Origin of the sequence: Treponema zioleckii (genome assembly GCF_014737315.1) — a bacterium.
In the GTDB taxonomy this organism is placed as follows: Bacteria; Spirochaetota; Spirochaetia; order Treponematales; family Treponemataceae; genus Treponema_D; species Treponema_D zioleckii.
In genome coordinates this window covers 1-57,671 of sequence record NZ_JPUF01000005.1, presented here as the reverse complement: position 1 = coordinate 57,671, position 57,671 = coordinate 1, and the positions used below count along the sequence as shown (strand labels likewise).

Below are 57,671 nucleotides of genomic sequence, written 5' to 3'. Positions count from 1 at the left end.
ATGTTAAACAAACAGCATTTGAAAAAAATAAAGTTCGTTTAATCATATTGCCTCCCACTTGAAGTTATAAAAAAATGTTACAAATCATATTTTAACTAGGATTTGTAACATTTCTAGAATTCTTTATTATTTTTTAGGAATAATTTCACCTGTCGGGGAGATTATGAAATCTGTACCTTCGACGAGACCGATGAACTGATTATCTTGGTAGCGACGACAATCTACAAAGTTATCAAGTTCAAATTTTCCTGGAATATATTCCCATGCTTTTTGGCGAATTATATGAGCAAGGCAAATAAATACTCTATTTCCAGATTTTCCCAATCCTGCAACTCGGTACATTCGATTCCAAATCTGTTCAGCCGATAAATCAAAAATATTTTCATCATAAGAATTTTGCAAAATGACAATTTTTCCGATTTTCAAGACTTTATATAAAACAAGTCCATCTTTTTTCAATTCGCACGAAAACTTTTCATTTTTTTTCGTTTATCTATTGATAACTTTATTGCTCCATACAGACTTATAATTTGACTTATTGATTTTTCTTTTCCATTCTCATCTATACCACGGTATAATGCTATAAGATAGTTCTCATCGTTTGCGACATAATAATATTGCTTATAATCATTTGGATTCTTCTCAGAAATATCTTTCTGTTTTTTCAACTTAAACGCTGAAGGATCTCTAGGAATAATTCTTACTCGTTTTACATAAACAGCCTTTCCCTTCATCTTATATGGCAAAAGAATTCCTTTTTCATGAATATCGACGAGAGTCTGCTTTCCGCTTTCAAGGTTATTGCAAAATGTGTTACGGATTCCTTTGTCCACAATTTTATCAGCATTTTTTTCTATAACCTTATCAATATCTTTCATTAATTTATTGTTTTCTTCAACAAGTGTTCTTACTTCAACTCTCTGAACAAAAATCGGCTTTTTATTCTCCAAATTTTCGCCTTTTTCTGGCGGAGTCATAATGCAGCCGTAGAATGTATCTTTGTGCAAAGAACCGCGTGCAGTGTTTCCCTTAATATAGATTTTGTTTCCATTTTTGTCTAACTTTGGCTTTCCTGTACGCGGATCACGAAGAACTTTCTTTGTCTGGCGTAGAGAATTGTCATCCACAAAATGCTTTGGCACAATGTATTGTACGGCAGCGAGAACATCTTTGTCGAATGAATCCCACGGTTTTGCGAATTTTAAATGCGTTCCGTCGGCACTGTTTCTGATTGCCTCAGAAAGCAGATTGAATTTTCTTCGGTCAACGCAGGCAATAGTAAGTGCATCTATAACATGATGGCGATAATTAGAACGGTCTTTGCTTTCTGCTCTGTCGAGCAAGCCCCACTGACGCTTAAAAGTGTCGGTCATTGAACCTTTTACTGGGAATGTATGAGGAAATACAGATCTTAGATACTGCAAAGCAAACTTTGTAATGATTCTGGTGTCGTTGAGCTGACTGTGTTTAAAACCACCAGTTACTTCTTTTGTCGTAAAACGGCGTAGCTTTCCCTTGTAGTAGTCAAGTTCAAGTTGAGCTTTGTGTCGCTCTACGATTTTCTTATTTTTGATTTCTGGGTCAATATAACCACCACGAATTTTGCTTCGCTCAATAATAGCAAGACATTCGTTAATTTTGTCTTCGTACATTCGCTCAAATCGCCTGCTGATTTCCGCAAACTCCTCCGTAAGCTCCGACGGAATATGCTGTTTCTTTACATTCCTGTTAAAGTCAGAATAACACAAAGTAAGGTTCTCCAAAGAATCATCATAAGAAAGGCTTCTCGGAATCGTATGCTCAAAATCAAATTTCGGGTGCGGACCAAACAAATCGCAGATACTGATTTTCTTTCCTGTGTATGGGCACATTTCGTTCTGTTCTTTCCACAAACGGAACTTTTTAATGTCAGATTCTGTCGGCTCAATTTCAAAACCGCATTCTTTGCAAAGTTTAATTATCTGAGCTTTGTATTCGGCGTTTTTCTTTTCATTGTCTCTCTGGAAATCTTCAATAGCCTTTCGCCAGTTCTTATCATTCACTTCGTTGGCAAGCTCTACATGAATTCTGGTCTCTCTGTCGATTTCACCTGTTTTGATAAGATAGTTCACGAGTTTTCTAAGCTGGAACAAAGCCCGCATTGCAACAGGATTTTTTACGCTCGGTGTTCTTGGGGAGCCAAGATAAGTTTTGCCATCATCTGATTCTTTCGGTCGTTCCAGATTGTATTCAGTTTCCGACGGATGATATAGTTTTGCATTCTTTTTGATTTCAAATCCCTGCTGATTCAAGTATTCCAGAATTAATTCGTCACTTCGCAAAGGCTTGTACTTATAATCATTCGGATTTTTTGTGACTGCGATTTTGAGTGTATCTTCTATTTTTTCAATTACTTCATCACGAATCTCTTTTTGCTCTGTCAGCGGCTTTTCCGCAAATTTCCTCTTTCCGAACAAATCTGCAATTTGATCATCAACAATTGATTTATCCCATTCTTCGCTGTGGAAGTCGTGCTTTTCGTCTTTAAAAATTGCCTCAATGCAGCGATTAGCAAGCGTGATTCTATTGTTTTTGTCTTTCAATGTCGAAGTAATAGTTTCAACAGTCTTTTTCAATTTCTTCGGCATGTTTATTATAGACTTCCTTGCCAATCATCGTCGGGATATTTGCCAGGAAGACTGCATGAGAGTAAACATTAACCTTTTTTACAAAAACGGAAGAATTTTTCGGATTGCTTTTAAGCTGAGGTTCGCGTAGCCCTGCTGAAAATGAATCGCACAGAATTTTTCTGCCGTTTCAGAATCAAGATGAAGTTTGTTCAGAGCAAATTCATGAAGTTTTTCATCATCATCAAAATCATACAGAACATGCCAGATGTCGTTGATGTCGTAATATTTTTTATCTGAGGCAGAATCTTCATTCGGAATTTTTATATTTTTCCAGTTATCACTAAAAATATTTTTTAACTCTCGTGAAACTGGGCAACCCGCAACATTCGTGTCATCTCGGTAATTAAACTCCCATTCATCATTCTTGCCACGGATTTTTTTGGCAATGTCCTTGAAATCAAAATTGCCTTTTGAGCGGAAGAAAAGTGGCTTTATAGATTCTTTTTCTTCTTCAGTAAGTTTATTGTCTTTAGGGTAATGCTCTTCCAAATCATCAAAAAGGCTTGGCCCATCAAAATTATCAGAATTTCTGTAGACGCGAATGCTATTGATAAAAGACAGCATTCGGAATTCTTCAAATTCAAAATGTGAAATGGGGCACCGTGGCTTATCAGTTTCAAAAGTACATTTTCCGACCAAGAATTTCTGCGACTTTAATTTGCGCTGAAAGAAAATCGCTTTGTGCAAGTCTCCTTTTAATTTCTCAGAGATTTCTTGAATTTCGCAAATTCTATTGAATTCTTCTTCATAATGCTCTTTTCGGGAAGTGTATTTTCCACGAACTTTCTCACCTGCTTGTTTAAGTTCATAAAAATACTGACCGAGCGTTTTGTTGCCTTTTGCCTGTGAAAGCTCAGAAATTCCTTCGCTTACTTTTCCATCTGTTTCTTTTGTCGTTTCTTTTCTGTTGCTTAAAAATCCTCGACGTTGCGCAATATGATACAATGCACGCCCAATTTCATAAGGCTCACACTTCTGCTCAACGCATTTTTTACGCAAAAAGTACGGTTCCCAATTTTTTTCTTCGTCGGTTCTGTACCAGTTTATAAAATTCTTTGATGTAGGATATATTTTTTCCTTGTGCCATTTTTCAAGCTCTTCCAGAGTGAGCGGACACATTCCGTTATTAATCAAAACTCTGAGCGTTTCATGTTTTCGAAGTTTTCGTCTGAACTTTAATCTTCGGGCAGAACGGAAGCCTGTTCTTTCAGAGGCTTTTGAACTTTCCACACCTTTTTCAATTTTTACGCCTTCTGGAAAAATATATACACCGCATTTTTCGATTTTTTCAGCGTTTTCGTCAACAATTCCCCAGCCGATTGAATTAGTACCAATATCAAGTCCCAAAGTTTTCATAATCTCTCCCGTGTTTTTAATTTAGTTCCATAAAAAAATTATTGCACTTTTGATTATAACATGATATTTTAGATTCAGAAATCAAATCACAATAAGGCTTTATGCCGAAGTCGTATTTGACTACAGCCCCGCTTTTGGTGGGGCTATTTTTTTGATAAATTTTCTGTTTTATAAAAAGTTTTGCTTGCGTTTATAAAAAGCTATGATAAGATAAAAACGTGGTCAGGAAAGAGATGAAGACTTAGCACCGACTGCAATGAAGGAGGCATTTATGCAATTTCCGACAAAAATATCAGACTCGATTATTTCGTCAACTTTATCTTTATCAGATTTGTTTCTCGAACGCATCGAGGTAACAAAGTAATCATAAAGCTACTGGCAGCTAAGCCAGACGATATTACAATGCCGTTCCTCAGTTTTTACTGAGCATGAATTGGGTATAGTGCAAACCACCTTTTTTAGGTGGTTTTTTGTTTTGTAAAATTTTTAAATTTTTTTGTAAACTTCATCAACTTTTAATTTTTTGCCAGAATATCTTAAAACTCTAAAACTAGAAAGTTGGTTCTTTTTAAGGCATTATACCATAGGAGATTTTTATGACCGTACAGCAAAAATTTCGAATGATTCTTGATTTGTCTATGACTGTCCTTACTTTAATTCTTATGGGCGGACTTTATTTTTTTCCGTGGGAAGGTGTTCACGAAATCTTGGGAGTCGTGCTGTTTGTTCTGTGGACTGTCCATGTAATCTTGAATCGATATTGGTACAAATCACTTTTTGTTGGAAAATACAACGCTTTCCGGGTTATGCAGGTGTTTGTAAACTGCATGATTTTGTTGTGTGCGATTCTTTTGATGATTAGCGGAATTATTCTTTCGAATCATGTTTTTAAATTTTTGAATCTGGAAACTGGTTTTTCGTTTGCAAGAGTTACTCATCTGCTTGCTTCGCATTGGTATTTTCTTTTTATGTCACTTCATATTGGTTTTCACGTTCGGATGATTGCAAGTCGAATTTGGGCGAAACGGCAGGGGAGTGAGTCTGAAAGCAAAAAGCCAAAAATCATTTCAAAAATTATACTTCTTGCGTGTTGTTTGTACGGTCTTTATGCGTTCATTTCTCGCGGCGTCTGGCGATATTTGATTCTTCAGCAGCAATTTTTCTTTTTTGACATGGAAAAAGGATACTTGCTCTTTTTTGTGGATTACATTTCAATCATCATTCTTTTTGCGACGATAATGCATTATATTTTGAGCGCGAGTCGGGTAAAAAACTAATCGAACAAAAATCAAACTCCTTCCAAAACTTTTTATTCTCAATGCAGGCTCTGCAATTTTTTCATCAATAGGGTAGAGAGATTTTTAACTTTGTCCTATTGATGGCTTGACGGTCAAAGCTATCAAACTATTTTTAACATTAACATGTTCACAAAATCATACGCTAAAAATAACGGATACTGCCATGCCGGATTTTGGTTTGGGATAGTCCTTTTATTTTATTTAATAATAATCTACAAAATATTAGTGCTTGATTGTGTATAGCACTATAAGAAAAATTAGATATTTGAATAAAAATAGGTGTGTTGCAAAAAACAGTGATTAAAAGGTGAATCTTGGACTTTTTTACAGAATTTTCGGCAAATCTTGGAGTTTGAGTAACAGTTTTTCAACGCAGAATAAAAAATCAATTTTTTTAAATTTTTGCTTGCATTCTGCCAAAGCTATGATAAGATTAAATCGTGGTCAGGAAAGAGATGAGGACTTACACCGGCTGCACGAAAAGGAGGCGTTATGCAATTTCCGACAAAGATAGCCGACCTTTTTAAGGTCTTGATTCAGATTTGATTTTAATGCTGACGGCAGCTAAGCCGATACCTTTTGAATGTCATTCGGGCGACTTAAAGCCGAATTTAGACAACATACAAACCACCTGTTTTAGGTGGTTTTAATTTTTTAAACTGGGTTTCTAACGTTCAGCCTGTATCAGATTCACAATTCAGGCTTAAATCATTATAATTTTTTTATGGAAAATCAATTTTCTCGCACGAGCCTTATTTTTGGGCAGGCGAATATGGAAAAACTTGCTTCGGCACGAGTTATTGTTTTTGGAGTCGGCGGGGTCGGCGGTTTTGTTGTTGAAGCATTGGTCCGTTCTGGAATTGGTGCAATTGACATTGTTGACGACGATGTGGTTTGTGAATCGAATTTGAATCGTCAAATTTACGCACTTCATTCAACTCTCGGCGAATATAAAGTTGACGTTGCTGAAAAACGGATTTTGGATATAAATCCACAATGCAAAGTTACAAAACATAAAGTCTTTTTTATGCCAGAAACGGCTTCTCAGTTTGATTTTAAGAATTACGATTACATTGTTGACTGTATCGACACTGTTACCGGAAAAATTCAGCTCGTAATGAGCGCAAAAGAAGCGAATGTTCCGATTATAAGTTCCATGGGCGCCGGAAACAAAGTTGACCCGACCCGCTTTGAAGTTGCTGATATTTATAAAACGGCGGTTTGTCCGCTCGCACGCGTTATGCGCGGTGAACTTAAAAAACGCGGAGTTCGCAAACTCAAATGTGTTTATTCAACCGAAAAAGCAATAAAAGTGCATAAAGACGAAACCAAAACGGAATCGCAGGCCGAACAGAATCAAGGTGCGCAAAGAAAAGGAAATCCTAAAAAGCAGGTTCCTGGGAGCAATGCGTTCGTTCCGTCTGTTGCAGGGCTGATTCTCGCTGGCGAAGTCATTAAGGATTTGATTCAATTTGATTCATCGAATCTGTAAGGCCGCTAAAAAAATTTGGTCTTGCTATAGGGCATCTCGAAAAACTGAAGTTTTTCGAGGTAACTTTGAAAATCCTCTTGAAATTTCCTTGTCACTCGTTATCATTATTTTTGGTAGTTTAGTTTTTAGAGATTTTATCAATAAAAAACAAAAAAACGAAACAAACAGGGGAAATTATGTTTGATTACGAAGAGGATGAGTATGAGGTTGGTTCAGATGACCTCGACGATTTTGAATACTATGTGGACTTTATAAAGGCACTCGAAGACGAATATGTTTCTAAAAGCGATATTGTCCATGAGCTTATGAACGAATTTGACTTGGAGCAGTCTCAGGCCGTACTTGTTGTAAAGCGTTATTTGCGCGAAAAAAGCGACTGGGAAGATGATTATAAAGAAGACATCGTTCCAGATGATGATTACGGTGACGGAAATAAGGAATATTAGTAAGTTTAATGCCGATTTTCTAAGTCTGTCATTATCGGGTTTGGATCTGTAATCTTTATTCATATTTAATGAAAGGTTCTGGCTTGGGATTTGTTTTGCAAAATTTGTGGGTTGCACTTTTGCACGCTCAGCGATTTAATCCCGTAAATGGCAGAAAATTCGGCATTGAACTTGGAATCAAAATTATCTAAAGGTAAATGCGATATGATGTTACGAAATATCTGTCATTTTTCTGCAAAAACGGTTATATCTCTTCTTTCGTTTGTTTTTCTGTTTGAAAGTTGTGCCACCGTTTCTTCTGCATGGCTTACGGACAGGGAAACTTCTTACCCGCCTTCAAAATACATTTCTGCTCTCGGTAGCGGTGGCACTGTTCAGGAAGCGCAGCAAAACGCGCTCGGTGAAATCGCATATTTTTTTAGCACTTCCGTAAAGACCAGCCACGAACTTGTGAACACTTACAAAGAGACAAAAATCAATGATTTTTACGAGTCTGTGGAGCACAGGCAGATTCAGGAAAAAAGCCAGATTGATTCCGAGGCGCAGCTTTTTTGCGTCCAGTTTTCTACTCCCGCGAAAAAAGGCGGTTTGTTCCACACTGTTGCTTACATTGATCGCGAGTCGGCGTACAAAACCTACATTGACAATATAAAAGTGAACACAATTATTTTACGGAGCTTAATTGTTCTTGCCGAAAAACATGATTTTCCGTTTGAATGTGTTGCAGCAAGCAAAAAGGGTGTTGCGGTGGCGAACATGACGGCGCAGATGCTAAAAAATGTTCACGCGTTAAAAATGGGAAACGAGGATTTTTCGGAGACCGAAAATCTTATAGACCGAATGTTTCAAGCGCATAAAAAAAATCTTTCGAGCGTAACGCTTTCTTTGAGCGTGGAGAATGACTGGAACGGTACCGTTTTTAGGACGCTTTCGGAGTTGCTCGAAAACGAAGGATTCGCCATTACAAAAAACGGCGAAAATGTGGCTCTCGTTGCACAAATTGAGCCGAACCGAAGCGAGAATGCTGCTGGCGTGTTTCTTACGTGTGGATTAAAAATTCGTGCAGTTGATTCTGCCGAGAGGGTAGTATTCTCGTACACGCGCAGTTTTGAGCGAATTGGGGCACCTGCACAATACGAAGAAGTTGCCTGGCGAAAGTCATTTTCTTCCATAGCTACTGAGTTACGCACTTCGTTCCTAAAAGAATTTAACAACCGTCTGAACGGTGACTAAACTTGCATAAAAAAAATTGGAGTGATTTATGAAAAAACGACTGATTCTTGCCTTATTGGTTTCATTCTTATCTTCTGTTTTTGTCTTTGCAGAATCGCAAAAACTCGATTTGGACAAGGCGATAACTTCTGCCTCAAAAGAAATTACTTCTTATTTTGGCAAAAAAGAATTCAAGAAAAAAAACGTTAATCTTGCGGTGGTTGTGAGCATGACCGACAGCGAGGATATGGCGAATTATTTGAGCAATAGTTTTGAAAGCGAAATAAAAAAGCGCAAGAATATTCACTTGGTTGCCCGCGACAAAGTTTCTTTGGGGCTAAGGCAGGCAGAAATCAACTATCAGTATTCGGGTTACGTGAGCGACGCGAACATGGTTGTTATTGGAAATGAAGTTGGCGCGCAGTACATTGTAAATGTGAATTTTGAGCAGATTGAAAAAGAAAAGAGGCTCAGCGTAAAAACAGTTGACGTAAAGACCTCTGAGATTGTTGTGGGAACGAACGTTTACAATATTCTTGATTCAAAAAAATTGGACGCACTTTTAAAAGATACAAAGAAATTTGTTGTTCTTAACGATTATCTTTCTGAAATAAAAAATTGGCAGAATCAGAAACGCAATACGGAAAATAGTCGCGACCAAGAAATCGTTGACACTCAGGGTGCAATAAACAAAGAATACGAAGAAAAAATTGCGGAAGCAAATCAGAAAATATATCCTGAAAATTACAGTGACAGCAGAATCCAGCGTGAAAAGGCCGAAAAGATTCGATATTTGGAAGCCGAGCGGGACACAAAACTCGCTGATGCAAAAAAGACTATTTCGGCAAAATATGCAGCGGGAATCAAAACTTGCGAGGATAAAAAAGAGAACGTAATTGACATGATGCTTCGCAAAGAATTTTTCTTGCGTGGGCAGGAGCAGATTTTCTTTTCAATCGACAATTTTGAGCGCAATGCAGTTCCTCAGTATTTTCCTGTAGCGTTCAAGTCGCAGGATTCTAACGTAAACTACGACCAGAATTTTAAAATCGAGATAAAGCAAGATGATACCGAGGATTACAATCGCATAAATATTCCTAAAAAAGAGAAGAAAATCATTGCGCAACTTATGTTCAAACTTGAGCGCATAAAAGGCACCGACGAATTCAACGTTAGGGTTCGAAAGGTTGCGTTGATTCATACTGAAACGAATGCGGAGCTTTTTTCTGCGGAGCCAAATAAAATCGTAAACCAAGTGCCTGTTTCAAAGGGAGTTGATGCTGTTTTGGTCGGTTCTTCTTCAGAGGAAACTGCTTCGGACGGTTCTGACGCGATTCAGGTTGTTTCTGCAAAAAATGAATTTTCGGAAGACCCGCGTGCGGAATATGCCCGCCAGCGTGTAAAAGAGATGATTGACGGCGATGAAGTTGAACCAAAAAAAGCTGGCAAGACTTTTGTTAGCGCAAAGGCGGAGAGCAATCTTGTTATTAATGGCGAGATTTTTGACTGCACTGGCGAGGTTCTTATAAATAACAGCCAGCTTTCTCAGAAAGTGATTTTTGGAAAGTACGAAGTGACTCAGGAACTTTACGAGACTGTAATGGGAAATAATCCGAGTCAGTTCAGTGACTTGGATATGACAAAAACACCTGTAAACAATATGACTTTTTTTGAGGCCGTTGCATTCTGCAATGAACTTACAAAAATGACGATGGTTGCAACGAACTGCGTTTATTACAGCAACGAAGCTTGCACCGTCCGATACACGGCTGACCACGCCAAAGAAAGACGCCAGGTTTACGCAAAACTCGACAACACAGGATTCAGACTTCCGACAGCCGATGAGTGGGAAGTCGCCGCCGGCAGAAAGTACATTGTAAAGACGACTTGGAATAATGAAAAAGAAACTGACTATTATTTTGACACAAAATATTCTGGTTCTGATAGTTTGTCTGATGTTGCATGGTGGAACAAAAACAGTGCTGATTATGATGAGCCAGCTTTGCATCCTCACAAGGTAGGAACAAAATTCGCAAATCAAAACGGAATTTACGATATGACCGGAAATGTTTGGGAGTGGATTTGGAGTGAATTTAACGGCGTTGGAAGTGGCAACGGTATGTTTTTTTATGACACTTCTGTTCCAATAAAAGGCGGTTGCTTCTACAATCCTGAAAAAAACTGCTCTTTGCAGTGGTGGGCTTACCAGCGTCCTGAAGACAATGACCGCGGAATAGGCTTCCGCATTTGTAGAACAACTTACTAAAAAGCTTAAGGGAATTTCAAAAAACTCTGTTAGAGTTCCGAAGTTCCCTTAATTCCGAGTTTTCTATAGTAACCGTGTTGCGTAGTATGGATGTGACAGGTTTTGCAAAACTTGTCACTCGGCCTGAAACTTAACGAATGCAAAAAAAAGGGCTGTCCCACCCGGGGCAGCCCAAAAGTTCTATTGAGAATAGAGCTGAACTTAGCCAGCCATTGCTCCCAGCTTCTTTTTTCTGTGTGCGAGGATTACGCTCTGCAAGAGAATGAAGAAACACAGAATAAGACCCGTTGTAATACTTTGCCAGTAAGGTTCGTGCAAACCAGAAGCTACAACGATGTTGTTGATTGTTTTTAGTGACATTACGCCGAACAAAGTTCCGATTACGCTACCAACTCCACCGCTAAGGAGGGTTCCGCCAATAATCGAAGAGGCGATTGCCTGCATTTCGGCACCAGTTGCGTTGGAGGCATTTCCGGCACCTGTGTGCAAAAGATAGATAAATCCGCCGATTCCGGCCAAAACACCGCACAGAACATAAGCGAAGAACTGAGTTCTCTTTACATTGATACCGAGCATGAGCGCGCTTTCGCTGTTGCCACCGACTGCATAAAGGTTTCGTCCAAAGCGAGTCCATTTGAGCATTGCCCAAAGAATCAACACTACAACAAGAGCGATTACGACGCCAACCTCAATTGAAGATGGAATCCAGTTTCCGTTTCTTGCGGAATGCCCGATGAACGGAAGTTCAATCTCATAATCCTGCAACTCACAGAAAAGTTCATTTTCCGCCGTGCGCGGAACGCTACTTACGATAGTCGTCATTCCGCGGGTAAAAAACATACCGGCAAGGGTTACGATGAACGGCTGAATCTTTAGGTAAGCCACAAAATATCCCTGAACGATTCCCATCAAAAGACCTATTCCGAGTGCGATTACAATCGAGCTAAGAATTCCGCCGTTATGGTCTTCCATAAAAACGACCGAAGCCATTGTGATGAGCGCTACCGAACCTCCGACCGAAATGTCGATTCCGCCCGTAATCATTACGATTGTAAGACCGCAAGCGATTACAAGAAGATAAGCGTTGTTGTTGAACAAATCCAAAAATTGCTGAGGATTCAAAAATCCGCCGCCCCAAATAATCATTGCGAGGAGGTACATTCCTACGAACGTGCAGATTGTAATCGTAAGAAGAAGCGCAGTATTTGAAAGCGGTTGTTTGTTTTTGCGTTTAAAAAGTAGATTTGCCATAATTATTTACTCTCCACTTTTGCAGATTTTGCGTATTTTTCCATAATCTTTTTTTTGAGTTTTCCGACCCATGCTTTTACGACCGGAGAGCCAGCAAGTACGATTATGATGATGACGATTGCCTTGTATGCTTTGACGGCTGTAGAAGGAACATCCATTGAGTACAAGGTGATTGTGAGTGCTTGAATGATGTATGCACCGAGGATTGAGCCTGCGAGTTTGAATTTTCCGCCACCGAGTGAGTTTCCGCCGATTGCTACTGCAAGAATGGCATCCATTTCAACGTCCAGAAGAATTGTCTCATGGTTGATGAGTCCGATTCGGCAAACGTTCATAGAACCTGCGAGCGTTACGCATACACCGAGAATCACGAATACAATCATCTTCATCAAGAACGGGTTGATACCGTTGAGCTTTGCGGCACGTTCATTAATACCTACAGACTGAATAAAAAGGCTTAAAGTCGTCTTTTTGAGCAGCAGGTTTATTAGCAGAACGAACACAATTACGATAAGGATTGGTGTTGGAATCGCAATATGAGGAATGAATCCACCGATGTACGAGAGAAGTTTTCCCTCAACGTTCGGGGTTGCTCCGCCGTTAATCCAGTATGCGATAGGGCGACCTGCCGTGTACAGAATCAGCGAGGCAATCATCGGCTGAATGTTGAATTTAGAAATAAGGAGGCCGTTGAACAAACAGAAGATTATTGCCACGATACAAGCAAAAACAAAGGCCGCAAGCATCGTGCCAGCAGTGATGTTGCCGGCGCGCAAGATTTTTACGAAAACCGAACCTGCGATTGCGGCAGAAGCACCAATGGAAATATCCTGTCCCTTTGTTGCCGACGTGATGAGCGTCATTCCGATTGAAAGGATTACAAGTTCCGAAGCACCGTTCAAGATACTGATTAAGTTTCCAGAGAGAACCGTGTTTTTAAGGTTGTTGGTTTTAATTCCGATAGAAAAAAAACTTGGGTCACGAATAAGATTGAAAACAACAAGAATCAGCAAAGCGATAATTGGAATTGCGAGCTGAGACTGAAAAACTTTTTTAATTTGATTTAAGATTTTATTTGTCATTTTTTGCTTTTCCTCCCGCAATGGTCTGCATGATTACGTCCTGACTCAACTCATCGCCTTTTAGCTCGCCAACGATTTTGCGGTCTCGCATTACGATAAGTCTTTGACAAACAGAAAGCATTTCCGGGATTTCCGAAGAAATGAACGTTACGCTAACGCCTTGTTCCGCAAGTTTAAGAACCTGCTTCTGAATCTGAATCTTTGTTCCAACATCAATACCGCGTGTAGGCTCGTCAAGAATCAGATACTGCGGATGTGTCAAAAGCCAGCGCGCAAGAATGACTTTCTGCTGGTTTCCGCCCGAAAGTGATTTGATAGGGGTTTCTTTTGAAGCCGTTTTGATTTCGAGCAATTTAATGTACTCATCCGCGAGTTTTTCGGATTCCGCGCGTGAGATTGGGTGCGTAAATCCGCGAAGAACTTGCAGCGCAAGAATCATGTTTTCACGAACAGACAAATCCTGAATGATTCCGTCGCCTTTGCGGTCTTCCGGCAAATAGCCGATTCCGTTCTTCATTGCGTCTTTTGGAGTGGTGATTTTTACATCTTTTCCGTTGATTTTTACTTTTCCGCTCGTGATTCTGTCCGCGGCAAAAATAGCGCGAACGCTCTCGCTTCGTCCAGAGCCCAAAAGTCCGGTAAAGCCGTTCACTTCGCCCTTTTTGATGTTAAAGTCGAACGGACGAACGCCTTCGGTTGTGGCAAGGTCTGTAGCTTCGTAAACGTTTTCACTCGTCTGCGGGAGCGGACGCTTCATGTTCTTGAGGTTTGTCATGTCTTCCGCTTCTTTTCCGAGCATTGCCGAAATTAATTTTACGCGTGGCAATTCATTTACAGTGTATTCTCCTACAAGTTCACCGTTTCGGAGTACTGTGATTTTGTCACAGACTTCATAAACCTGCTCCAAAAAGTGCGTGATGAAGATAATTCCTACGCCGTGGCTTTTAAGAACCTGCATGAGCGTAAAGAGGTGCTCAACTTCGTTGTCGTCGAGTGAAGAAGTCGGTTCGTCAAGAATCAGAACCTTGCAGTCCATGTCAACCGCACGTGCGATTGCTACCATCTGCTGAACGGCAAGCGAGCAAGTTCCGAGCTGCTGGCTTGGCTGGGCAGGAATGCTAAGGTGCTTCAAAAGTTCGGCAGCTTTTTTTTCCTGTTCTTTTCGATTAACGAATTTATAATTTCCTCGACCTATATACATATTCTCTGCAACCGTCAGGTTAGGGCAGAGAGTTATTTCCTGATATACTGTAGAAATACCCAAGTTCTGGGCATCCTGTGGGGAACGAATGTTTACAGGGCCTTTGTTGCCTGCAATCCTAATTTCTCCCGCGTCCTTAATGTGAACGCCTGTAAGAACTTTTACCAGAGTTGACTTTCCGGCTCCGTTCTCGCCCATGAGCGCGTGGATTTCTCCTTCGCAGAGTGTAAAGTCAACATTCTGCAATGCCTTTACCCCAGGGAATTCTTTGTAAATTCCGCGCATTGCCAAAACAACATCTTTTTTTCTCATCGTCATACCTAAAGTCACCCTTAAAAAAAACGGCGTAAAATATGTTTAACACACTTTACGCCGTTCACAGCCCGCTTATAAGAAAAGCTGACTAGTCACCAAGACCGTATTTGTCAATGTCAGCCTGTGTGATTGTGTTTGCATCAAATCCCTTTTCGTTAGAAATGATTTTCTTTGAAGTAACTTTACCTGTAGAAATCATTTTTTCGATTACAGCAGCCTGGAATGGAGAGCACTGTCCGTCGTAGTTCCAGTTTTTAGCCAAAAGTTCGCGCAAAGCCCATTTGTTGCAGTCGAAGCCCATTACGATAACTTTTCCGTTTACACCGTGTGTGATACCAGCTTCATCGAGAGCAGCAACTGCACCCTTAGCCATACCGTCGTTCTCAGCGTAGATTACGTTAAAGTCTTTCTTTGAGTTGATAACAGCTTCAACGATTTTCTTTGCTTCAGCTTCGTCCCATGTAGCAGTCTGCTGAGCAACTTTTGTCATTTTGCCAGAAGCGAACTCTGCATTCAAAGCCTTTGTACGACCAATCTGAGCGTCTGAACCCATAGCGCCCTGAATGTGAACTACTTTGTATTCTGGGAGTTTCTGAGCCTTGAGCCATGCAACAGCTGTGTCGCCTTCTTTTGCCATGTCTGAAACTACAGCAGCTTCATAGTACTTAGCGTTAACGTTAATCATTCGGTCAAACAAGAAAACTTTGATTCCGTTTTTCTTAGCGTTCTTGAGAACTTTTTCCCATCCGTCTGTAGCAGCAGCAGAAAGAAGAATGTAGTCAACGCCGTCTGTGATGAACTGTGCAGCAGCATTCAACTGCTCATCGTTTTTAAGGCTGTAGAAAGTTTTTACATCATATTTTGCAGATGTGAAAACAGTCTCAAAGTCCTTTACATTGGCAGCACGATAACCTGATTCTGATGGCGGGTTGTTGATGATACCAATCTTGATTTTTCCGTCGCCTTTTTTCTTAGCAGCGAAAACAGAGGTAAGGCACATAAGAGCCATAAGACAAGCAATCAATTTTTTCATCTAATTTTTCCTCCTTTTTTAGATGCATTACTATGGTTCTAATGTTAAGTCCACAAATGCCGTTTTTGAATTGAAATATTTAGGATTTTTTTTTGATTTTTTTAGGAATTCTGAATAAAAATTGAAAGATTTCTTATAAAAGAGTTGAATTTTTTATTTAAAAAGTTGATTTTTTTACATCAAAAAAGGGCTGCCCAATAAGTTACTGGGCAGCCCGTAAAATTCAGCTTTTATTTTATTCTGTAAATATAGTTTTCTTTGCGAGGAGCAGCGTCCCTTGTTCCGCCTTCGGCCTTGTAGCCCAAAGCAACGTGACCAATGCCTTCAAAATCACCTTTGATTCCTAAATCAGAAAGGAGTTTTTTGCCAAAGTCACTTTCAAATTCTTGCTTTGCCCGATGAATCCAAATAGAACCGAGTCCAAGCGATTCAGCGGCATTCATAAGATTTCCCATAACAAGCGAACCGTCATAAATGTAGTTTGGCGAAACTGCTTTGTCGGCAAGCACGACCAAAACGACTGGTGCGCCGTAGAATGGGTCAAAACCTTCGCCCCAGCCACCGATTTTTCGGTTTTCTTCGCTAAGTTTGTCCCGAATTTCTTTGTTCGTTACGGCGAGAATAATAGAAGGCTGCAAATTCTTTCCGGAAGGTGCGAAAGTTCCTGCTTTAAGAACTGCGTTCAGTTCGTCTTCGCTAATCATTTTGTCCAAAAATTTACGACAACTGCGGCGAGTTTCCAACACTTTTAAAGTTTCGTTCATAAAAACTCCTTTTTTCAAAACTCGGAAATCATTTATTTGCCATGAACTGACTCCTTTGTTTTGAAGATGATTGATTATAGCATAGAGTAAAATTTTTTCAAACTATGCTTGACAAAATTGTATTGTATACAATATATTATAGACATAAAGATTTTTCAAGGAGATTCAATATGGCAATTTACGATTATTCTTTTAATGATGGGAAGGGAAACAAAGTTTCATTTGAAAGCTACAAGGGAAAGGTTGTTCTCATTGTGAACACTGCAACAGGATGTGGATTCACTCCGCAGTACAAAGGACTTGAAGAATTGTATGAGAAATATCACGAGAAGGGACTTGAGATTCTTGATTTTCCTTGCAACCAGTTCGGTCATCAAGCTCCTGGAACCGACGAAGAAATTACAGAATTCTGTTCATTCAAATATCACACTCAGTTTCCGCAGATGCAAAAAATCGAGGTGAATGGAGAGAACGAACTTCCGCTTTATACATTCTTGAAAGAGCAGAAAGGTTTTGAAGGCTTTACAGGTCTTAAAGGCGTGCTGATGAATCAGGTCGTTTCAAAATTCGACCCGGATTTTAAGAACAACGCCAACATCAAATGGAATTTTACAAAATTCCTTGTTGACAGGGACGGAAATGTTGTTGAACGCTATGAATCAACAGTTGAGCCAAAAAAGATTGATGACAAAATTGCGTCACTCTTGTAAAATTCTTTGATTGAATGGCTTACGTTTACAATTAAAATTGTTTTTGGAGGTGTTTTATGTTTGATGTTACGATAATTGGAGCAGGCCCTGCTGGTATTTCGGCTTCTCTTTATGCGCGAAGAGCAAATTTGAACGTGTTGGTGCTTTATCACGGGGAAGGAAGCCTTGAAAAAGCTCATAAAATCGACAATTATTATGGATTCCCGGAAGGAATTACTGGGCGCGATTTGTATGACAACGGAGTTTTGCAGGCAAAAAATCTTGGCGTGGAAGTGCGGGATGCCGAAGTTACTCATTTGACGATGAACGCGGATATGACTTTTACGCTCACTGCCGGCGGGGAAGAAATTGCTTCAAAAGCCGTTTTGATTGCAACCGGCAACAAAAAACTTCGTCCAAACATAAAAGGCCTAAAAGATTTTGAAGGAAAAGGCGTAAGCTATTGTGCAATTTGCGATGCATTTTTTTACCGCAAAAAGAATGTTGTTGTAATCGGTAGCGGAAAATTTGCCGCAAGCGAGGCGGGTGACCTTGTAAACGTTGCAGCGTCAGTAAAAATCCTTACGAATGGGGAAGACAAGTCTCAGATTGAATCGCTCACCGGCGGACAATACGAGATTAATTCTGCAAAAATTTCTGAAATAAAAGGAAATCCCGAAAACGGACGAGTTTCTTCTATATTATTTGAAGACGGAACTGAACTTTCTGCCGATGGAATTTTCATTGCATTGGGTGAGGCTGGAGCCGCAGATTTTGCAAAAAAACTTGGTATCTTCCTGAATGGCGACAGCATTACCGTAAACGAGAATATGGAGACGAACATCAAAGGAATTTATGCCTGCGGAAATTCGACCGGCGGACTCCTTCAAATTTCAAAAGCTGTTTACGAAGGCGCAAAAGCCGGACTTTCTGCAGTTGAATACGTTCGTTCACTTGCAAAAAACGCATAAAATGGGAGAACTTTGACGATATTAATAGAATGAAGGAAAATTTTAACGAAAAGGATTTCAGTTGCTTGCAGCTAAAAAATCAGCTTTGCTTTCCGCTTTATGCTGCTTCGCGTGAAATCCTTCGAAAATACACGCCTTTCTTAAAAGAAATAGGTTTAACTTATACCCAATACATCGTGATGATGGTAATGTGGGAACGAAAAAAACTGACAATTGGTGAACTTGGAAAGCAGCTTTTTTTGGATACGGGAACGCTTTCGCCGCTTTTAAAAAGTATGCAGGAAAAAGGTCTTTTGACACGTTGCCGCGAAAAAAATGACGAGCGAATTGTGAATATAGAAATTACTCAGGTTGGCGAAGAACTTAAAGAAAAGGCAGTTTCAATTCCTGAAAAAGTAGGTTCTTGCATAAAACTTGATGCAGAAGACGCGAAAGAATTGTACCGCATTCTGTACAGAATTTTAGACAAAGTTTAGGCTTAAAAACACAACTCCCCTTAGCATGTCATGCCGAATTTATTTCGGCATCTTTCACAGTCGTTGTATAGATGCTGAATCAAGGTCGGCATGACACGCACGGAAGAAGTGAAAAACTTGTGAGCTGGTCATACGGAGCGCTCCACTCTGTCATGTGAGCGAACTAGTCTGTCATGTCGAGCGAAGTCGAGACATCTACTGTTCACGGACAATAGCGGAGTGGAGAAATCTATCGGTTGTAGACCTCTCGACTACGCTCGAGGTGACAAAAAACAGCCATTCCGGCGGCGAAAGAACTCGTCATTCCGATGAAAAAAATCGTCATTCCGATGAAAAAAAACTTGTCATTCCGAATTTATTTCGGAATCTCTGCACTCGATGTGGGCACGGATGCTGAAACGACTTCAGCATGACTTTTATTCGTTATACTAAGTCCAGCCACCGAGTGTTTTAAGCTTGTGGGGGAGTTGAGTTTCGTTTGTTAAAAAAGAAATTCACCGTTGCCATTGAGATAATGACCAAGTAGCCAATAAAACTTAGAGCATCGGGAAGTTGACCAAAAATTAACAGTCCGAAGACTGCCGAAAAAATTATCTGCGAATAATCATAAATTGAAATCTTTCCAGCTGGCGCATGAAAGTATGCGGCTGTAATCGTGAATTGCCCGCCTGCCGCGCAAATACCCGCCATTACGAGGCAAAGCGTTTGGCTTAACGTCATCGGGTTAAAATTAAAAATCATGTACGGAAGCGAAGCGAGCATAGAAAATCCCGAAAAGAACAGGACTACAATTTTTCCTTTGCAGCCCAAAGTGCTTAATTTTCGGACGCAAGTGTATGCGAAGCCTGCTCCAAGCCCGCCTAAAAATCCTGAGAGCGTCGGAATCATCTTGCTAAAATCAAAACTCGGTTTTACGACAAGCATTGCTCCCAAAAACGCAAAGAAAATTGCCATCAGCGGAACGAGTTTTACTTTTTCGTTCAGCAAAATAAAACTGAACAGAATCGTAAAAAATGGTGCCATTTTATTGAGAATTGCAGCGTCAGACAAAATAAGATGGTCAACCGCATAAAAATTACCAAAAATCCCGATTGTTCCAGCCACCGACCGCAAAACAAGAAAGAATAAAGTGGTTTTTCCGAATGCCGAAAAGATGTTTTTGTTTTCTTTTGATTCAAATGATTCAAAAAGTATGCTCACGAGCGCGACTAAAAAAGCTACTGCGTTCCTAAAAAATGCTTTTTGCATAAAAAATATGTCGCCGGCAAGTCTTACAAAAACTGCCATGAGCGCAAAACAAAATGCTGATGAGATTATCAGTATAATTCCTTTTGAAGTGTCGGAAATCTGAGCCATGATTTTATACTCTACTCAAAATGCCCAACAATTTCAAACCCATGCGTTGTTCCCTTTGGTGAGTCCGTTTTTAAATTATCATTCCAAAACTGAAAACTTGTGACTGGTCATACTGAGCGTTCCACTCTGTCATGCGAGCGTCCTAGTCTGTCATGTCAAGCGAACTAGTCTGTTATGTGAGCGTCCCAGTCTGTCATGTCGAGCGAAGTCGAGACATCTGCTGTTTCCAGACAATAGCGGAGTGGAGAAATCTATCGGTTGTAGACCTCTCGACTACGCTCGAGGTGACAAAAAACAGCCATTCCAGTGACGAAAGAACTCGTCATTCCGCTGCAAAAAAATCGTCATTCTGGCGGCGAAAGAATTTGTCATTCCGATGAAAAACTTGTCATTCCGAATTTATTTCGGAATCTCTGCACTCGATGTGGGCACGGATGCTGAAACGAGTTAAGCATGATGCGCACGAAAGAACTGAAAACTTGTGACTGGTCATACTGAGCGTTCCACTCTGTCATGCGAGCGTACTAGTCTGTCATGTGAGCGTCCCGCTCTGTCATGTCGAGCGAAGTCGAGACATCTACTGTTCCTGAACAATAGCGGAATGGAGAAAACTATCTCTTGTAGACCTCTCGACTGCGCTCGAGGTGACAAAAAACTGGCCATTCCAGTGACGAAAGAACTCGTCATTCCGATGAAAAAAAACTTGTCATTCCGAACTGGTTTCGGAATCTCTGACGGGCATTGGCGAAATAAATTTCTCAAGAGAAAAATGAGAGTTTTTTCATAAAAAATTCATAAAAGATTAAGAATAATTTTTAAATTCGGAAAAATCGTGATAGAATAAACATTGAATTAGAAAATGTTTTATTTTCAGGAGCGTCTTTTATGAGCGTTCAGACCTTTACGAAAAGTGACTTTAACAAAAAATATATTCAAAACGGATTTTCTTTTATGCCCGGCGGTTTTTTGATTTATCGCGCTGACGACACAGAAGAAATTCTCTATGCAAATCCATCTCTCCTTGAAATTTTTGAATGCGAAACCGAAGAGCAGTTTCTTGAACTTACAGGCGGAACTTTTAAAGGCGTTGTTTATTCTGAAGATTTAAAATCTGTGGAATCCAGCATAAAATTGCAGCACAAGCTGGACCAAAATTTTTACGACAACGCTCATTACCGTATTATGACCCGTTCTGGAAAACTCAAATACGTTCAGGACTTCGGAAAACTTTGCTTTGACGAGGATGAAGGCCCACTTTTTTATGTTTTCATTTCGTTTTTAAAAATTAAACTTGACCTTCTGACTGGCCTTCCGTTGCGCTGGTATTTTATAGAACTCGTTAAGCAAGGCGCTTACAAAATAATTGAAGATGGCGGAACGCCCGTAATTATTGCATTTGATTTTACGGGCATGAAGACTTTTAACAATCGGTACGGAGTTGAAGAAGGCGACAATCATCTTTTAAATTTTGCTCACATCTTAAAAAAACATCTTGGAAGCGAGAGGTGTTCAAGATTCGGCGAAGACCACTTTTATGGGTTCTGCGACTCAAAAGATGTGGAAGGACTCTTAAATAACGTTATTATTGATTTGAATGTTTCTGAGTCAAATCCGCGAAACCTTCCGCTCAGAATGGGAATTGCCGAATTCCCCTCGGATATTTCCGTTGATGTGGTTTGTAACCGGGCAAAAGCCGCTGCCGATACGCTTAAAGGCACTCAGGAATCCGATTATGCCTGGTTCAACGAAAAAATGTCAAAAATCCTTTGGAAAAAGGAATATATCATCTCGCACATTCATCAGGCGATTAATGAGCGGTGGGTTGAGCCGTATTATCAGCCCGTTGTGCGCACTTTAAACGGTCGGCTCTGTAATCTTGAAGCACTTGCACGCTGGCGCGACCCTGAGCACGGACTCATTTCGCCGGCAGATTTTATTCCGATTCTCGAAGAAAATGGGCTTTCCTACAAACTCGACATGTATATCGTTGAGCGCGTTCTTACAATGCTGCAGCATCGTATAAAAGAAGGTCTTCCTGTAGTTCCGATTTCCGTGAATATTTCGCGCTCCGATTTTGACTACTGTGACCCGGTTAAAATAATTTCCTCTGCTTGTGACATTCATGGAGTAAAGAGAGGCCTAATTGCCATAGAAATTACCGAAAGTTCTCTTATGAGTAATCAGGACGTAATTCGCCATGCAATCGACCGCTTCCATGCGGCTGGTTTTGAAGTGTGGATGGACGATTTTGGAAGCGGATACTCGTCTCTGAACGTTCTCAAAGATTTTGATTTTGATGAAATTAAAATCGACATGGCTTTCCTTCGTGATTTTAACGAGCGTTCCCGAAAAATCGTTACGATGGCCGTAAAAATGGCGAAGGCTCTCGGAATCCACACGTTGGCAGAAGGCGTTGAGACCGAAGAGCATATTGATTTTTTGAAGAGCATTGGCTGCGAAAGAATTCAGGGATATTACTACGGAAAACCCGATGCAATTACCGAGCAGCTTGACCATCTCAAACGCACTGGAATCAATTTTGAAACACTGGAAACCGCATCGTTCTATCAAAAGACTGGACTTATCGATTTTGTTTCAAAACGACCTTTTGCACTCTTTTTTTACGACGGAAAGCGGTTCACGACAATTTTTAGAAACAACAAATATATAGAAGAAATTGCCCATGCGAATATTGGCGACGAATTCATTTTTGAATCGTACATGAATCAGTTGAATTCAGTTTTGGGCCGAAAATTCCGTGCGCTTGCAGAAAAAACTATAAGTTCTGGCAATCGTGAAATAATGACATTTGTGGTGAACAACCGATATTTCCGTTTTATGTTTGCTTCGGTCGCTTCTTCAAGACAAGGCAACATGCTTTCGGCCACAATCGACGGTTCCATTTATGAAGAACAGCAAAATTCTCGCCAGCTCGACATCGTAATGCGCAATATTATGGCGATTTACGAAAGCATTTATCTTATAGATTTTAAGGAAGATTCTCGCACCGTTATTGTGAGCAATCTTCCTAACGAAAACGAAGGCGATGTTATTTATGGTCTAAAAGATTTTTACGCTCACTACAATGTGCGCTATATTCACGTGGATGATTTGGAACGATTCCGAAAACTGATGAATCGCAAATATATCGCAGAAATGTTCAAACTGAACGAGCGGGGAAGTTTTAGCGATCTTTTCCCGGTAAAAAAAGACAACGGAAGCTACGAGTGGACTTCGTTTCTAATCATTTCGATTCCAGACACGGACGGCGAAAAATTGCTCGTCTGCATAAAACCAAGCTTGCTTGAAGACCAAAAAGACAAAAAAATTCTCGTTGACCGATTGGTGAGCTTGAACAATATCTTGAGCGATTCCAAATCTGCTTCGACAGTTGATTTTTGGAATTCTGCCGTTTTTGAATCGGACATAAAGTTTTTTTGGAAAGACAAAAACAGGCGATTTTTGGGAGCAAGTCGCGCTTTCCTGAATTATTACGGAATGCGTAGCTCCAAGACAATCATCGGAAAAACTGACGAAGAAATTGGCTGGCACATAGACGACAGCCCTTTCAAAAAAGATGAGATGGATGTTCTTGAAAAGGGCATTATGATTCAGAATGCAAGCGGAAAAAATATTATTAACGGACTTCCGCACGACATTCAAGCCACAAAATTCCCTATTTACCATGACGGAAAAATTGTCGGCCTCATGGGATATTTTTTTGATTCTGAAATCGACGAAAAACGAATAGTCGATGTAAGAAAAAAAAGACTACAAAGATTCATTGACTGGATTTTTGAATTTTCAGGGCATGTTTTTATGCCTTTCAGACTTTGACGATAATTTTAGAAAAAACGCCGAAGATTACGCGTTTATTCTTTTGCGCATAAACGGATTTGAAAATCTTGAGACTTCGCAAGACGACACGCTTACAAACCAGTTGATTTTAAAAATTGCGGATTTGATAAAAGAATCTTTTGGCAGCAAAGCAACGATTGCCCGAAGCTACAAAAGCCTAATTTTGCTCTTGTCCTACCGAAAAACCGAAAGACTCGCCGTAGACAAAATGGTGAAGGGGTTTGAAAGAAAAATTGAGGAATTTTCAAAAAATGACTATTCAACTTGCAATTTAAAAGTGGAATGTGGAATTGCCAGAGGTTCCGAAAGAGATACGGTTTTAAAAGTAATTGATTTAGCTTACAAACGAAAGACTCTAATAAAAAACGAAGATGAAGATAACAACTGGCTAATTGAAGAAAAAGACATTTTTCTGGACGTATACAATGACATTCCAGTTCCGTTAGTCGTAGTAAAAATCGTGATGGACGAAAATAACGAAAACCCAGTTGATATCCGCTATCTTTTTGTAAATCAAAAATATTGCGAACTTAGCGCACATTCGCGGGACAGTTTGATTGGCAAAAATTATTATTCGCTTTTTCCGCGAAACGACAAAAAATGGCTCGAATACGTTTACAGCGCAACCAAAGGCGAATATGTTTCTGGCAAGCTTTACAGCGCAGTCCTTCATCATTGGGTAAAATTTACGTCCGCTCCGGCTTCTTTTAATGGCACATGTTCCTTGATATTCGACGTTATTGATGATGAGCGCCAGAAGTATAAAGAAAACATGATTGGCCATACAACCGCAGATGCAATGCTTTTTCTTTCGCAGATTTTTATTAAAGAGAAAAATGGTAAAATTGCCATCAACAAGGCTCTCTTAGAAATTGGTACGCTCTTGAATGCAGACAGAGTTTACATTTTTGAAACAGACCGACGAATTTTTACGAGTTCGTTTGAATGGTGCAGGGAAGGGGTTTCTCCAGAAGCGGATAACCGAAAGAATTTGAGTTACAGATACATTGCTGGCTGGGAACGGCTTTTTGAAAAAGAAAATTGCGTAAGCTTTGAAGATGTCGCATTGCTAAAATTTGAATATCCGAGCGCTTATAATTATTTTAAATCACGTTGCATCGACCGATTTTTGGCAATGCCATTTTTTTGCGATGGCAAGTTGATGGGTTACGTTGGTGTGGATAATTATTCAACGACGGCACCGGTGGACGCTCAAAAAATCATGCAGGCGGCCGCTCACATGATTTCAATGAGTCTGATTCAGCAAAAAAAAGACGAAGAGAATAGAATGCTTTCGCAGTCGCGGGCAACCGCAATAAAGGCTATTAAAATTGACGGACTCTGTATGAAAGTCGCAGCCCTTCTTTCTAGCCCGGTAGATTACGCAAAAATAATGAACGAGGCTCTAAAAACAATCGGCGAAGCTGTAAATTGCGACCGCGTTTTTATTATGAGCATTTCGGGAGAAACAATCAGTAACACATTTGAGTGGTGTAACGCTGGCGTGGAGGAGGTTATTGACAAGTGGCAGAATCTTCCGATTAACGACTACTTAAAGAATTTTACAGCCTCGCCAGAAAATTGGATAAGTTCGGTTGTTGATGACATTGAACTTTATAATTCCGACACTCCTGAACGATACGATTTGCTAAAAATATCAAATGTCAACAGAGTTATTGAAACTCCAATTTTTATGAACGGAAAACTCGCTGGATTTTTGGGAGTCGATAATTACGATACGTCAAATACTGCAGACACTCGGAAACTGCTTGAAATTTCGGCCCGACACATCGGCTACCGAAATGAACTCCAGTTTTTGCGGGAAAAAGTTCACGAAAAGGATTTTATTGAGCGACTCCGAAAAACAGCAAATGAACTTAGAAATCTTTCTGTAACCGAGCCTGACTTCCTGAATCATTCAGAACTTTTGGAGCTTGAAAGTTACAGAAAACTCCCGATTCCGTATGCAGTCGTAAAATTGATTTTTGACAGCGAAACTCATAGACCTGTGGATTTTGAGTACGTTTTTGTAAACGAAGAATATTGCAACTTCCTACAAAAAAACAAAAGATGAACTTGAAGGTAAACGGTATTACGATATTTTCCTCAATCCCGACCCGCAATGGATTGTGGATTTTTATGCCGTTGTCGAAACAAAAAAAACAAATTCACGAAAATAAGTTCCATGACATGCTCGGCTGCTGGATTGAATCTTTCCTTACGCCTCTTGATGTTTATGGCTACTGTTCAATTACGCTCGTAAATATTGATTCTGTTCACAATGAACTTTCTAGGCAGAAAAACCAAAAAGCTGTTGCCGATACGATTATTAGAATTGCAAAAAAATTCTTGCTCAATCAGAACAGCGGTGAAACGATAAATTCTTCGCTCAAAGAACTTAGCTCTGTTATTCAGGCTGAGCACATTTATATTCTTTCTGTGGACGAAAAAACTTTCAGCACAAAATATGAATGGAATATGAACGGAATTCCTTCGTGCCGAAAAAAATTCCAGAATATCGCACGTTCATATTTGCGCGCTCTCAAACATGATGATTTACCTGAGGGGCAAAAAAAAGATTTTACTTTTGAAAGCCTTGAATCAATAAAAAAAGCTGATTCAGAACTTTATGAATTCATAATCAGCACAGGAATAAGAAATGTCGTGCAGGTTCCGCTTAAAAAAGACGGCGAGATAATTGGCTATATTGGGGCGTGCAACTTTGCCGAAAAACATGACAAGGAAATAAAACGAATCCTTTCGGAAGTTTCGGTATTCTTTGCGTCTCAAATGTAACGGTGGTTGAGCAGCGTCGAAACCACCAACTGAAAAACTTGCAGATTCAAAATATGGTGCTATAATTTAAAAGTAATTTTAAGATTGTGTAAAGCAAATTAAAAAAAGGAATTTAAATTATGGAAAAAGGATTCAAATTCAGTGATGAAAATCTTGATATGATTGAAGCTTCGTGCATTCCTTTTATCATCTATCAAGTCAAAAATCAAAAATTATTTACGCTCACGATTTCTGACGGACTTTGCAGGCTCATGCGAATGTCGCGCCGGGAATTAATGGCACTTTCCATTGACAATAAGTTCCTGAATTTTCATCCAGACGATGTTGTTCGGGTGGCGAGCCTTCTGTACAATTTTACCACGCAGGGCGGTGAATACGATGCCGTGTACCGCTACAAAATTCCTTGCGAAGATGGTTACAGCGTGATGCACGCCCACGGAAGATGTTTTTCTGCTGATGACGAGGTAAATCTTGCGGTAATCTGGTACGTAAAAGAAGATATTCGCGAAAACAACGGGCTCATAGAGCAAAAACTTTCGAACAAAATTTCAGGAATGCTCAACGAAGAAAGCATGATTCGCGGAAATTATTACGATTCGCTTACGAACCTTCCGAACATGTTTTATTTTCTTCGTCTTGCGGAATTTGGAAAAAAACAAATTTCCATGACCGGAAAGACCACCGCATTTCTTTATTTTGACCTTTCTGGAATGAAGTCGTTTAACGAAGCGAACGGGCTTAGGGAAGGGGACAAACTCCTTTGCGCAGTGGCAGAAGTTTTGGCAAAGCATTACAGCAAAAAAAATTGTAGCCGGTTGGGGCAAGACCATTTTGCGGCCTTTGTTGAATCCGAAAATCTCGAAGTTAAGCTCAAAGTCATTTTAGAAGAACTTAAAACTGTTAATAACGGAAAAAATCTTCCTGTGCGAGTTGGAGTTTACCTTGACCAGTTTGAAAAAATTGATGCAAGTACGGCGTGCGACCGTGCAAAAATTGCCTGCGACCAGGATAAACACGTTTTTGAATCAAAATTCTTCTATTACAGTGAGCAGCTTAGAATCGATTCTTTGAACCGGGAATATATTCTTCACAATTTTGACCGTGCGCTCGAAGAAAATTGGATTCACGCGTTTTACCAGCCGATTGTGCGCGGAGTGAACCGTCGTGTGTGCAACGAAGAGTCCCTTGCCCGCTGGATTGACCCGCACCGTGGCGTGATTATGCCAAAAGATTTTGTGCCGATTCTCGAAGAGACAAAACTCATTTACAAGCTTGATTTATACATGGTTGACAGAATTCTAGAAGACTTGAAGCGCAAAAAAGACGACGGAATTCAAGTCGCTCCAGTTTCTATAAATTTGTCGCGCTCTGATTTTGAAATGTGCGACGTTGTAAACGAAATCTGTAAAAAAGTTGATGCGTCAGGTTTTTCCAGGGACATGCTTATTGTCGAGATTACAGAGGGCGTAGTGGGAATTGACATTGAGTTCATAAAATCTCAGATTCAGTCTTTCCATTCAAAAGGATTCAAAGTCTGGATGGATGATTTTGGAAGCGGATATTCTTCTTTGAATATTTTGCAGGAATTCAATTTTGATTTGATAAAATTCGACATGAAATTTATGCGGGATTTTGAAAAGTCAAAGAAAAGTCACATTATTCTTACCGAACTTGTTCAAATGGCAAATAAGCTTGGAATCGACACGCTTGTGGAAGGCGTTGAAACGGAAGAGCAGTTTAGGTTCCTCCGCGATATTGGTTGCGACAAAATTCAGGGATATTATTTTAGCAAGCCGAATCCTCTCTCAATAATTCTTGAGCGCTACCGAATTGGCGTTGGAATTGGTTTTGAGCCTGAAGACTCCCGTGATTATTACGAGCGCATAAGCAAAGTGAATCTTAATGACCCTTCGATTTACAACGAAGTTCAGTGCAATACAAATGATTATTTTAATGGCCTTCCGATGGGAATTTTTGAATATCGTAACGGTGAGTATTATTTGCTTCGCTACAACAAAAATTACGTGGATTTTCTTGTGCGAACGAATTTTATTGACAACGACTCGATTTTTAAGCGTGAAATCGTTCTAAACAAGAGTCCAGAAAAACACTTTTGCGAATGTGTTGAAAAATGCATAAACTCTGGAAAATGGGAGGCAATCACTAACAGCAAGGAAGAAAGTATAGGCGGAGAGATTTTGATTAATTCCTTTGTCCGAAAAATCGCCGTGAACAAAGTTTCTGGCGGAGTTGCCTGCATAATTGTAATATTTTCGATTTTATAAACACTTGCGGTGGATATGACAACTCATAAATTTTGTTGTATGCTAGTAGGTAAGAAAATTTATGAGGAGATTTTAAATGAAAAAAACTCTTTTAAAATCAGTATTGGGACTTTCCATTGCAATGATGGCATCTTTTGCTTTTGCACAGGAAAAAGCAACCGTCACAATACTTGAGACAAGCGACATTCATGGAGCAATCGCTCCGTGGGATTATGCAACAGACACTGCGGCAGACAACGGACTTGCAAAAGTTGCTACAGTAATCAAACAGGAACGACAGAAAGACCCGACTCTTTTGCTCGTTGACTGCGGAGACAACCTTCAGGACAACCTTATTCAGGAATTCCGAAACCAGAAAGTAACACCGATGGTCGGAGCGATGAACTTGATGAATTACGACCTTCACGTTCTCGGAAACCACGAATTCAACTTTGAGTTCAAAAACCTTCAGAAAACGCTCAAGACTTTTAAAGCACCAACAATCGGCGCAAACATCTACACAAAGAAGAACAAGAGATGGCTCAAACCATACTTGATTAAAGAAGTTAACGGCGTAAAAATCGCTCTCGTAGGACTTACAGCTCCGCATATCGACCAGTGGGAAGCAGCTGACCCAAGTCACTTTAAAGGACTTCATTTTACACAGCCAGTTGATGAAATGGAAACAGTTCTCAAAGAACTTGAAGGCAAAGCCGACGCAATTATGATTGTTTCTCATTACGGTGCAGACGGTGAGTATGGTTCTACAGGAATGGAGCCAATCGCTGAAAAATACGGAGACAAAATCGCCGCATTCTTTATTGGTCACGCACACTCTGTAATCAACAAAACAGCGTCTAACGGTGCTCTTATTCTTGAGCCAGGTTCAAAAGGAAGCGATGTTGCAAAAGCAACGTTTACTTTTGAGAAAAAGGACGGAAAATGGGTTCTTACAGAGCGAAAAGGCGAAATGCTCAAAGTTAAGGGCGCAAATGTTGAACCGGATGCTGAAATCCTTAAATTCAACGAAAAAACGCACGAGGCTAGTCGCAAAATTGCTAACACACCGGTAGGAAAAGTTGGAGCCGACTTCCTTCCAGCATTGTATTGGAACGGAATCAAGGGAATCCCTACAGCGGCTCTTCAGGACACTGCAATGATTGACCTTATCAACAAAGTTCAGCTTGAGACTGTAAAAGCAGATGTTGCATGTACAGCTCTCTTTGACGAGACAAGCAATCTTACAAAAGGTGATTTTAGAAAACGCGATGGTGTAAAAATCTACAAGTACGACAATACGCTCTTTGGCGTAAAAGTAACTGGAAAACAGCTCAAAGCCGTAATGGAAGAGCAGGCTGGAAACTTCTTTAACCAATTCGTTGAGGGAGATGTTACAATCAGCTTTAATCCTTCTATTAGACTTTACATGTATGACATGTTCCAGGGAGTTGACTACGAAATTGACATTAGCCAGTCAGCTGGAAGCCGAATCAAGAACGTAATGTACAAGGGCGCACCTTTAAAAGATGACGAACAGCTCATTCTTGCAATGAACAACTACCGTTACGGCGGACTTGCAAAAGCAGGACTTATCAGTTCATCTCCAGACGCTGTTGTTTATCAGTCAAACGATGCTCTCCGCGACATCATTTCTGCATACATTCAGAAAAAAGGAACTATCCAGCCTGAATGTGACAACAACTGGAAAATTACAGGATACAACTTCCCGCCAGAAGCAGAGAAAGTTTACCAGATGATTCGCGAAGGAAAACTTTCAATTCCGTACAGCGAAGACGGTCGCACACCAAACATTAAATCAGTTAACATCAAAGACGTTAAGCTGAACTAAGCAAAAAAGGCTGACTCCAGTTTTGAAGCCAGCCTTTTTTATGCAAGGTTCTGAATCAAGTTCAAAATGACCCAAAATATTTTGTGAAATGACAAAAATTCGAATGCATGTATGCCGAATTTATTTCGTCATCGCTCCAATCGCTCCGGTTAATTTACCCGATAACTTTCCAATGCTTGTCCACGTGATTTAAAACTTCACAGCCATCTTTTGTGACCAAAACCAAATCTTCAATTCGAACGCCGAATTTTCCGGGCAAATAAACACCTGGTTCAACACTAAAAATCATGCCTTCTTTTGTAAGATTTTTGTTTGCGGAACTTACGTCCCCCTGTTCATGGTCAGTCTGTCCAATAAAATGACCGAGCCTGTGCGTAAAAAATTCTCCGTAGCCGGCCTCGCTAATCACATCGCGGGCAGCCTTGTCAATTTCGCAAATCGGAATTCCAGGTTTTATGAGAGATTCAGCCCGTTCATTTGCCGTCCGTACCAAATCATGAATCTTCGTGTATTCTTCTGGGGCTTTCTTAAAGAAAACCGTTCGCGTCATGTCGGAGCAATAACGATTTTTCTTGCAACCCATATCAATCAAAACGCAATCACCTTCTTTTACGACTGTTTCGTCAGGGGAGTGGTGCGGGTCTGCCGCATTCGCGCCGAACGAAACGATTGTCTCAAAACTCGGTGACTCAGCTCCTTCGATTTTAAACTGCGCATCAATGTAATCAGCAACTTTTTTTTCTGTCATGCCAGAACGCACAAAATCAATTCCCCGCTGGATGCAAATATCATTGATTCTTGAAGCTTCCTTCATAAAAGCGATTTCTTGGTCATCCTTGCAGGCTCTCGAATTGTCAACGCAATCACTTCCGAGAACAAATTTTAACTTCGGACATTTTTCCGTAAGCGGAATTAAAAATCTTGCCGACCAAGTTTTGTCGATTCCCACCGTGCACGCATCACTCTTGCCCAGTTCTTCCGAAAGCATTGCAACATAATCGTCCGTGTCGGAAAACCAGTGTTCGTTGAATTCATTTTTGGGAATGTTAAAAAGTTTGTTCACAAAAAATTCAACCGATTTTTTTTCTATCAAAAGAACGTACATTCTTTCATGCGGGTCGTTCCAAATTCCCGAAAGATACCAGATAGAAAAAGGGTCTGTAACAACAAGTGCGTCTATTTTCCGTTTATTCATTTCGCTGCGAACGTTCTCAAATCGTTTAGCGTACATTGCTTCCATAAATCCTCCAAAGCTACGCAAAGTTTGCACAAATAATATACATCATTGACCAAATCTTGTATCGAAAATAGTATTATATTATGGAAGAAAACGAGATTCTTGAATACAAAAATCAATATAAAAAAATCAGGTTCCTGGGAAGTCTGGCGGACGAAATTGCTTATGTTGGCGTGCAGTGCGGAGCCGAAAAACTCATGGACTATATTGATTTGAATTGCGGAGCAATTCCAGACGGTGATTTTGAATGCGTAATCGATTTGGATGCGGCAAAACAATTCCTAAAACTTTACACAGCCACAGCAGAGTCAAGATTTGCATTCGCCGTAACTGCGCTGATGCAGATGAACGAGGGTGCATTTGATGCCGTAAGTAGGTTTTGCGCTCAGGTGGGCGAAACTCGCCGCATTTCAAAAGTTGTTAAAAATGCTGAAGAGGCTCTTGATATTTTCGATTCGTTGATTCTTGTTGATTGTTACGACAATGAAGATTGCAAAAAAAATATAATTTCTATGAGCGATGATAAAGTTCAATGGACTTACAAGAATGACCCGCACAAAAAATACTGGGAAAAAACAAACGGTGATTTGAAGGTTTATTATCTTTTGCAAGAACAATTCGTAAACAGTGCGATTGCAGGAACGACTTTTAAATACGAAGTGAATTTAGAATCAACTGGTATAAAAGATGACAAAAATTGCGCACAAACACGTGTATTCACTTTAAAACGTGCATAGACCGCTCAAAAACTGATTGAATTCTTTTTTCAACTAACAAAAATTTTCACGTTATTAACTTCTGATAATGTGTATTCTGTCCACTGCGAAATATTTTTCAGTGTCTTCACTTCAAAATATTTCGCGAGTATTCTTTCTTTTTTTAAGTTGTATTTTTTGATACATGTTGATACGAATTTTATATTTGAGTTTTCTTTTTGCAAAGTCGGTCATTCTTTCTAGTTTACCTTCGACCTTGTTCAGTAGACAGAATTTTACATTTCGTTTGCGACTGAATAATGTTGAAGGTAAAACTTTATTTGTTGTCATTAGACAGATTTGAAATTTTCTACTTCGCTGAGTGTCGGAAGAGCTGGAATTGCGCCTCGCCGAGAAACGCAAATTGCGGCAACAGTGTTTGCAAAACTCAAGTCATCTTCAAGATTCGACTTGTTGAATTTTAATGGCTCTGCACGACGTGTTAGTTTGTACAAAAGTCCTCCATTAAAACTGTCCCCTGCTCCTGTTGTATCTACTGCTGTGGTTTTTTTTGCTTTTACAGTGCCGGTTTCAATTTTACATGAGCCATTTTTGAATGCATAAAAAACACCTTCCGCTCCTAATGTTATTAAAACGAGAGATGTTCCTTCCGAAAGTATTTCGTTTGCGGCTGCTTCATGGGAACAGTTCGTTCCGTATAAAAGGAAAAATTCTTCCTCAGAAATTTTTAGAATATCTGCTTTTGGAATCATTCCTTTTATGATTGAAATTGCATCTTTTCTGTTGCCCCACAGATTTTCTCTGTAATTTGGGTCGTAAGAAACAAGTCCGCCTGCGTTCTTAACGATTTTAACAGCTTCTTCTGTGGCAGATTTTGCAGGTTCGTCTGTGAGAGAAAGCGAACCGATATGAAGGATTTTTGCATTTTCGAGAACATTTTTGTTCAAATCTTCTGCAGAAAGTTGTGTGTCGGCACCAGGATTTCGGCAGAATGAAAAGTGTCTTTCGCCGTTTTCGTCTAGACTTACGAAAGCAAGTGTTGTGTGCTGAGCTTTTGTGGTGCAAAGTCCATCCGTGTTTATTTTAAGATTTTCAAGAACGGCTCGTAAGTCGGCTCCAAAAGAGTCTGTGCCGGTCATGCCGAGGAAAGCTCCTTTTCCGCCGAGTTTTGTTAGGGCGGCCACGCAGTTTGCTGGCGCACCGCCTGGGTTTTCTTCAAAAAGATTTTTTCCGTCTGCAGATTTGCCTGCAAAAGTAAAGTCTATAAGTATTTCGCCGAGGGCGGCGACATCAAATTTCTTTTCCATAATGATTAATCTCCTGTGGATTCACGATATATAAGGGTGCTTTCCACATATACGGTTCGGAAAAGCATTTCTGGTTCCTTACGAGATTCTGGTGCATCGTCAAAACCGCAGAGCAGAATGTCGTTGGGAATATTTGTACCGAGTTTTTTGAGTGTTTGCATTGTGTCTACCGCGACAAAATCATTTGCACATATAATGACTTCTGGTTTTTCTTCCCATTTTTTGAACGATTCTTCAAGGTATTTTGTATATTCTGCGTGACTCGGATAGTTCAGACCCTGTGAAGTTCCCGTCAGGCACCATTCTTCTTTAAATGGTAGTTTAAAAAGTCTGAGCGCGCCCATGTAAGCATCGTAGCGTTCGTAAAAAGACATACAGTGCATGGATTCTCCAACGAATCCTATTTTTGTTTTGCCACGATTAGCCATCTCTTTTATAAAATCGTAGATTCCGCTCCTGTTTTCCATTAAAAGAACGTCAGCACGAAGTGGTTTTTCGTTAAAAGCGACGGCTGTATCAATGAAGAGTAACGGTAGGCCGAGCGAGCAAAGCATTTGGCTGTAGGCATTGTCGAACATTTCTACGCAAAACAATCCCGCAACCCGTTTTATATCAAAATTAGCGGGTAGTTTAAGATTTTCACGTTCTTGCGGCATGACACGATAAATTGTAAAACCGTAGCCCAAGCGTGAAGCTTCAAGCTGCATCTCATCTAGCATTTTTGTTGAAAAATGAGAGCCTCCTAAAGCTGCGCCGGTAAAAAGCACAAGTTCTTTGTTCATGCCAGCTTGTTCTTCAGTTCTTTCTGATGAAGCCTGTGGCATAACAAAGAGCTTGTAGCCCATTTCCGAAGCCTTTTTCAGGATGGCTTCCCGCGTTGAATCCGCGATGATTCCAGTACTGTTTATGGCCTTGGAAACTGTATTTCGAGAAAGCCCCATTTCATTTGCAATATCTTGTATCGTTACTTTTCTTGGCATAGTTTAAAATGTAATACACAACAAAAACTGTGTCAAATGCACAAATTGTTATTGTGGCACTTTTACGGAAATGTTTTCAAAGGTTGCGTCCGCCTCAGTTGTAAAAAGTGCCATGTGCGCTCCATTTGTGGAGTTGTAAATTCGGCTGCTAAGAACTTTCGCATCATCAATATACAGAATTACTATTTCGTTCTCTGCAACAATTGTAACATGATGTTTCGTTCCTGGCTTAAAATTGAATTTTGTGAGGGCGATTGGTTCTGAAGAAACTACGTTTTCAAATCCGCCGAGTTTATAGCCTTCGTAATGAATGCAGTTTCGTTTTGCATCCAATGCAAGGGCGTAATAGCTCTTAAAATTCTTTTTAGGATTTCCAAAGGCAAAACCTGCAATTCCGTCTTTTCCAATCGTAACGTCACATTCCATAAGCATTGTTGCTTCTCTAGTTCCTAAATCAACAACAGCCCGCTCCCCTTTTTTTGCAGAAAGTTGGAATGTTCCGTTTTCAGATTCTACTTTGCCTTCTGTAGTTCCTGCTTCAAGTTTTTTTTGAGTTCCGAAATATTCAGACATACTTTCGGGCATTTTAACTCCTAAAGAACCGTCTTCGTGCTGAACAAGCTGATGAATCAGCATATTTCCTGCCCACTGATATTTTCCTGTGTCGTATCCTTCTTCTTGTGAACGTCCTAGCCAGCCGCAAAGATATCGTTTTCCCTTGAGTTCTGCTGTTTTTGCGGCATAGAAGATAAAGTTCGTTCCGTCAAGAACATTGTCTTTTGGCGCAGTGAACGGTCCGTTCATTGTTTTTCCAACTGCATAGTAAGTTACGCAATCCCAACTGAAGAACAGATAGTATTTGTCGCCCATCTTGAATAAGTCAGGACATTCTAGCATCCACTGCTTGTGAGGAGCGTAAAGAGGCCCCTTGAAAGTCCAATTTTTTAAGTCCGTTGAGGTAAATTTTGCAACGATTCCGCCGTTTGCCTCTTCCCTAGTTGCAACGAGCAGCCAGTAACAGTTTTCTTCATCGCTCCAAAGAAGTTCCGGGTCTCGGAAGTCATTGTTGGAATAACCTTCTGGCGCGTACAGCACTTCGTCTTTGAGTTTTTCCCATGTGATTGCATCGCGGCTTACCGCATGAAGAATACATTCTTTTGGTTTTCCTTGCGCCGCAAAACTGTCGTTGTGTCCTGTATAAAAGCAGTGAAAAAGTCCGTCTTTCGCCTTGAAAATTGAACCTGTTCCAATGGCAACGTCTGGTTCTGTTGCGATTCCTGTTGGAACTGCAAGTCCTTCGTCTTCATATTTATAGAAATTCTCTGTGGAGAATTTATGAATTGGATGATAAGCCTGAATGTTATGAGTTGTTTCGTACAAATAATACAATTCAAGCTTTCCGTTGTTGGCAATTGGCATTACATCTGCAACAAAAGCGTCGTCTGGTGTTGGATAAAGAACTTGTTCCACAGGTTTATACTCTCCTGATTTCGCAACTTCATCTGTGCTTGCGCAGCCTGCAAGCAATGCAATGAATCCTGCGCAGCAAGCTGCTGCAATCTTTCTTTTTTTCATGGGAAATCCTCCTTTTTGTTCTTATGCACAAATTTATTTGTGCATTTGTTACATAAAATTGTTATAAATCACACTACGGAATATGTCAAGTTTTATTATGATTTTTATTTTTCCGACATTGTTTTTGTGCAAAGAATTTCGTTTTTTGCGGAAAATGTAAAAATAATCCTTGACAAATCAAAAAACCGTTTTACATTTAGACCATGAACCAATTTATATTTGTTTATTAATTGTGCAAATGTAAAATAAGGAGGATGTATGAAAAAATGTTTGAAAAAGCTTCTGTTTGTGGCAGGAACTTTTATGGCAAATTCACTCTTTGCCGAAACTCATCTTATGCTGGACATGGGAATTAAGGTTCCTTTTGCGCTCTCAGATGTAGTTGTAAAAGATTCGGGAACAACTTCCGAACTTGGCAAGGTTACAAAATGGGCTGATTCTTCAGAAGATTTTCGTTTTAAATTGGAGCGCGACAGACGTGCTGGCCTGGAATTGAATTTTAAGCCGAAATTCTTGCAGCAAGGAGGAGTCGGCGATTGCCGGCTTGACACTTACTTTGGCTGGTTCAAACCTACGGAATCTATAAAAATCGTGGCGGGTACTGCAGATGAGCGGCACTGGTTCAAGGGCAGCGAAGAAAGGCTTGTAGATAAATTCGGTGAGATTACGATTATTGATTGCCACGCAGACAATGAGCTTGGCGTTTATTACGGTCTTATTACAGACCCGACGAAAATTCTTTCGTTCACAAAAAATGATTTGGGGCACGAAGCCGGTTCAATCCGATGGGACCGTTCTTACGGTTGGTCGTCTTCTCAGCTCGGAAACGGTGTTGAAGGTCAGGGAACCAACCTTCAGTTCATTTATTCAAAAGGCGACCGCGGATTATTTGCATCGGCAGTGCTTGTAGGAAACTATGCCCCGCTCAGCAACAAGACTAAAACCGTTGAATGGACGAACAGCAGCTGGGGAAAAGATGATGCGGACAACAGTATCTCATGGATTCCTGAGCCACAGTTTAGGGTTGGTTATGGGTTCAGAAGCGGCAGCGTGGAATTGATTTATAAAGCTCCGCACTTCGGAAACAATGTGGTAGCCGCTTTTTGGCAGCCACGGCTTTTGCGCGACAGATTGATGGGAACACTTGGCGTAACGTTTGCGAATGACATTGCCGACGGTTCTGCAAAATACAACGGACGGGAAAATGAATTTACGGCGTTTGCTTTTGATGCCCGCGTTCAGTACAAATTTACCGAAAAACTCCGTGCAAAGCTCTTCTTGAACTTCTCTCAGGTTATGCCCGGCGACAACAACGCTACAAATGACATAAGCAAGCAGTTCGGCGAAAGCGTATATCACTACAAGGACTACAAGGGCGAACGAGTGGGAAATAAAGCAGAACAGGCTTTTTACGCCGTAAGTTCAGTTGGATACGACCTGCCGTATGGCAGTGTAAATCTTGACGGCGGACTTTACTGGCGAGACTTGGACAACAACGATGGCTTTGAACTCGGAGAAAATTTCCTTACCGTAAAAGGTAGCTGGACTTGGTGGGTTATGAACGGCGTTGGATTCTCTTTGGGCGGCTCATGGTACCACAGAATCAACACAGGAGACTACGGAAAGAAAATCAATGGAACGGCATACGATGGAATCAAGGACGAAATCACAATCGGAAGCTATTTGACAATCAAACTTGGACTGTAAGAGAGGAATTTATAATGAAAAAAGTGAATGTAAAAGCATTGGTGTGTGCATTGTGTGCTGGGGCTACTTTTGGATTCGTTTCCTGCTACACGGATTCAAAATATGAGGAACTGGAAACAAGTTCTCACTCTTCTTCCGAAAATGAAACGAAAAACTTAAAGAGTCTCACGATGAAAAAGATTGAATCTGGCTCGTTTAAATTCGGAGACGAAACAAAAACAATTGATTCATTCTTCATGGCAGAAACGGAAACAACCCAGAAACTGTATAAAGAAATTATGGGAACTCACGAATGTTCTTCCGAAGGCGATGATTTGCCCGTTGATAAAGTCAGATTCTATGAAACTCTCGTCTTCTGCAACAAACTGAGCGAAAAAGAAGGTCTTACCCCTGTGTACAAGAAAGGTGGTGAATCGAACGCAAGCAACTGGGGGGATGTTCCGACCTCTGACGATGCGACTTGGAATGCAATAACTGAAGATTCTTCCGCAAATGGCTTTAGGCTTCCTCACAAAGACGAATGGGTATTTGCAGCATTGGGAACAAATGCGAGCGAGGATAGCGGAGATTACAGAGATTATTACTCAGGTTGCATCGGACGAGACGAGCTTGCAGAGTTTGCTTGGGCGGGCGAGAATTCTGCCCAAATCCATCAGGTTGCGCAGAAAAAAGCAAATTCAAACGGGCTTTACGACATGAGCGGAAACGTTTGGGAGCTTTGCTGGGATGCGGCTGGTGACGGTAAACAACACGTTCGCATTGGCGGTGACTCAAAAGACTGTATTCCGCTTTCCGAGTCCTGGGACTATCCTAACAACGGTGACTGGGGGCAAGTTGGCTTCCGTGTTGTGCAAAAGTCTGAATAGTTAAAGTTTTGTGAAAAATGTAACAAAACGAACTAAAAAATGCACAAATTGCTTGACAAATGCTAAAACCGATTTTACGCTATATTAAGATTTGTAAAATCGGTTTTACAAATGCACAAAAAGGAGTCATCATGAAGTCTAAGACTTTGATTTACGTGAAAAGGCATTGGCAGCTGTATGTTGTTTTTCTACTTCCGGCTCTCGCCCTTACAATTCTATTCCGCTATGTTCCTATGGGAGGAATTCTAATTGCTTTTCAGGATTACAATCCTATAAAAGGGCTTTTAGGAAGCCGTTGGGTAGGAATTAAGCATTTTGCTCGCTTTCTTTCATCTCCAGACTTTCTTTCTTATCTTGCAAACACGCTTAAACTGAGTATCTACGGACTTTTATGGAGTTTTCCTGTACCGATTATTCTTGCGTTGCTTCTTAATCGAGTTCAAAGCCCTGGAATCAAACGAAATATTCAGCTTGTTCTTTACATGCCGAATTTTATTTCGATTATCGTTGTCTGTGGTATGGTTCGAATCCTGCTTTCGGTGACTGGACCGGTGAACAATTTTTTGGGCACGCAGATTAATTTTATGACATCATCAAATGCATTCCGCTCAATTTACATTGCGAGTGGAATTTGGCAAGGAGCCGGTTGGGCATCGATTATGTACACTGCAGCTCTTGCGAACGTGAACAACGAAACGCGTGAGGCTGCGATTCTGGACGGAGCAAATATTTTGCAAGAAATCCGGGTGGTTGAGTGGCCGGCCATTAAGAACATCGTAATAATTCAGTTTATCTTGCAGGCTGGAAACATAATGAGCATCGGTTTTGAAAAAGCTTATGCGCTCCAAACCGACTTGAATCTTTCTTCTGCCGAAATTATTGCAACTTATGTTTACAAGAAAGGTCTTTTGGACGGAGATTACAGTTTTTCAACTGCAGTTGGATTGTTCAACACTGTCATCAACGTAATCATGCTGCTGATTGTGAACAAGACTACTTCAAAACTGAACGATGGGCAGGGATTGTAGGGAGCTGTGATTATGGAAAACAAAAATCATCTTATAAGACTGACATACCGCGACAAAATGATTATTCGTTGTGGCTACATTCTTCTTGGACTTTTTGTGGCTGCAATCATAGGTCCTGTAATTTACATCATTGTGGCTTCATTTATTGACCCAATCACTTTGCAGAATACTGGAGTTACGCTTGACACAAGCAAGTGGACGCTTACGGCATATATTCGAGTTCTTTCAAATAATGCGATTTGGACGGGATTCGGCAATGCCATTCTTTATTCTGTGGTGTACACGGTTATTTCTGTGGCCATAACAATGCTTGCTGCTTATCCAATGTCCAGACCAGATTTTAAAGGAAGAAAATTTTTTAATGTAATTTTCGTGATTACTATGTTTTTTGGTGGCGGTTTGATTCCAACTTATCTGCTCATCAGCAATCTTGGAATGATTGACACAATTTGGGCTATCGTGCTTCCGGGAGCGTTCAGCGTTTGGAACATGATTATTGCCCGCACGTTCTATAAAGGCGTTCCGAAGGAATTGCAGGAAGCTGCATACGTTGACGGTGCGAGCGAGGTTACTTACTTTTTTAAGATTCTGCTTCCAGTCTGTACGCCGCTTATTATGGTTCTTTCCTTATGGCAATTTGTTGGAATGTGGAACAGCTACTTTGACGCAATGATTTATTTGGACGATTCTGCAAAACAGCCTTTACAGCTTGTACTGCGCTCAATCCTGATTCAAAACCAGCCTGAATCCGGCATGATTTCTGACATGCAGAGTACGGCTGCTCGTGCCCAGCTTGCGGAACTTCTGAAGTACGCAACGATTATTGTTTCAAGTTTGCCGCTTGTTGTAATGTATCCGTTCTTCCAGAAGTATTTTAACAAAGGAATTTTAATAGGCTCAATAAAAGGCTGATTAAAATTCAGATGGATAAACTCAAAATTCAATAACATTAATATGCGAGGAGAAAATATGAAAAAAGTTAAGAATGCAATGTGTGTCATTGCGGCCCTTTCCGTAGGAATGGGAATGTTTTTCGGATGTAAAGGCAAGGATGTTTCGCTGAATAATGGCACTATTCAGAAAGTAGATCCGGCGGAGCTTGCCTTCCCTCTAAAAGAGAAAACCGTAATTACGGGACTTACAAGTTTTCCTGCAAACACTGAGCCAAATCCGAATGAGCGAACAATTTTTAAGCGATTGCAGGAAAAAACGAATGTAGAAGTAAAGTGGACTGCCATGCAAAGCGATCAATGGAATGACAAAATTACTCTTGCTATGGCGAATCCAAAAACTCTTGCAGATTTCGTTTTTAATGCGAGTTTTAATGATTCAAATCTTCTTAAATACGCCGAGCAGGAAATCATAATTCCTTTGGAAGAATACATTGATGCTTATATGCCGAACTTGAAGTCTGTATTCGACAAATATCCAGAATATCGGGCTATGTGTACAGATGCAAACGGTCACATTTGGGGCTTGCCATGGATTGAGCAGCTGGGCTCTGGAAAAGAAGCGATTCAGGTTATTGATAATATGAGTTTTATCAACAAATCATGGCTTGATTTTTTGGGCTTGGAGATTCCTACTAATATAGAAGAATTTGAACAGGTTCTCATGGCATTCAAAGTAAACGCTCCGAGACTTCAGCAGAAATTTAAAATTGACGGCAGCGTAATTCCAATGTCTTGCATCATGAACGATGGTGGTCAAGATCCTTATGTTCTTATAAATGGCTTTGGTGAAGGCTATGGCGATGCGGATAAAGGACGACATATTGCTGTTACTGATGAGCGAAAGGTTGTTTGCAGCGCGACTCAGGAGGGATTCAAAAAAGGAACTGCATGGCTTCATCATCTTTACGAGCAAGGTTTGATTGACCCAGAAGCATTTACACAGGAATGGTCAACTTACGTTTCAAAAGGAAAGTCTGGCCGCTATGGAGTTTGTTTCAGTTGGGACGTTGCAAATATTGCAAATCTTCAGGATTGGGTTCCCCTTCCCGTTTTGACTGCAGATACAAGAAACCTTACGGCACAGAACGGTTCGTTTACAAGCGGATTTGACCGTGGCCGATGTGTTGTTACCGCTGTTGCAAAAAATCCAGCACTCGTATGCGCTTGGCTTGATCAGATGTATGACCCGTTCCAGTCACCTCAGAATAACTGGGGAACTTACGGCGAAGATGACGAGTTTGACATTTTTGTTCTTGACAAGAATAGCGAAGGCAAAGAAATGCTCAAACATGCACCTCTTGGAAATGCTTCGCCTGTAGAAGTTCGTGAAGCAGAAAGCGTAAACGGACCGCTTGCAATTCTTGATGAATATTACGGTGTGTATGTTACCTGTCCTGACGATGCACAATATCGACTTGATTGGATTAAAGACATTTATGCTCCAGATATTCACGAAAAATATGTTTATCCGAATGTTTTTATGACTCGTGAAGACACAGAGGAACTTTCAAACATTCAGGCAGATGTGAGCAAGGCAATAAATACGGCAAAATCTGATTGGGTTATGAATGGATTTACGGATCAAGATTGGGATACATTCTGCAAAAAACTTGATTCTTACAAACTTCCAAAAATGCTTTCGATTTTCCAAAAGTACCTCGATTCATACTACGAAAGCATGGAAAAATAAAAGGTTACGTTTGAGTTTTGCTTACAGAACAGCATAAAAGCAATTTGCTCACTTCGCATGGCAGAAAACTCAACATTTGACCTAAAAGTAAGTAAAAGGGATTTCTAAAAATAAAGGGCAGCTCTAAAAACTTAAAATTTGGATGTTTTTGAACTTCCCTAAAATCATTAGAAATCCCATTAATATGGAGATAAAAATGAGCGACTTGTTGCAGAAAGCACGAAAGTTTGAGGCTGAGGCTTCGGGACACATTACAGCGGAAGAACGCCCTGCATTTCATCTGACGCCACTTTGTGGCTGGATGAACGACCCGAACGGATTCTCATATTATGGCGGAAAATACCATTTATTCTATCAGTATAATCCATACCATATTCACTGGGATTCCATGCACTGGGGACATGCGGTAAGTTCAGACCTTCTCCGTTGGGAATATTTACCGGCGGCGCTTGCCCCAGACATGCCGTATGACTGCAACGGTTGTTTTTCTGGAAGCGCAATTGAGCTTGATGATGGGAGACAACTTTTAGTTTATACAGGTGTGCGCCAAGTAAGAGACGAAGCAAAAAAAATCCGTGATATTCAGGTGCAGTGCGTTGCTTTTGGCGACGGAAAAGATTATCAAAAATATGAGCAAAATCCTGTTATTGATTCTACGATGCTTCCAGAAGGAGCTAGTACGGCTGACTTCCGTGATCCAAAAATCTGGCGGCTTTCTAACGGAAAATTTTGCTGCGCCGTTGCAAGCCGACCGAGTGACGGAAGCGGACAGATTCTTCTTTACACCAGCGAAGATGGTTTTAAGTGGTCGTATTGGAAAGTACTGGATGCAAATAAAAATCGTCTTGGAAAAATGTGGGAATGCCCTGACTTTTTTCCTCTTGACGGAAAGTTTGTTCTTTTGGCAAGCCCTCAAGATATGATTTGCCAGAAAGAGTATTCCGGCGGAAACGGAACAGTCTGCATTATTGGCGATTTTGACGAAAAAACTGGAAAATTCACTGAAATTTCAAATCAAACTATTGATGGCGGAATCGATTTTTACGCACCTCAAACTGTTCTTACTCCAGACGGACGACGCGTTATGATTGGCTGGATGCAGAACTGGGATTCGTGCGGAATCCGTGAAGAAGGTTCGCCGTGGGCAGGGCAAATGACAGTTCCCCGTGAACTTTTTATTCAAAACGGTCGATTGTGTCAAAAACTTTCAAAAGAGTTTTTTGCCCGAAAAAAAACGGACGTAAGTTTTTCAAAAGTTATCGTAGAAAATGAGCGGGTTGCTCTTAACGGTGTGAAAGGAAGAGTTCTTCACTTGGGCATAAATCTTTGTACGGACAGCGACAGCTATTCGTGGAAAATGCGTGTCGCGGAGAATGATAATTTTTACACGGAACTTGTGTATCGGGTTCGAGAGAACACACTTACAATTGATCGAAGACATTCTGGAAGTCGGCGTGCGCTCCGACATATTCAGGAATGTGAGATTCTAAAAAAATCGTCGGAACTTTCGTTGGAAGTTGTACTCGACAAAAATAGTTTGGAAGTTTTTGTAAACGGCGGCGAACAGACGATGACTGTTGCGATTTACACACCGTTAGAGGCTGACGGTATTTCGTTCTTGGCAGACGGAAAGATTCAGATGGATATTGAAAAAAGCAATCTTACTTTTTAGAAAAATTGTCTGGCAGATTCAATTCTGAGCTTCTTTTTTTGCAAAGAAAAAATTATCGGGCTTGTCCCGATAATCCTTCTGCCAATGTTAAGCATGGCATTGAACGGACTTCGCTCAGTGCAGTTTTTTCATTTTTTCCTCATAAATCCTTGATAAGATGAAACTTTTTGTGACCTTTTGGAATGTCCTCTAGTTCGCTGATAATTCTGTACCCGTATTTCTTGTAAAACTCTGGCGCTTGCCAAGACATCGTGTCCACGTGAACAGAGTGACAGCCTCGTTTTATCGCTTCTTTCTCTGCCGCTACCAAAAGCCGAGAGCCAAGCCCTTGCTTTCTGAAAGCCTCCGATACAAAGAGAATATCAATATGCATCCAACCCCAATATGTTCCGCCAAGCAGTCCCGCAATAACGTTGCCATTTTCATCATACTCAATGATGTTCAAAAGTTCGTGATTATCAGCTCCCACCTTTTCGTCATTGAACTTTGAAAGTGCGCCATTTATATATGCGATTTCGTTTTCGTTAGGATTAAAGTTCATCTTTTTATGTCTTCTTTATCGGGTGCCGAATAGCTGTTTTCCATTTTTTCAAGTGCACGCTGTTCGTGCACGCTCCTTTTTATGCGGCGTTTTTTTATAAGTTCCTCGACAGCATAATCAAGATTTTCTGAATCACACATCTCCGCAATTTCGCGGCTAGACTTATTCCTAAAAATTCTCATTGTCCAATGAATGCTTCTCGCCATTTTCACCCTTGTTTCCTATTTGTGATAAATGAAGTTGTTTATATCCGTATCAATTGTAGCAACAACGTTTTTCGCCTTCACTTGATTTTCTCCAATTCAACATCATCTGCTGAATAAAGAATCACAGCTCCGAAAAAACTTTCTATCTCAATTCGCATTTTTTATCTTGTCGAACTCGTCCGCGAGAACTTCAATTTCCCTTGATTGCCCAAAATATTCACTGTCGAAGCCTTGCAGAAAAATACTTCCAATGTACGTTTCCGTATCGAACTCGCCAAGGCTTTCGTCTAGGAACAAAAAGGAGATTTGGGTGTAAAAATCAGCCTCGTCCTCATTGTAGCCATTGCAAAAAAGCACGATTCCGACCTTGTTCGTGTCCTCATCATCTACAAACATAAACCGAACATCGCGGGGGAAAAGTTCTTTGTTCCCGATTTTTATCGAGTTATCAACTTTTCGCCTTGGACGAAACTTGATGAAAGTCCAGTCTGAAAGTTCTGGCTTTGCCTTGTACAAAGTTTCCACAGCAGGAAACGCACTGATAATTCCGTCCGCGCTTATCACAAAATCCCTTTTTTCGTCCTTTATCGAACTGATTTCAAAAGTCAAATTTTCATTTACCGCGTGCAGTTGCGCTTGAATTTTATCGAAAACCACTTCCCGATTTGATTCAAAGTTATAAATCGATTTTGAGTTTTTGCAAAACCAAGTCCAAAATTTCTCCTCTTTTGTTTTTGCCAGACAAGAAAATAATCCCATCGTCATAATCCCCAAAATAAAAAGATATTTTTTCATCTTCAACTCCTATTTATCCGCGTCTTTGCCATTCTTTTGTCTTTGAATTGTACTCGATAGATTCACCGACAGAATAGCCTTGCGTCCACACAATAAACTCATCTTCCGAGACTTTCCAATAATAAAACTCAGTACCTTTTTTGCCTATTATGGTCTTACAATCGGCTTCTGGATAAAAGACAGCCTCTTCCTTTTGCCGCTCGATTTCCTCCACGATTTTTGCTCCTTCTTTCACAGTTGCATTGAAATCGATAACAATAGACAACTTCAAAAGAGGAACGAATGACACCAAGCCGACCAAAACACAAAGCGCGATAATAAAATACTTTTTCATCTTCAAATCTTATTTATCCACGTCTTGGAATTATACTGTGTTTGCCTTGATTGTTACACAGCTCCCTTTCCTTCCTCCACGCTTAATTTGTACTCTCGCGGGGAAAGTCCTGTGTTTTTCTTAAAGATGTAACTGAAATAATGCGGGTCAGAAAAGCCGCACTCGTAGGCAATGTCGTAGCCTTTCATATCAGTTTCGCGCATGAGGCGTTTAGCGTTTTCGAGTCGCACGTTCGTCAAGTATTCAATAAAAGTTGTCTTGCATTCCTGAGAGAAAATCGTGCTAAAATGATTCGGGCTTAACGCTACAACTTCCGCAACCGTGGTGAGAGTCGTGTTTTGGTCGGCATAATGCTCTTCAATAAAGCGTTTTGCCTTTAAAATCACGTCGCCGTATTTTCCGGTCATTTTTGAGTCACGATATTCCAAGGCAAACGAAAGAACTTGCTCCAATTTTTGCCTAAAATCTTTCTCGTCCAAAACTGCATCGTCTACAAATTTTCTCTGCAAAATCTCAGGCTTCAATTTTTTTATGTCGCCGCCAAGTTTTTCGATTAACTTTGAAACCGCAAAAATCAAATCCACAAGAAGATAAGAGGCAAACACGTTGAACTGACCTGGATTGTTCCGAATCAGCTCCATTGACTCGTCGATAATCGCCGAAATGTCGTTTTTGCCTGCGTATTTAAGTCTGTCTACAAGCGGGTCGTTTTCTTTTAGGTCAAGAAGCCCTGTGTTTTCCTCGTCAGCAGAATTCAGACCGCCTTCCAAATCCTCGGAATTTATGATTCTGTTCTTGTCTTCTTTTCCGCCCGCTTCAATAATGTGCTTGGCATCGTCGTAGGAACTGTTCAGCTCCGAAAGATGTTCAACAGGCTTTCCGATTGCGGTGAGTGTTGTGCAGTCATCATTTTTTGTGGCGATATGCGCGATTGTTTCCGCCGCATGAAAAACGCTCTCGTCAAGTTCATCGCGGGAACTTCCCTTAAAAATGCACACGAGTAGGTTCGAATGATGAAAAAAACACACCGCCTGCTCCCAACTTGCAGAATATGAATTGAGTAGCGAGCAAGCTTCTTCCTGATTCTGAATATTGTTTGTCTTGCTTTTTATGCGGCTTATGAGAACTTTGTAAAATCTAGAAATCAGATTCAGCCCCAGTTCCTGACTTTTTTGCATAACATCGGCCATGTTTTCGGCCCCGTGAACAAGATTACTTAAAAATTCTTTCTTTTTGAGCGTTTCGCTCGATTTTAGTTCTTCTTTGAGTTTTGTGATATCTGAAAGCTGCTCTCGTTCCTTGTCAATTTGACCGGCAGCTTTGTTGAGACTTTTTAAAAGTTCAGCCGGCGTGAACGGCTTTAAAAGATAATCCTCAATTCCGATTGAAATAGCTTTTTTTGCGTAGTCAAATTCATCGTGCCCTGACAGAATTATGATTTTTATCCACGGCTGAATTCGCTTTACAGCGGCGGCAAGTTGCAATCCGTCCATAAAAGGCATTTTTATGTCCGTAATAAGAATATCGGGTTTTAACTCGTGCAGCATGGAAAGCGCAATTTCTCCGTCCATTGCCTCACCTGCAAAAACAAATCCGCTGGATTCCCAATCAATTTTGGAGCGGATTCCTTCGAGAACAATCGGTTCATCATCAACAACAAATACGCTATACATCCTTCGCCCCCGGAATTTCAAATGAAATGGTGCTGCCCTTCCCTGCTTCGGATTCGATTACAAGTCCCTGAGTTTGCACGCCGTAATAAAGTTTTAATTTTTTGTTCACGTTGTAAAGACCGTAAACTGAGCTGAGTTTTTCGGAATCCTCCGCTCCGGTCGAAAGTTCTTGCCGCACTTCGCAAAGTCGTTCATCGGTAAAGCCGGCTCCGTTGTCTTTCACTTCAAAAAGGATTTTCGTTTTGCTCGCATCTGAAAATTTTACACTTACCGAAAGCTCGCCGCGGCCGCGCTTATTTTTAATTCCGTGATAAATCGCATTCTCGACGAGCGGTTGTAAAACGAGTTTTATCATTTTTAGATTCAGCAGAGATTCATCTGCATCAATTTTATAATTCAAAATATCGGAATAGCGGATTTTTTGAATCGTCAAGTAATTTTTGATGTGGTCAAGTTCCTGACCTATCGTAATCCACTCGTGCCCGCGGCTCAGAGAAATTCTCAAAAAGTCCGAAAAGGCTTTTGTGATGCGCACAACTTCTTCGGTCTTTTCTTCTTCGGCAAGCCAGACAATTGTGTCAAAAGTGTTGTACAAAAAGTGCGGCGTAATTTGTGCCTGTAATGCTTTCATCTCGGCTTTCTGAAAATTCTTTTGCTCTTCCATGTTTTTTTTGATTAGAACGTCAATTTGCCCAGTCATTGTGTTGAGGTTTTCCGCCAGCGTGTTTAGCTCGTCCACGTGCGGAATGTCGATTCGGGCGGTAAGGTCTCCGTTCGCAACTTTCGTGGAAAGTTTTTCCATGTCGCTTATTGGTTTTTGAATTGCGCTGGAAACCATAAGAAAACTGTTCAGCGAAATGAGCAAAGCCAAAACAGTGATTCCGAACTGAATCACCGTAAGCACGACGGCCGTATTTTTTATTAAAAGATTCGTTTTGTATGCCGATTCGCTTTCGGTAACGATAAAATCCTGCATGATGTCAGAAAAAAGCGCCGTAATCGTTCGGATTTCGTCCAAAGCCTTTTCGTTATCGCTGACGGTGCTTCCAAAACTCATTTTTGAAATAAGATTGTGCGTGCTCCGTAAAAGCGTGGTGCTTGCCCGCGTTGCTACCGCGATTTTGTCACGGCTCTCGGTATTTTTTGTGCTTTTAAGAATTTCTTCCAGCCCAAAAGTTATTTCGTTCATCATTTCGTATTGCTTGCCGTCAATAATCTCTTTTTTTCCGCAGATTATGTTCCACAATTCTTCTGGAAGGTTGTTTTTTGCAATGCTGTTGATTCTGTTCGCATTGCTCACATTCGAAATGATTTTGTCGTACTGACGGGCGTAAATTTGCGAAACGACGATAGAATATATAGAAGGAATCAGTGTAATCGAAAGAAGAACGATGTATGTGATTTTTAACGTTTTTTTGAGACTCTTGTTTTTCAATTAGTAACCTCGCGGTTCATAAAGGCTAAAATCGTCGAACTTTGTAAAAATACGTTCCTCGTTATAAGTCACTTTTGGAATTTTTTTGCCGCTAGCCACATCTTTTACGAGTTTCATTAACATTTCGCCAAGGTTCGGGTTGCACTCAACAACGCAGTTAAGCTTTCCTTCCACCAATGCGTCAATCGATTTTTGTTCCGCATCAACGCTGATAATTATAGTGTCCGCAGGATTTATTCCGTAGTTCGCAAAGGAATCAAGAACGCCAAGCGTCATAGAATCATTATGGGAATAAATCACGTCAATTTTTTGTCCGTCAAAATAAAGCACGTCATTTTTAAAATTCCCAGAATCGCGAGCATTCTGAATTAAATTTTCGGCAATCTCTTTTCCGCGCGAGCGCAAAAAGTCTCCGTTCACCGAATGAATGATTTTTAAATTCTCGTTTCTTAAAATTCCTTCTCTAAAGCCTTGTGCACGCTCTTTTGCTATAGAAGAATTTTCAGTTCCAGATATTTCAAGAATGTTTATTGTTTTTGTTTTGTCCGCACAGATTTTCATCAAAAAATCAGAAGCCTTTCGTCCTTCTTCGAGGGCATTTTCGCCCAAAAATCCCGCATAAAGCGACTTGTCGGCAGTTATGTGCCTGTCCACCAAAATTACGGGGATGCCGGCTGCATGGGCTTCTTTTAAAACTTCATCCCAACCGTCCTCAACAATCGGCACAAACGCAATAATATCAACCTGATAAACAATGAACGAGCGGATTGCTTTTATTTGATTTTCCTGCTTCTGCTGGGCATCGTCAAAAATAATTTGAATGTCGTTCGCTTCGGCAGCCTCAAAAATCGACTGCGTGTTTCGGGTGCGCCACGCACTTTCTGAGCCAATTTGCGAAAAACCCAGAATCAGCCGCTCAGTTTTTTTCTCGGTAATTTTTGTTTTTGAACGCAAGAAACCCAAAAACCGAGGAAAGTGCCACCACAAGAATCAGAAAAATAAAAATGATACGAGATAATTTTATTTTAAAATTCATTTTTAGATATGCCATAACTTTTTGGATAGATTTTATTTTATGCTGAATTTTCCAAAAGTCAAGTTTTCATTTTTTCGTTATTGTCCAAAATCAATGCTTTTTAGAAATATTTTGCTATTTCTGAATATGCGATTTAAGATAGAAGAAGTTACAAAAAAAGAAGGAAAAAGATGGAGAAAATTAAAAACCTCATTGAATCGGGCAATGCGATTGTGGGAATCGAATTCGGCTCGACACGAATCAAGGCTGTGCTGATTGACGAAACGAACGCGCCAGTCGCACAAGGAAGTCACACCTGGGAAAATTCCCTCGTAGACGGAATCTGGACTTACTCGCAGGAAGAGATTATTGCGGGTCTGCAATCGGCGTATTCCGACTTGAAATCTGACGTTCAGAAAAAGTTCGGTGTCGCCCTCAAAAAAATCAGGGCACTTGGAATTTCGGCAATGATGCACGGATACCTTGCCTTTGACAAGAACGGTACGCTTCTTGTTCCGTTCAGAACGTGGCGCAACACGATTACCGGCGAAGCTTCAGAAAAACTTTCTTCGCTCTTCTGCTACCCTATCCCGGAACGCTGGAGCATTTCGCATCTTTATCAGGCAATTCTGAACAAAGAGCCGCACGTAAAAGACATTTCTTTCTTTACAACCCTCGCGGGATTCATTCATTGGAAGCTCACAGGCCAAAAAGTTTTGGGAATCGGAGATGCTTCCGGAATGTTCCCGATTGACACTGCCACAAAAAATTACAACAAAAAATTTATAGAAAAATTTGACAATCTTGTTGCTGACAAAAAATTCGCTTGGAAACTGGAAGATTTGCTGCCGAAAGTTCTTCTTGCAGGCGAAGATGCAGGCACGCTCACCGCGGACGGCGCAAAACTCCTTGACCCAACAAGGGAGCTTGAAGCCGGAGCTAAACTTGCTCCGCCAGAAGGCGATGCCGGAACGGGGATGATTGCGACAAACAGCGTCGCAAAACGAACGGGAAATGTCTCGGCAGGAACTTCGGTTTTTGCGATGGTCGTTCTCGAAAAGGATTTGAGCAAAGCTTACAACGGCTTGATTGATTTGGTCACAACGCCTGACGGCGCGCTCGTGGCGATGGCCCACGCGAACAACTGCATGGGCGAGTTTGACCATTGGGTAAATCTCTTTGACGAGGTTCTAAAGGCAACTGGCTGCAACGTTGACAAAGGCACGCTCTACGGAACGCTCTTAAAAGCAGCTCTTGAAGGCGACAAAGACTGCGGCGGGCTTTTACCGTTCAATTATCTTTCTGGAGAAAGCATTACAGGTCTTACGGAAGGCAGACCGCTTTTTGTCCGCACGCAGCACGCAAACTTTACAATGCCAAACTTTATCCGCGCACAGCTTTTTACGGCTCTCGGTGCGCTCAGAACCGGCATGGACATTCTTTTTGACGAAGAAAACGTAAAAATCGACAGTCTTACCGGTCACGGCGGATTCTTCAAGACCGCGGAAACTGGACTTACCGTTATGTCTGCTGCATTGCACACCCCTGTTTCTGCACTGGAAACTGCTGGCGAAGGCGGTCCGTGGGGAATGGCTGTTTTGGCAAGCTATCTCGTGAACGGTGGCGGAAAGACTCTTGACGCATGGCTGGCCGAAAAAGTATTTGCCACAAGCAAGAAAACGACGGTTTCGCCAAAACAAGATGACATTGAAGGATTCAACAAATTCTTCGCACGCTACACAAAAGGCTTGGCAATCGAAAAAGCTGCTATCGAATCGATTGAATAAGCCGGTGAGCGAAGTCGAAAAAATTATAAAAAAACTAATCATCAAAAAAGGAGGAAAAAAAGATGATAGGATTAGAGGAGTTTGAATTTTGGTTTCTTACAGGAAGCCAAGAATTGTATGGAGAGGAGACGTTAAAACAGGTTGCCATCGACTCAAAAAAAATCGTTGATGAGCTTAACGCCAAAGCAGGATTTCCTTGCAAACTTGTTTGGAAAGAGACTCTTTTGACGCCATCTTCAATCCACAAAACTCTTGAAGAAGCGAATGCCTGCGATAAATGTGCCGGCGTTATCGTTTGGTGCCACACATTCAGCCCTGCAAAAATGTGGATTGCGGGCTTGAACGCTTACAAAAAACCTCTCTTGCAGCTCAACACTCAGTTCAACGTGGAAATTCCTTACGCAACGATGGACATGGACTTTATGAACCTGAACCAGAGTGCGCACGGAGACCGCGAATTCGGATTCATCACGAGCCGAATGGACATGCCGCGAAAAGTTATCGTTGGTCACTGGGCAGATGAATGCACTCAGAAAAGAATTGCTGACTGGATGCGAGTTGCCCGCGCCGTTGCTGATGGAAAAACGCTCCGCGTAATCCGCTTCGGAGACAACATGCGTGAAGTTGCTGTTACTGACGGCGACAAAGTTGAGGCAATGATTAAATTCGGATGGAGCGTTCCGTATTACGGAATCGGCGACCTCGTAGCATACATGAACGAAGTTAGCCAGGGTGATATTGACGCACTCTTCGACGAATACAATCAAAAATACGAAATCGTATATGACTGTGGAAACGGATTCGACAAGGATTTTGTTATCGGTCAGATTAAAGAGCAGGCAAAAATCGAAATCGCCCTCAGAAAATTCCTCAAGGACAACGACGGAAAAGCACTCTGCACCAACTTCCAGGATTTGCACGGAATGAAGCAGCTTCCAGGTCTTGCAATTCAGAGACTTCTTGCAGACGGCTACGGATTCGGTGCGGAAGGCGACTGGAAAACTTCCGCTCTCGTCCGAACGTTCAAGGCAATGACGGCAGGTCAGGTTGTTGCGGGCAAAAAAGGCAACGCATTCATGGAAGACTATACTTACAACCTTGTTAAAGGCAAGGAAGCCAACATGGGTAGCCACATGCTCGAAGTTGACCCGGAAATTGCAGTCTCAAAACCAAAAATCGAAGTTCATCACCTTGGAATTGGCGACAAAGAACCACCTGCACGCTTCGTATTCAACACACTCGAAGGCGAAGGTCTCGTTGCGGCAGTTGTTGACATGGGAAATCGATTCCGCTGCGTAGTGAACGAAATCAACGTAATTCCACCGGAAGCTCCACTTCCAAAACTCCCAGTTGCACGTATGCTCTGGAAGCCATACCCAAGCCTTGCAACTTCTGCAGAAGCATGGATTTTGGCAGGTGGCGGACACCACACAGCATTCTCAAACATCATAACACGCGAGCAGCTTCAGGACTGGGCTGAGATGGTAGGAATTGAGTGCGTGGCAATCGGAAAAGAGACTACAATTCCTCAGATTCGTAACGAACTCCGCTGGAATGCCGCTTACTGGAACGCAAAACGCTAATATAGTAGAGTTACGTCATGCCGAAACAAGTTTTTTTGTAAAATCCTTTCGGCATGACAAAACTAAGGACAAAAAATATGAGTATGTTTCAGACAATAAAAGAGCAGGCTTACGAAGCGAACATGCAGATTCCGGCTCAAAAACTTGCGATTTACACCTGGGGGAACGTGTCGGCTTTTGACCCGGACGCAGGTGTTTTTGCAATCAAGCCGTCTGGAGTCGCTTACCCGGAACTTACAGTTGACAGCATGGTTGTTGTCGATTTGGACGGAAAGGTTGTTGAGGGAGAATTGAATCCTTCAAGCGATACAAACACGCACCTTGTTCTTTACAAAGAATGGGCTGTGAAAGGCGGGGCAAAAATTGGCGGAATCGTGCATACGCATTCAACTTACGCCGTGGGCTGGGCACAGGCACAACGTCCTATTCCGCTTTTTGGAACGACGCACGCAGACCACATTCAGTCGGTAGTTCCTTGCACGCCTTACATTACAAAAGACGCTCTCACAAGAAACTACGAGCTTGAGACCGGAAACCTTATCGTAAAGCACTTTGCCGACGAAGGTTTGCACCCGGCAGAAACAACGATGGTCTTGGTCGCAGGACACGGGCCATTCACATGGGGAGCTACACCGGACAAAGCCGTGTACAACGCCGCAGTTCTTGAAGAAGTTGCAAAAATGGCGACAATCACTCTGCAGGTAAATCCTGCCGCAACCCAATTGCCACCGTACATCATCGACAAGCACTACCAGCGAAAGCACGGACCGAACGCTTACTACGGCCAGAAAAAATAGTCTGCAATAATAGCGAGCTGGGCAAATTGAGATTCCGCCCGGCTCGTTTTTTTCGCACTTGATTTTATTATTGAAAAAAATGTATTTTTATAAAAGAAAATTTAAATTCGGAGTTAATAATGAAAAATACATTTTTTGTATTCACAGCAATCCTTTCTATTTTCTTAATTTCAAGCTGCCAAACAACATCTAAAATAACCAAGCAAGAAATTGAATCAAATTTCGTTCTTGATTTTGGTGAGTACAAGTTAAATGAATGTTCAAATTTGACTTTAGTTCAAATTATGTCAAATCCTATTGGTGCTTATGAAGAAACAACAGGATTAAGAATGACTTTTAAAGATGGGAATGATTGTTATGAAGGGCAAAGTCTTAGAGGGATGCCAATATCAGCTATAAAAAAATTGATGGGAGACAATAAATTTTCTGCTTATTGGGCTTTTTTGGGTGCTGTAGCAAAACTAAAAAAACAAGGTATTGACAACAGACTATTTAAATTTACTTTCAAAGATGGAGATTATTTTATCCTCGATATGAAAGGTGAAATGCAAGATTTAGATATGCAAAATCCCCATTCAGATACAGAAGAGATGGTTCATATCCAATTATTACAGCCTATTACTTTTACAATAAAAAAATAATGGTCCATTTCGACTTTTTAGCCCTCTGTAAACACGGAGGGCTTTTTTTATGAAGCTAGGAGTCTTTTAAATAATTCCCCGAACTGCTATAATTTTTTTATGGAATACAAATTTATCTCTTGGAACGTAAACGGGCTTCGTGCCGTAATGGGCAAAAATTTTATGGAAGCCTTTAACTCGCTGAACGCTGACTTTTTCTGCTTGCAAGAAACAAAATTGCAGGCGGGCCAAATAGAAATGGACTTGCCGGGCTATCATCAGTATTGGAATTATAGACCCAAAAAAAAGGCTACTCAGGAACCGCGATTTTTACGAAGCACGAGCCACTGAGCGTTTCTTACGGAATCGGAATCGAGGAGCACGACACCGAAGGCCGTGTAATCACACTCGAATACGCTGATTTTTTCTTGGTTACGGTGTACACGCCTAATTCCCAGAACGAATTAAAACGCCTCGATTACAGAATGACGTGGGAAGATGAATTCAAAAAGTATCTGCTCGGCTTAAAAGCAAAAAAGGGAGTCGTTGTTTGCGGTGATTTGAACGTGGCTCACAACGAAATTGACATTAAGAATCCTGCCGCAAATCATAAAAACGCAGGCTTTACGGACGAAGAACGCGGAAAAATGACGGAGCTACTCGCAAGCGGATTTATTGACACATTCCGAACGCTCAACCCAGAACTCAAAGACGCTTACAGCTGGTGGTCGTACAGATTCCATGCAAGAGAGCGAAACGCAGGCTGGCGCATTGACTATTTTTTGATTTCTGACGACTTAAAATCAAAATTAACCGACGCAAAAATTCATGCCGACATTTTAGGCTCAGACCACTGCCCTGTCGAACTTGACCTGGGATTTTAAAATGAATTTTGCAAAAAAAACTTTTTTTGTGATTTTGTCGTTCTGCACTCTGTTTTTGAGTTTTTCGCAAACGGCTTTGAACGGACTTTATTCCTACGCTGCCGAAAATCCAAAAGTCTTTGAAAAAGCCCAGAAACTGTCGGACGAACTAAAATCGCAAATGAAGGATTTTGAATTTTCAAAAAGTGATTCTCAAATCAAGCTTGCAGTTTCGATTGTCTTTCCAGAACTAATGCGCTACTCGCAATTTGAAGACGAACTTGAAACCCTTGCGAACAAACTTGCCTATAACGCGGGCATGGAAGCCGAAGGCTGCTCTATTGGGCATTTCCAAATAAAGCCGATTTTTGCAGAAGCAATTGAAATTGAGATTTCCAAAAATTCGGAACTGAAACTAAAATATGCGATGATTGATTTTAAGGGCGAAAGAAAAAGTTACGGCGCACGGTCAGCAAGAATAAGGCGACTACGAACACGAAAAACGGAATTTGCTTATCTTTTTGCGTTCATCGACATTTGCACAAAAAAATTCTCGCTCGAAAAAGCCCCCGTTGAAACAAAAATCAAAATTCTCGCAACCGCATACAATGCTGGCTTTCATAAAACTCGTTCGCAAATCGAAAAATTAATGAAATACAATTCATACCCGAACGGTTTTGACAATGAAAATTCAAACTGGAATTACGCCCAAATCGCCGCCGATTTTTACGCAAGAAAATAGCTGCACTCACTCCACAAATCGTCAGCTGTCTTTCCACACAATTTTTCCTATCATCTTGTCAAAAAATCATCGTGTTCTTTTCTTATTTCTTCTAATACGCTCCAATTTCTGCTAGAATAAATGAGGGTAGAATATGAAAAAGTTAATTTGTCTATTTATCGCTTCGCTAATCAATTTGTCAGTTTTTGTAAATCCCCTTTTTGCGGACAAGAGCCGATTTTACGAAAATGGCAAAGTTCTTGACACTATGTTCGTAGATTCCGACGTTGGGTTAAAAGTACGGGATTATCCTTCTCTCAAATCAAACAGGCTTTGCAGCGTGCCGTACAGGATTCCCGTCAAAGTCGTGGCAATCGGGCAAGAAGAAACGATTGACGGAATCACCGCTCCGTGGGTGGAAATTCTGATTCCGCGTTACGAGTGGAAAAGCGAGGAGCCTGAATACGGCTGGGTATTTGGTGGATATTTGGTAAAAGAACAGCCTGAATTTGACAGCTCAAATTGGGACAGCGCAGCTGTAAAGCGTTATCTTATGTCAAAAGAATGGAAAATGGTGGCGTGGTATGATGACTGGGCGGCAGTGAATTTTTATGAAAACGGCACGGCAAAAATAAAAGGGTCAAAAACTTGGACGTTCAACTATCAGATTTTGAGCGGCAAGCGAATCAAAATCAGCAATATTTCAAACACGCAAATCCGCTCGTACACGGTACAGGAACCGCCATACAGCGAGATTTACAACAAAATTTACACGCTGCAAATCAAAAACAGTGTGTACGTCGAGACAAAAGAATCGAGTGCGCTCGACCTTTTTTATTACACTCCAGACGACTATCCAAAACTTTTTACCCGCCGTGAACTTTACGAAACCGATGATGACCAATGGCGCAGAAACAGTTCCTATG

The 57,671-nt window shown here is 40.9% G+C and carries 49 protein-coding genes (1 of these 49 running past the window's edge); 28 read left to right on the top strand and 21 right to left on the bottom strand.

Translation table 11 applies throughout. The annotated features are described in order from the left end of the window. The 4 genes from cas1 to cas9 (JI65_RS02650) all read right to left on the bottom strand — a co-directional run. On the bottom strand, window positions 1-46 hold the 5' end (the start) of the coding sequence (cas1, locus tag JI65_RS02665; protein WP_191013829.1) for a type II CRISPR-associated endonuclease Cas1. 848 nt of this gene lie to the left of the window's left edge; the window shows 46 of its 894 coding nt (coding positions 1-46); its start codon is at window positions 44-46; its stop codon lies beyond the left edge, outside the window. Window positions 47-126: 80 nt separating this feature from the next. After that, window positions 127-459 (bottom strand): hypothetical protein, encoded by a 333-nt coding sequence (locus JI65_RS02660; RefSeq protein ID WP_191013828.1) that lies wholly within the window; start codon window positions 457-459, stop codon window positions 127-129. Next, window positions 456-2,627, bottom strand: a complete 2,172-nt coding sequence (gene cas9 / locus JI65_RS02655; RefSeq protein WP_191013827.1) for a type II CRISPR RNA-guided endonuclease Cas9 — start codon at window positions 2,625-2,627, stop codon at window positions 456-458. The genes JI65_RS02660 and cas9 (JI65_RS02655) overlap by 4 nt, the downstream gene beginning before the upstream one ends. A gap of 78 nt (window positions 2,628-2,705) precedes the next feature. Continuing rightward, complete coding sequence (gene cas9, locus JI65_RS02650) at window positions 2,706-4,025, bottom strand: type II CRISPR RNA-guided endonuclease Cas9 (protein WP_191013826.1); 1,320 nt, start codon at window positions 4,023-4,025, stop codon at window positions 2,706-2,708. Window positions 4,026-4,621: 596 nt separating this feature from the next. On the opposite strand from cas9 (JI65_RS02650), the gene JI65_RS02645 reads away from it, so the two are divergent. The 5 genes from JI65_RS02645 (at window position 4,622) to JI65_RS02625 (ending at window position 10,739) form a co-directional block, all read left to right on the top strand. Next, on the top strand, window positions 4,622-5,302 hold the full coding sequence (locus tag JI65_RS02645; RefSeq protein ID WP_191013825.1) for a DUF4405 domain-containing protein: 681 nt from the start codon (window positions 4,622-4,624) through the stop codon (window positions 5,300-5,302). Between the two features lie 745 nt (window positions 5,303-6,047). Then, window positions 6,048-6,815 (top strand): tRNA threonylcarbamoyladenosine dehydratase, encoded by a 768-nt coding sequence (locus JI65_RS02640; protein ID WP_191013824.1) that lies wholly within the window; start codon window positions 6,048-6,050, stop codon window positions 6,813-6,815. A 176-nt stretch (window positions 6,816-6,991) separates the two neighbouring features. Continuing rightward, entirely contained in the window at window positions 6,992-7,261 is a 270-nt protein-coding gene (locus JI65_RS02635; RefSeq protein ID WP_191013823.1) for a hypothetical protein, read from the top strand. 204 nt (window positions 7,262-7,465) lie between these two features. After that, window positions 7,466-8,494 (top strand): LPP20 family lipoprotein, encoded by a 1,029-nt coding sequence (locus tag JI65_RS02630; protein ID WP_191013822.1) that lies wholly within the window; start codon window positions 7,466-7,468, stop codon window positions 8,492-8,494. Between the two features lie 28 nt (window positions 8,495-8,522). Next, window positions 8,523-10,739 carry a formylglycine-generating enzyme family protein gene (locus JI65_RS02625; protein ID WP_191013821.1) on the top strand — a complete coding sequence of 739 codons (2,217 nt, stop codon included), beginning with the start codon at window positions 8,523-8,525 and terminating at the stop codon, window positions 10,737-10,739. Between the two features lie 201 nt (window positions 10,740-10,940). On the opposite strand, the gene JI65_RS02620 is transcribed toward JI65_RS02625, so the two are convergent. The 5 genes from JI65_RS02620 to JI65_RS02600 form a co-directional block, all read right to left on the bottom strand. Then, window positions 10,941-11,990, bottom strand: a complete 1,050-nt coding sequence (locus JI65_RS02620; RefSeq protein WP_191013820.1) for an ABC transporter permease — start codon at window positions 11,988-11,990, stop codon at window positions 10,941-10,943. A 2-nt stretch (window positions 11,991-11,992) separates the two neighbouring features. Then, entirely contained in the window at window positions 11,993-13,072 is a 1,080-nt protein-coding gene (locus tag JI65_RS02615; RefSeq protein ID WP_191013819.1) for an ABC transporter permease, read from the bottom strand. After that, the gene (locus JI65_RS02610) at window positions 13,062-14,585 is read right to left on the bottom strand and encodes a sugar ABC transporter ATP-binding protein (protein ID WP_197971893.1); all 1,524 of its coding nucleotides are present in this window, start codon (window positions 14,583-14,585) and stop codon (window positions 13,062-13,064) included. Before JI65_RS02610 ends, JI65_RS02615 begins: the two co-directional genes overlap by 11 nt. Window positions 14,586-14,676: 91 nt before the next feature. Beyond that, window positions 14,677-15,621, bottom strand: a complete 945-nt coding sequence (locus JI65_RS02605) for a substrate-binding domain-containing protein (protein ID WP_191013818.1) — start codon at window positions 15,619-15,621, stop codon at window positions 14,677-14,679. A gap of 230 nt (window positions 15,622-15,851) precedes the next feature. Then, window positions 15,852-16,385 (bottom strand): nitroreductase, encoded by a 534-nt coding sequence (locus tag JI65_RS02600; RefSeq protein ID WP_191013817.1) that lies wholly within the window; start codon window positions 16,383-16,385, stop codon window positions 15,852-15,854. 170 nt (window positions 16,386-16,555) lie between these two features. Here JI65_RS02600 and JI65_RS02595 point away from each other — a divergent pair, with 170 nt between their 5' ends. The 3 genes from JI65_RS02595 to JI65_RS02585 are packed head-to-tail and all read left to right on the top strand — an operon-like array spanning window position 16,556 to window position 18,521. After that, window positions 16,556-17,095, top strand: a complete 540-nt coding sequence (locus JI65_RS02595; protein ID WP_191013816.1) for a glutathione peroxidase — start codon at window positions 16,556-16,558, stop codon at window positions 17,093-17,095. A gap of 56 nt (window positions 17,096-17,151) precedes the next feature. Further along, the gene (locus JI65_RS02590) at window positions 17,152-18,045 is read left to right on the top strand and encodes an NAD(P)/FAD-dependent oxidoreductase (RefSeq protein ID WP_191013815.1); all 894 of its coding nucleotides are present in this window, start codon (window positions 17,152-17,154) and stop codon (window positions 18,043-18,045) included. A gap of 29 nt (window positions 18,046-18,074) precedes the next feature. Beyond that, a complete protein-coding gene (locus JI65_RS02585) occupies window positions 18,075-18,521 on the top strand; it encodes a MarR family winged helix-turn-helix transcriptional regulator (protein WP_191013814.1) in 447 nt (148 codons plus the stop codon). A 450-nt stretch (window positions 18,522-18,971) separates the two neighbouring features. Here JI65_RS02585 and JI65_RS02580 read toward each other — a convergent pair whose 3' ends face one another. Next, window positions 18,972-19,877, bottom strand: a complete 906-nt coding sequence (locus JI65_RS02580; RefSeq protein ID WP_191013813.1) for a DMT family transporter — start codon at window positions 19,875-19,877, stop codon at window positions 18,972-18,974. Window positions 19,878-20,762: 885 nt separating this feature from the next. Between JI65_RS02580 and JI65_RS02575 the strand changes: the two genes are divergently transcribed. The 5 genes from JI65_RS02575 (at window position 20,763) to JI65_RS02555 (ending at window position 30,644) form a co-directional block, all read left to right on the top strand. After that, entirely contained in the window at window positions 20,763-23,714 is a 2,952-nt protein-coding gene (locus JI65_RS02575) for an EAL domain-containing protein (protein ID WP_191013812.1), read from the top strand. Next, window positions 23,674-25,809, top strand: a complete 2,136-nt coding sequence (locus tag JI65_RS02570; RefSeq protein ID WP_191013811.1) for a GAF domain-containing protein — start codon at window positions 23,674-23,676, stop codon at window positions 25,807-25,809. The genes JI65_RS02575 and JI65_RS02570 overlap by 41 nt, the downstream gene beginning before the upstream one ends. A gap of 65 nt (window positions 25,810-25,874) precedes the next feature. After that, the gene (locus JI65_RS02565; protein ID WP_191013810.1) at window positions 25,875-26,531 is read left to right on the top strand and encodes a hypothetical protein; all 657 of its coding nucleotides are present in this window, start codon (window positions 25,875-25,877) and stop codon (window positions 26,529-26,531) included. Between the two features lie 119 nt (window positions 26,532-26,650). Next, window positions 26,651-28,816, top strand: coding sequence for a GGDEF domain-containing phosphodiesterase (locus tag JI65_RS02560; RefSeq protein ID WP_191013809.1), 2,166 nt, complete (start codon window positions 26,651-26,653; stop codon window positions 28,814-28,816). Between the two features lie 76 nt (window positions 28,817-28,892). Next, entirely contained in the window at window positions 28,893-30,644 is a 1,752-nt protein-coding gene (locus tag JI65_RS02555; RefSeq protein ID WP_191013808.1) for a bifunctional metallophosphatase/5'-nucleotidase, read from the top strand. A gap of 154 nt (window positions 30,645-30,798) precedes the next feature. On the opposite strand, the gene JI65_RS02550 is transcribed toward JI65_RS02555, so the two are convergent. Next, window positions 30,799-31,884 (bottom strand): M24 family metallopeptidase, encoded by a 1,086-nt coding sequence (locus tag JI65_RS02550; protein ID WP_197971891.1) that lies wholly within the window; start codon window positions 31,882-31,884, stop codon window positions 30,799-30,801. 80 nt (window positions 31,885-31,964) lie between these two features. Between JI65_RS02550 and JI65_RS02545 the strand changes: the two genes are divergently transcribed. Beyond that, on the top strand, window positions 31,965-32,618 hold the full coding sequence (locus JI65_RS02545) for a hypothetical protein (RefSeq protein ID WP_191013807.1): 654 nt from the start codon (window positions 31,965-31,967) through the stop codon (window positions 32,616-32,618). A gap of 308 nt (window positions 32,619-32,926) precedes the next feature. Here JI65_RS02545 and JI65_RS02540 read toward each other — a convergent pair whose 3' ends face one another. From JI65_RS02540 to JI65_RS02530, 3 genes are read right to left on the bottom strand one after another with little or no spacing between them, the layout of a single operon-like run. Further along, window positions 32,927-33,904, bottom strand: a complete 978-nt coding sequence (locus JI65_RS02540) for a carbohydrate kinase family protein (RefSeq protein ID WP_191013806.1) — start codon at window positions 33,902-33,904, stop codon at window positions 32,927-32,929. A 5-nt stretch (window positions 33,905-33,909) separates the two neighbouring features. Then, the gene (locus JI65_RS02535) at window positions 33,910-34,884 is read right to left on the bottom strand and encodes a LacI family DNA-binding transcriptional regulator (RefSeq protein ID WP_191013805.1); all 975 of its coding nucleotides are present in this window, start codon (window positions 34,882-34,884) and stop codon (window positions 33,910-33,912) included. A 48-nt stretch (window positions 34,885-34,932) separates the two neighbouring features. Continuing rightward, window positions 34,933-36,459, bottom strand: coding sequence for a family 43 glycosylhydrolase (locus JI65_RS02530; protein ID WP_191013804.1), 1,527 nt, complete (start codon window positions 36,457-36,459; stop codon window positions 34,933-34,935). A gap of 258 nt (window positions 36,460-36,717) precedes the next feature. Between JI65_RS02530 and JI65_RS02525 the strand changes: the two genes are divergently transcribed. The 6 genes from JI65_RS02525 to JI65_RS02500 all read left to right on the top strand — a co-directional run bounded on the left by JI65_RS02525 (window position 36,718) and on the right by JI65_RS02500 (window position 44,375). Further along, window positions 36,718-38,166 (top strand): hypothetical protein, encoded by a 1,449-nt coding sequence (locus JI65_RS02525; protein ID WP_191013803.1) that lies wholly within the window; start codon window positions 36,718-36,720, stop codon window positions 38,164-38,166. A 14-nt stretch (window positions 38,167-38,180) separates the two neighbouring features. After that, window positions 38,181-39,032, top strand: coding sequence for a formylglycine-generating enzyme family protein (locus JI65_RS02520; protein ID WP_191013802.1), 852 nt, complete (start codon window positions 38,181-38,183; stop codon window positions 39,030-39,032). A gap of 131 nt (window positions 39,033-39,163) precedes the next feature. Further along, window positions 39,164-40,060 (top strand): ABC transporter permease, encoded by an 897-nt coding sequence (locus tag JI65_RS02515; RefSeq protein ID WP_191013801.1) that lies wholly within the window; start codon window positions 39,164-39,166, stop codon window positions 40,058-40,060. 12 nt (window positions 40,061-40,072) lie between these two features. Then, window positions 40,073-40,972: a carbohydrate ABC transporter permease gene (locus tag JI65_RS02510; RefSeq protein ID WP_191013800.1), complete on the top strand. Its 900-nt coding sequence runs from the start codon at window positions 40,073-40,075 to the stop codon at window positions 40,970-40,972. A gap of 57 nt (window positions 40,973-41,029) precedes the next feature. Beyond that, entirely contained in the window at window positions 41,030-42,703 is a 1,674-nt protein-coding gene (locus tag JI65_RS02505; RefSeq protein ID WP_191013799.1) for an extracellular solute-binding protein, read from the top strand. Window positions 42,704-42,899: 196 nt separating this feature from the next. Then, window positions 42,900-44,375: a glycoside hydrolase family 32 protein gene (locus tag JI65_RS02500; RefSeq protein WP_191013798.1), complete on the top strand. Its 1,476-nt coding sequence runs from the start codon at window positions 42,900-42,902 to the stop codon at window positions 44,373-44,375. A 139-nt stretch (window positions 44,376-44,514) separates the two neighbouring features. Here the strand turns inward: JI65_RS02500 and JI65_RS02495 are convergent, their stop codons facing one another. From JI65_RS02495 to JI65_RS02465, 7 genes are all read right to left on the bottom strand, one after another. Further along, complete coding sequence (locus JI65_RS02495) at window positions 44,515-44,916, bottom strand: GNAT family N-acetyltransferase (RefSeq protein WP_191013797.1); 402 nt, start codon at window positions 44,914-44,916, stop codon at window positions 44,515-44,517. Further along, a complete protein-coding gene (locus JI65_RS02490) occupies window positions 44,913-45,122 on the bottom strand; it encodes a hypothetical protein (RefSeq protein ID WP_191013796.1) in 210 nt (69 codons plus the stop codon). Before JI65_RS02490 ends, JI65_RS02495 begins: the two co-directional genes overlap by 4 nt. Before the next feature lie 147 nt (window positions 45,123-45,269). Further along, the gene (locus JI65_RS02485) at window positions 45,270-45,917 is read right to left on the bottom strand and encodes a hypothetical protein (protein ID WP_242457141.1); all 648 of its coding nucleotides are present in this window, start codon (window positions 45,915-45,917) and stop codon (window positions 45,270-45,272) included. Window positions 45,918-45,930: 13 nt separating this feature from the next. Beyond that, window positions 45,931-46,251, bottom strand: a complete 321-nt coding sequence (locus tag JI65_RS02480; protein WP_191013795.1) for a hypothetical protein — start codon at window positions 46,249-46,251, stop codon at window positions 45,931-45,933. Window positions 46,252-46,304: 53 nt separating this feature from the next. Beyond that, window positions 46,305-47,924, bottom strand: coding sequence for a response regulator (locus JI65_RS02475; RefSeq protein WP_191013794.1), 1,620 nt, complete (start codon window positions 47,922-47,924; stop codon window positions 46,305-46,307). Beyond that, complete coding sequence (locus tag JI65_RS02470) at window positions 47,917-49,359, bottom strand: sensor histidine kinase (protein ID WP_191013793.1); 1,443 nt, start codon at window positions 49,357-49,359, stop codon at window positions 47,917-47,919. The genes JI65_RS02475 and JI65_RS02470 overlap by 8 nt, the downstream gene beginning before the upstream one ends. Continuing rightward, complete coding sequence (locus JI65_RS02465) at window positions 49,360-50,322, bottom strand: ABC transporter substrate-binding protein (RefSeq protein ID WP_242457140.1); 963 nt, start codon at window positions 50,320-50,322, stop codon at window positions 49,360-49,362. It abuts the gene before it with no gap. A 243-nt stretch (window positions 50,323-50,565) separates the two neighbouring features. Here JI65_RS02465 and JI65_RS02460 point away from each other — a divergent pair, with 243 nt between their 5' ends. The 8 genes from JI65_RS02460 to JI65_RS02430 all read left to right on the top strand — a co-directional run. Continuing rightward, window positions 50,566-52,161, top strand: coding sequence for a xylulokinase (locus JI65_RS02460; RefSeq protein WP_191013792.1), 1,596 nt, complete (start codon window positions 50,566-50,568; stop codon window positions 52,159-52,161). A 62-nt stretch (window positions 52,162-52,223) separates the two neighbouring features. Next, the gene (araA, locus tag JI65_RS02455; RefSeq protein ID WP_191013791.1) at window positions 52,224-53,744 is read left to right on the top strand and encodes an L-arabinose isomerase; all 1,521 of its coding nucleotides are present in this window, start codon (window positions 52,224-52,226) and stop codon (window positions 53,742-53,744) included. A gap of 77 nt (window positions 53,745-53,821) precedes the next feature. Next, complete coding sequence (gene araD / locus JI65_RS02450; protein ID WP_002704135.1) at window positions 53,822-54,541, top strand: L-ribulose-5-phosphate 4-epimerase AraD; 720 nt, start codon at window positions 53,822-53,824, stop codon at window positions 54,539-54,541. A gap of 119 nt (window positions 54,542-54,660) precedes the next feature. Next, window positions 54,661-55,182, top strand: coding sequence for a hypothetical protein (locus tag JI65_RS02445; RefSeq protein WP_191013790.1), 522 nt, complete (start codon window positions 54,661-54,663; stop codon window positions 55,180-55,182). Between the two features lie 99 nt (window positions 55,183-55,281). Further along, complete coding sequence (locus JI65_RS17270; RefSeq protein ID WP_242457139.1) at window positions 55,282-55,512, top strand: endonuclease/exonuclease/phosphatase family protein; 231 nt, start codon at window positions 55,282-55,284, stop codon at window positions 55,510-55,512. Beyond that, window positions 55,488-56,045, top strand: a complete 558-nt coding sequence (locus JI65_RS02440; RefSeq protein WP_340138424.1) for an exodeoxyribonuclease III — start codon at window positions 55,488-55,490, stop codon at window positions 56,043-56,045. The genes JI65_RS17270 and JI65_RS02440 overlap by 25 nt, the downstream gene beginning before the upstream one ends. A 1-nt stretch (window position 56,046) precedes the next feature. Then, a complete protein-coding gene (locus tag JI65_RS02435) occupies window positions 56,047-56,766 on the top strand; it encodes a hypothetical protein (protein WP_191013789.1) in 720 nt (239 codons plus the stop codon). A 133-nt stretch (window positions 56,767-56,899) separates the two neighbouring features. Further along, window positions 56,900-57,671, top strand: a 772-nt coding sequence (locus JI65_RS02430; protein WP_191013788.1) for an SH3 domain-containing protein, incomplete at its 3' end; no start/stop codon positions are given.

Coding starts and splice junctions, on each gene's coding strand:
- cas9 (WP_191013827.1), bottom strand. CDS start 2,627: ATGCCGAAGAAATTGAAAAAGACTGTTGAAACTATTACTTCGACATTG.
- cas9 (WP_191013826.1), bottom strand. CDS start 4,025: ATGAAAACTTTGGGACTTGATATTGGTACTAATTCAATCGGCTGGGGA.
- JI65_RS02645 (WP_191013825.1), top strand. CDS start 4,622: ATGACCGTACAGCAAAAATTTCGAATGATTCTTGATTTGTCTATGACT.
- JI65_RS02640 (WP_191013824.1), top strand. CDS start 6,048: ATGGAAAATCAATTTTCTCGCACGAGCCTTATTTTTGGGCAGGCGAAT.
- JI65_RS02635 (WP_191013823.1), top strand. CDS start 6,992: ATGTTTGATTACGAAGAGGATGAGTATGAGGTTGGTTCAGATGACCTC.
- JI65_RS02630 (WP_191013822.1), top strand. CDS start 7,466: ATGATGTTACGAAATATCTGTCATTTTTCTGCAAAAACGGTTATATCT.
- JI65_RS02625 (WP_191013821.1), top strand. CDS start 8,523: ATGAAAAAACGACTGATTCTTGCCTTATTGGTTTCATTCTTATCTTCT.
- JI65_RS02620 (WP_191013820.1), bottom strand. CDS start 11,990: ATGGCAAATCTACTTTTTAAACGCAAAAACAAACAACCGCTTTCAAAT.
- JI65_RS02615 (WP_191013819.1), bottom strand. CDS start 13,072: ATGACAAATAAAATCTTAAATCAAATTAAAAAAGTTTTTCAGTCTCAG.
- JI65_RS02610 (WP_197971893.1), bottom strand. CDS start 14,585: ATGAGAAAAAAAGATGTTGTTTTGGCAATGCGCGGAATTTACAAAGAA.
- JI65_RS02605 (WP_191013818.1), bottom strand. CDS start 15,621: ATGAAAAAATTGATTGCTTGTCTTATGGCTCTTATGTGCCTTACCTCT.
- JI65_RS02600 (WP_191013817.1), bottom strand. CDS start 16,385: ATGAACGAAACTTTAAAAGTGTTGGAAACTCGCCGCAGTTGTCGTAAA.
- JI65_RS02595 (WP_191013816.1), top strand. CDS start 16,556: ATGGCAATTTACGATTATTCTTTTAATGATGGGAAGGGAAACAAAGTT.
- JI65_RS02590 (WP_191013815.1), top strand. CDS start 17,152: ATGTTTGATGTTACGATAATTGGAGCAGGCCCTGCTGGTATTTCGGCT.
- JI65_RS02585 (WP_191013814.1), top strand. CDS start 18,075: ATGAAGGAAAATTTTAACGAAAAGGATTTCAGTTGCTTGCAGCTAAAA.
- JI65_RS02580 (WP_191013813.1), bottom strand. CDS start 19,877: ATGGCTCAGATTTCCGACACTTCAAAAGGAATTATACTGATAATCTCA.
- JI65_RS02575 (WP_191013812.1), top strand. CDS start 20,763: ATGAGCGTTCAGACCTTTACGAAAAGTGACTTTAACAAAAAATATATT.
- JI65_RS02565 (WP_191013810.1), top strand. CDS start 25,875: ATGCCGTTGTCGAAACAAAAAAAACAAATTCACGAAAATAAGTTCCAT.
- JI65_RS02560 (WP_191013809.1), top strand. CDS start 26,651: ATGGAAAAAGGATTCAAATTCAGTGATGAAAATCTTGATATGATTGAA.
- JI65_RS02555 (WP_191013808.1), top strand. CDS start 28,893: ATGAAAAAAACTCTTTTAAAATCAGTATTGGGACTTTCCATTGCAATG.
- JI65_RS02550 (WP_197971891.1), bottom strand. CDS start 31,884: ATGGAAGCAATGTACGCTAAACGATTTGAGAACGTTCGCAGCGAAATG.
- JI65_RS02545 (WP_191013807.1), top strand. CDS start 31,965: ATGGAAGAAAACGAGATTCTTGAATACAAAAATCAATATAAAAAAATC.
- JI65_RS02540 (WP_191013806.1), bottom strand. CDS start 33,904: ATGGAAAAGAAATTTGATGTCGCCGCCCTCGGCGAAATACTTATAGAC.
- JI65_RS02535 (WP_191013805.1), bottom strand. CDS start 34,884: ATGCCAAGAAAAGTAACGATACAAGATATTGCAAATGAAATGGGGCTT.
- JI65_RS02530 (WP_191013804.1), bottom strand. CDS start 36,459: ATGAAAAAAAGAAAGATTGCAGCAGCTTGCTGCGCAGGATTCATTGCA.
- JI65_RS02525 (WP_191013803.1), top strand. CDS start 36,718: ATGAAAAAATGTTTGAAAAAGCTTCTGTTTGTGGCAGGAACTTTTATG.
- JI65_RS02520 (WP_191013802.1), top strand. CDS start 38,181: ATGAAAAAAGTGAATGTAAAAGCATTGGTGTGTGCATTGTGTGCTGGG.
- JI65_RS02515 (WP_191013801.1), top strand. CDS start 39,164: ATGAAGTCTAAGACTTTGATTTACGTGAAAAGGCATTGGCAGCTGTAT.
- JI65_RS02510 (WP_191013800.1), top strand. CDS start 40,073: ATGGAAAACAAAAATCATCTTATAAGACTGACATACCGCGACAAAATG.
- JI65_RS02505 (WP_191013799.1), top strand. CDS start 41,030: ATGAAAAAAGTTAAGAATGCAATGTGTGTCATTGCGGCCCTTTCCGTA.
- JI65_RS02500 (WP_191013798.1), top strand. CDS start 42,900: ATGAGCGACTTGTTGCAGAAAGCACGAAAGTTTGAGGCTGAGGCTTCG.
- JI65_RS02495 (WP_191013797.1), bottom strand. CDS start 44,916: ATGAACTTTAATCCTAACGAAAACGAAATCGCATATATAAATGGCGCA.
- JI65_RS02490 (WP_191013796.1), bottom strand. CDS start 45,122: ATGGCGAGAAGCATTCATTGGACAATGAGAATTTTTAGGAATAAGTCT.
- JI65_RS02485 (WP_242457141.1), bottom strand. CDS start 45,917: ATGAAAAAATATCTTTTTATTTTGGGGATTATGACGATGGGATTATTT.
- JI65_RS02480 (WP_191013795.1), bottom strand. CDS start 46,251: ATGAAAAAGTATTTTATTATCGCGCTTTGTGTTTTGGTCGGCTTGGTG.
- JI65_RS02475 (WP_191013794.1), bottom strand. CDS start 47,924: ATGTATAGCGTATTTGTTGTTGATGATGAACCGATTGTTCTCGAAGGA.
- JI65_RS02460 (WP_191013792.1), top strand. CDS start 50,566: ATGGAGAAAATTAAAAACCTCATTGAATCGGGCAATGCGATTGTGGGA.
- araA (WP_191013791.1), top strand. CDS start 52,224: ATGATAGGATTAGAGGAGTTTGAATTTTGGTTTCTTACAGGAAGCCAA.
- araD (WP_002704135.1), top strand. CDS start 53,822: ATGAGTATGTTTCAGACAATAAAAGAGCAGGCTTACGAAGCGAACATG.
- JI65_RS02445 (WP_191013790.1), top strand. CDS start 54,661: ATGAAAAATACATTTTTTGTATTCACAGCAATCCTTTCTATTTTCTTA.
- JI65_RS17270 (WP_242457139.1), top strand. CDS start 55,282: ATGGAATACAAATTTATCTCTTGGAACGTAAACGGGCTTCGTGCCGTA.
- JI65_RS02435 (WP_191013789.1), top strand. CDS start 56,047: ATGAATTTTGCAAAAAAAACTTTTTTTGTGATTTTGTCGTTCTGCACT.